This window comes from Tsukamurella sp. 1534, from assembly GCF_000312385.1.
Lineage (GTDB): Bacteria > Actinomycetota > Actinomycetes > Mycobacteriales > Mycobacteriaceae > Tsukamurella.
In genome coordinates this window covers 1,898,718-1,955,646 of sequence record NZ_HE997626.1, presented here as the reverse complement: position 1 = coordinate 1,955,646, position 56,929 = coordinate 1,898,718, and the positions used below count along the sequence as shown (strand labels likewise).

Here is a 56,929-nt window from a genome sequence, read left to right as displayed (position 1 = left end):
CGCACCGAGGAACGTGCGGCGCCCCAGGGGCGCCCGAAACATGTCGAACATCTAATGGATTCTACCGGTCGGGGCGGGCAGCTCCGTACCCACCAGAACGGGCTCGGGGCGCAGCTCCACCCCGAATCGGGCGAACACCCCATCCCGGACTTCCGCTGCCAGGGAGAGCAACTCGGCCGCGGTACCCGATCCGCGGTTGGTCAGGGCCAGGGTGTGTTTCGTGGACAGGGACACACCGGCGCGGCCGCCGGAGAAGCCCTTGGCGAAGCCCGCGCGCTCGATCAGCCAACCCGCGGACAGCTTCACCCCGTCGGGCGCGGGGTACTGCGGCGGGCCCTCCCCCGTGGCGGCGGTGATCGCCTCCACGACGGCCCCGGCCCGGTCCTGCGGCACCACGGGGTTGGTGAAGAAGGACCCCACGCTCCAGGTGTCGTGGTCCGCCGGATCGAGCACCATGCCCTTGCCGCGCCGCAGCGCCAGCACGTGCTCGCGGGCCGCGCGGGGGTCCACCGTCGCACCGGGATCCACGCCCAGGGCGCGCGCCAGCTCGCCGTACCGGATGGGCGCGCTGCCCTCCGCCGACAGCGCGAACCGCACCGCCAGCACCACGTCGGCCTGCGCGGTGGGGTCCGGGGTCTTCAGCCGCGAGGTGCGGTACCTCAGGCCCAGGGACTCCGGGGCCACCCACGCCGTCTCGCCCGTGGCCCGGTGGTAGAGCTGCACCGCGTCCAGCCAGGCCGACACCTCGACGCCGTAGGCGCCCACGTTCTGCACGGGCGTCGCGCCCGCGGAACCCGGGATCCCGGACAGGCACTCCAGCCCGCCGAGCCCCGCGTCGACGGTCGCCGCGACCACGTCGTCCCACGTCGCGCCCGCGGCGGCGGTCACCGTCGTCCCGTCGATCGCGACGTCGGCGCCGGTCAGGTGCACGACGGTGCCGGCGAACCCGTCGTCGGCGACCACCAGGTTGGAGCCGCCGCCCACGAGGAGCACCGGCTCGGACGCGGCGTCGCAGCGGGCGACGGCCTCGGCCACCTGCGCTGCGGTTCCGCAGCGCAGGTACCCGCGCGCAGGTCCGCCCAGGCGCAACGTGGTCAACTCCGATAGCAGTTCAGGCACCCCGCAACGGTAACGTGTCTCCGCATGAGCACCCGTCTCGAGCGCTCGCTCGACTACGCCACCGACCCGGCCGCCCTGCACGCCGCGTTCACCGACGAGCAGTACTGGCCCGCGCGCGTGGCCGAGGTCGGCGGCGAGGGCGCCCGCATCGCCGAGCTCGCTGTGTCCGGCGACCCCGCGACGCCCGGCGCCCGCAGCGTGCGGGTGCTCGTGGTGCACGTGATCCCCGAGGACCGGCTCCCGGCCGTGGTCACCGCGATCCATCCCGGCGGCCTGGAGATCCACCGGCTCGAGGAGTGGGGCCCGTTCGACGGAACCCGCTGCGAGGGAACGTTCTCCGCCAAGATCGAGGGCGTCCCGGCGCAGATGTCCGGATCCGCCACCATCGAGGCGGGCCCGCAGGGCTCGCTCATCACGGCCCGCGGCGAGGCGACCGTGTCCATCCCGTTCGTGGCCTCCAAGGTGGAGTCCCTGGTGATCGAGAACCTGCAGGAGCTGATGGAGGCCGAGCGCGACTTCACCGTGCAGTGGATCGCGGAACGCTGAACTCCTAGTAAAGTCCCCCCTCATGGCACGACGTCTCAGCTACTCGGCGCGCTTCCCCTTCCCCGCTGACGTCTTCTACGACGCGTACTCCACCGAGGAGTACTGGAACGAGAAGATGACCGACTTCCGGAACCTCACGCCGCTGTCCGAGCTCTCCGAGTTCGACGTGGACGACGAGGGCATCACCGTCGTGCAGAAGCAGAACCTGCCGCACGAGTACCTGCCGCCGGTGGCGCAGGGCGTGGTGAAGAAGGACATGATCATCACCCGCCAGGAGTTCTACGGCGCGTGGGACGGCGAGCACTCGATCGGCGACTACAAGGCGTCGATCCCCGCGGGCCCCGGCACCCTCAAGGGCGACTGCGACCTGTTCAACACCGAGACCGGCTGCACCATGCGCTACACCACCGTGGTGAAGGTGTTCGTGCCGTTCGTCGGCACCAAGCTCGAGCAGCTCATCCTCATCAACCTCGTCGACCTGTTCCGCGCCGAAGCCGAGTACCTCAAGTACTGGGTCGACAAGCACTGACCCGTGTCCGCGCCCGCGCCGGACGGGCGTATCACCCGCGGCACCACCGGCCTCAACAGGCTGCGGCGCAGCGACCGCTGGTCGGTGCACGATCCGGCCGTGCGGCGCGCGATCGCGGCACCGTCGGCCCTCGCCGTCGACGTGGGCTACGGCGCCCGCCCGGACACGACCCTGGAATGGGCGGCGCGGCTGCGCACCGTCAACCCCGGGCTGCGCGTGGTGGGTCTCGAGATCGACCCCGCCCGCGTGGTCCCCGGCCGTGACGGCGTCGAGTTCGCGCGCGGCGGTTTCGAGCTCGCGGGCCTGCGGCCCCACCTGGTGCGCGCGTTCAACGTGCTCCGGCAGTACGACGAGGCCGAGGTCGCGGGGGCCTGGACGACGGTGACCGAACGGCTCGCGCCCGGCGGGGTGTTCGTCGAGGGCACGTGCGACGAGCTGGGCCGCCGCTGCTGCTGGCTCACCCTCGACGTCGCGGGGCCGCGCACGCTCACCCTGGCCTGGCACCCCGGGTTCACCGGCCGCCCGTCCGACCTGGCCGAACGCCTGCCGAAGGCGCTGATCCACCACAACGTGCCCGGGGAGCGGATCCACGCGCTGCTCACCCTCGCCGACCGGTGCTGGGACCACGCCGCCGGCTACGCGCCGTACGGGAACCGGGTGCGCTGGCGGGCCGCGGCCGCCGTGCTGGCCGTGGAGACCGGCGGCGCCGCCCGCGCCCCGCGGCGGCCGGTCCGGGACAACCTGCTCACCGTCGACTGGGGGTTCGTCGCGCCCTGAGCCCAGCCGGCGCCAGTACGCTGTGCGCATGGCCACACCCGTGCTGCGCGTCGCACTGGCGCAGATCGCCGCGAGCGACGACCCGGCGGCCAACGCCGCCCTGGTCGAGGAGCACCTCGACCGCGCCGCGGCCGCCGGCGCCCGGCTGATCGTGTTCCCCGAGGCCACCATGTGCCGGTTCGGGGTGCCGCTCGGGCCCGTCGCCGAGCCGCTCGACGGGCCGTGGGCCTCCCGCGTCGCCGCCGCGGCCGCGCGCACCGGGGTGCACGTCGTGGCGGGCATGTTCACCCCGGGTTCCGACGGCCGGGTCCGCAACACCCTGCTGTTCGCCGCCGCCGACGGCGGGCGCACCGGCTACGACAAGATCCACCTCTTCGACGCCTTCGGCTTCGCCGAATCGCGCACCGTCGAACCCGGCGACCGCGCTGTCACGGTGACCGTCGACCGCACCACCGTGGGCCTGAGCACCTGCTACGACCTGCGTTTCCCCGCCCTGTACACCGCGCTCGCCGACGCCGGGGCCCAGGTGATCGTGGCGCCCGCGTCGTGGGGGGACGGGCCCGGCAAACTCGACGCCTTCACCACCCTGGCCTGCGCCCGCGCGCTGGACTCGACCACCTACGTCGTCGCCGTCGACCAGGCCCGCCCCGACGAGGCCGAGCCCTCGAAGGCGCCGCGGGGCGTCGGCGGCTCCCTCGCCGTGGGGCCCGACGGTGCCGTGCTGGCCTCCGCGGGCGACGGACCGGAGCTCGTCGTCGTGGACCTGCCGATCGGCCGGATCGAGGAGGTCCGGGCCACGCTGCCGGTGCTGAGGAACCGGCGGGACTTCGCCACGGGGTGACACGAAGCACACCTAGGACTCGCGCTCACCGAGGAATGAGGAACAATCGCAGCCGATGGATACCAACCCGAACCTTCCGCAGGGCGGCCCCGGGCCGCAGAACAACGACCCGGACCCGACCCGGCCGATCGCGCCGTCGGATCAGCCGCGGCACGGAGCAGCGCCGGAGGACCTGACGCGGCCGCTCGGCGCGTCGCAGCGCCCGCCTGAGGGCGCGCCCCAGGGACCGGGACCCCAGCCGGGGCAGCAGGGACCGGCGCCCCAGGGCCAGCAGCAGCCGCAGGCACCCGGCCCGTACCCGCCCGGCCCGCAGGGGCCGGGTCCCCAGGCGCCCGGTGTGGGCCCGCAGGGCACCCAGCAGCTGGGCCGCCCCGGCCAGGGCCCCGAGTCCGGGCAGCAGCCCCCGGTGCCGCCCGTGCCGCCCACCCAGATCCCGGGCGGAGGCGGGGGCGACGGCGGGTCGGGGAAGCCCCCCAAGCGGAAGATGTCCTCGGGCAAGCTGATCGGCCTGGCGGCGCTGGGCCTCGTGGCCGTGCTGGTGATCCTGCTCGCGGGTTCCGAGCTGTACATCCGCAACCACGTGCAGAACTGCCTCGCGGACAACATCAAGAACGGCACCAAGGCCAACGACGTCAGCGTCTCCTTCTCGAAGAAGCCGATGCTCCTGCAGAACGCCAGCGGCAAGCTGTCCGAGATCGACATCCAGGCCAACGGCCTCAACGGCAGCCCCGGCCTGGACGCGCACATCCTGCTCAAGGGTGTGGAGACCGGCGGCGACAACCGGGTGGACGACGCCACCATCGTGGGCTCCATGTCGACCGAGGGCATCAAGCAGAAGGTCTCCCAGGTGCAGGTGCTCTCGGAGCCGCAGGTGAGCGTCAACGCCGCCGAGAAGAAGATCGAGGTCTCCGGCACCGCCGTCATCCTGCCGGTCACGATCACGCTCACGCCCACGCTCAAGGACAACAAGGTGCAGCTGACCGCCAGCAAGGCCTCGGTCATGGGCTTCGGCGTGCCGGACGACCTGGCGCAGCAGCTGATCGACACCTTCGCCGACATCCCCACCCCGAAGGGCCTCACCGCGAAGGACCTGCAGATGAACGACCAGGGCATCACGCTGACCTACACCGGCCAGAACGTGCTGCCCAAGGACATCGAGAGCGGCGGCGACGTGGGCGCCACCAACTGCTCGGTGCTCTGATGCCGGGGCGCGGCGGGGCGGGGCTCGTGAACGCGGCCGCCCTGCGCGTGCGCTGGGGTGTCCTGCACGGGCTCCCCCGCTACGCGCTGCCCCGTCGCGCCGCCCGCGGCGACAAGATGGCCTCCCTGCTCCTCGGGTACCGCGGTGAGCCCGGCGGCCAGTACGCGCAGTTCGACGCGATCCGCGCCGAGGGACGGATCATCGGTAGCGAGGTGGGCGCGGCCAGCGCCGATCACGAGGTGTGCCGGGAGATCCTGCGGGACAAGCGGTTCGCCACCCTCCAGCCCGCCGACTTCGGGTTCCCCGGCCCGCTGGCCCGGCTGCTGGAGATCACCGACCCGCACCTGCCCAACCCCGTCGAGCCGCCCTCGATGCTGGTGAGCGAGCCACCGTCGCACACCGCCTACCGGCACCCGATCGCGAAGGTCTTCACCCCGAAGGCGATCACGCGGTTGACCGACCGCGCGCGCATCGTCAGCGAGGAACTGCTCGACGACCTCGCCGCGGCCGCCCGCCCCGACCTGGTGACCGGGTACGCGGCGAAGCTGCCCGTCACCATGATCGGGCGGCTGCTGGGCCTGCCGGAGGCGGACGACGAGTACATGCTCGAATGGGGCGAGGCCGCCGCGCCGCTGCTCGACCCGGGCCTGCCCTGGCCCGTGTACCTGCGCGCACAGCGGGCGCTGCGCGGCCTCGACGACTACCTCACCGCGCACTTCGCGCGGATCCGGCGCGAGCCCGGCTCCGACGATCCGTTCGCGCTCCTGGCCGCGAGCGGCGAGCTCACCGACCGGGAGCTGGTGACCAATGCCGCGCTGCTCATCGGCGCCGGATTCGAGACCACCGTGAACCTCATCGGCAACGGCGTGGTGGCGCTGCTGGAGCACCCGGACCAGCTGGAGCGGCTACGCGCGGAACCCGACCTGTGGCCCAACGCCGTCGAGGAGATCCTGCGTTTCTCGAGCCCCGTGCAGCGCACGGCCCGCGTCGCGCGCGAGGACGGGGAGATCGCGGGCCTCCGGTTCCGGAAGGGCACCGTCGTCTCGCTGCTGCTGGCCGGCGCGAACCGCGACCCGGCCGTGTTCGACCGGCCGCACGAATTCGACGTGGCGCGGCCCGAGGCGAAGAAGAACGTGTCCTTCGGCTACGGCATCCACGCCTGCATCGGCGCCGCGCTGGCCCGGATGGAGGGCGCGGTGGGCCTGCAGGCGCTGTTCACCCGCTATCCCGACCTCAGCCTCGACGGGCCCGGGGAGCACCGCGGGTTGTCGACGCTGTACGGCTGGGCGTCGCTGCCCGCGCGGCTGAAGTAGCCGCGGGACGCCGGCGTTCGGGGCCGGGGCTAGGCCGGGAAGCCGTCGAGCACGGCCCGGGTTCCGGAGAGCCCCAGGCGATTCGCGCCCGCGTCGATCATCTCGCGCGCGGCCTCCGCGGTGCGGATGCCACCCGAGGCCTTGACGCCCACATCGGGCCCCACGGCCGCACGCATGATGCGAACAGCCTCGGCGGAGGCGCCGCCGCTGGGGTGGAACCCGGTGGAGGTCTTGACGAACGTCGCGCCGCCCTTCACCGACCGCCGGCACACCTCCGTGAGGAGGTCCGCGTCGCCGAACTCGAGCAGCGCCGCCGACTCCACGATCACCTTGAGCACCGGATCGGCGCCGATGGCCTCGCGCACCGTGAGCACGTCGGCGAACACGCGATCCAGCTCGCCCGCCAGCGCGAGCCCCACGTCGATCACCATGTCCACCTCGTGCGCGCCCTCCTCGATCGCCATCCGCGCCTCGGCGGCCTTGATCAGGCTGTGGTGCTTACCGGACGGGAACCCCGCGACGACGCACGTCTTGGGCACCCGGGGGCCGCCCTGCGCCGCGGCGTCGCCCGCGTCGAGCGCGACGCGCAGCGGCAGCATCGACGGGGAGAGGCAGACGGCGTAGACGCCCAGGTCCAGGCCCTCCTGATACGCGGCGGCCGCGGCACTCTCGGTGGCCTCCGGCTTGAGCAACGTGTGGTCGACGAGGGCGGCGACTTCGGATCGAGTGAGCACGTCTGAGACGATACCGGTCGTGACCCGCGACACCCGCTACGTCCTGACACTCGGATGCCCCGACACCACCGGCATCGTCGCCCGGATCTCCACCTTCCTCGCCGACGTGGGCGGGTGGATCGTCGAGGCCGCGTACCACTCCGACGCCGACACCGGATGGTTCTTCACCCGGCAGGCCGTACGCGCGGACAGCGTCTCCGTTCCGCTCGACGAGCTGCGCGCCCGGTTCGCCGAGGTGGCGGCCGACATCGGCCCCGAGACCGAGTGGCGGCTGACGTCCACGGCGGAGCCGAAGGACATCGTCGTGCTGGTGAGCAAGGAGGGCCACTGCCTGCACGACCTGGTGGGGCGGGTGGCCACCGGCGAGCTGGACGCGCGGATCGCCGCGGTCATCGGTAACCACGAGGACCTGCGGGACTTCGTGGAGCGCCTGGACATCCCGTTCCACCACGTCCCGTTCCCGGGCCCGGGCGAGGACAAGTCCGAGGCGTTCGCGGAGGTGGCGCGCCTGACCGACGCCCTGGATCCCGACGCCGTGGTGCTCGCGCGGTTCATGCAGGTGCTGCCGCCGGAGCTGTGCGAGACGTGGGCCGGCCGGGCGATCAACATCCACCACAGCTTCCTGCCGTCGTTCATCGGCGCCCGCCCGTACCACCAGGCGTTCGCGCGGGGCGTGAAGCTGATCGGCGCGACCTGCCACTACGTGACGGCGGACCTCGACGCGGGGCCGATCATCGAGCAGGACGTGACGCGCGTCGACCATTCGGACGAGGCCCGGGACATGGTGCTCCGCGGCCGCGACATCGAGAAGGTCGTCCTCGCCCGGGGCCTGCGCTGGCACCTCGAGAACCGCGTCCTGGTCCACGGCCGCAAGACGGTCGTCTTCTCCTGACACCGCCGCGCCGCGGGACCGGCCCGACGGTGCGCCGTCAGGCGGGAGCGGGGAGGGACTCGCCCAGAATGGAGTCGAGGAGGGCGTTGAGCTTCTCCGGCTGCTCCAGCGGGAGCATGTGGCCCGAGTCGCGGATCACGGCGAACCGGTCGAGGTGGCCGGTGAGGCGCAGCTCCGCGGCGATGACCTCGGCGTCCGCCGGCGGCGTCAGGTGGTCGAACTGGCCCACCACGACCGAGGTGGGGATGGTCAGCTTGCGCAGGCCCTCCGTCACGTCGATGCCGGAGAGCACGCGGCCCCATTCGGCGCGCACGTCGGACGGGCAGCTGGCCACCATGTCCTCAGTGTAGCGGACGGCGCCGTAGGAGGCGTAGCCGCAGAGGGCGGCGTACCGGACCACGGCGGTGTGCAGGCGGTTGTGCCGCACCTTGACGTTCGCGCCGAGGACGGCCGCGCCCAGCCGGTCGGTGAACCGCGGGGCGATCCGCGGGAGCGCCGCGAGCGGCGTGGCGCCGGCGAAACCGGGCACCGCGTCGCGGGCGTAGGTGGAACTCAGCACCGCGTGGTGGGCGCGCTCGGCGACCTCCTCGGGGTACTTGCCCGCCCACGCCATGATCGTGATCGCGCCCATGCTGTGGCCGACGAGGATCGCCTTCCTGCCGGCGGGGACCGCGTGGCCGAGGACCGCGTGCAGATCGTCGGCGAGCACGCCGGCGGTGAAGGCGAAGGCACCGGGCTCGGACTCGCCGTGCCCGCGCTGGTCGTAGCCGATCACGCGGAAGCCGCGGCTCACGAGGTGCTCCACCTGCTTGGGGAAGTTGGTGACGTTGCAGGTCCAACCGTGGATCAGTACGGCGATGGGCCCGTCGACGGGGCCCCAGCTGCGCACGTGCAGCCGCGTACCGTCGCCCGAGACGACGTAGGTGTCCTCCCGGGGCCCGGCGTAGTCCTCGATCAGCTTCGCGTTCTGCGGCACCGCGGGCGAGGAGAGCGCGTACGCCGCGATCCCCGCCGCCGCGGCCGCGGCGCCCGCGCCGACGGCACCCAGCGCCCCGAGGGCGAGCCTGCTGGAAGTCTTCATGGGAGTCACCTTACTAACAGCTACTCAATAACGGGGACGCCGGACCTCGTCGAGCTTGGGACGGGCGTCGAGCAGGTAGACGAGGACGCCGACGGCGGCGATCACCATGCCGAAGTACCCGGGCAGGAAGGTCAGCAGCGCGCACACCACGAGCGCGATGATCCAGTAGTTCTTCTGCCACTTCCCGGCCGCGCGGAACGCGTCCTCGGGGGTCCGGGCGGCGTGGATCGCGGCGAAGATCGCGGCGCCCAGCAGCGCGAGGCTGAGCACCAGCTGCGCGATGGTCGCGATGGTCACGTACCCGTTGAGGAGGAGGTCCATGGCTCCAGCCTAGAGGTCGGGCGCCCGGCGGCGGTTGCCGCCGGGCGCCCGGACGTCTCTCGTGCGAGGGGGCTTACTTCGCCTCGGCGGCCTTGTCAGCGGCCTTCTCGGCGACGTCGGCGGTCTCCTCGCCGGCGCGGTTGACCAGCTTCGCGGCGCGCTCGCCGACCTGCTTGGCGGCGTCGGCGACCTGGCCCAGCGAGGACTCGGTCAGCTCGACGGCCTGGTTGTAGGCCTTGGTGGCCTGGCCGGTGGCGTCCTCGATCACGGCGCCCGACTTGATGCGCTCGTAGGTCGACTCGCCGCGCTCGGCCAGCGACTCGTAGATGTCGGTCGCGACCTGGATGTAGGCGGCGGCCACCTTGCGGAGCTCCTCCGGGGTGAACTTCGCGCGCAGCTCGTCGACGTCCTTGGGCAGGCCGTCGCGGGCCTCGGTCAGCTTGGTCTTGGCCTCCTCGACGCGGGCCTCGAAGTCCTTGGAGGCACCGTCGGCCGAGCCGCGGAGCTTCTCGATGACGTCCGAGACGGCCTCGTACGCGTAGTCGCCGGCGCCCAGCGCGGCGAACAGCGGGGTCCGGAGCTCGTCGAAGTTGTTCTGCTCGCTCATGAAATGTTCTCCTTCAGTGCAGTCTCGTTCTCGCGGCGGAAGCTCTCGTAGATGTCGAGGAGTGCACGCTTCTGCCGCTCGTTGATGGCCGTGTCCGCTATCAACGCGTCACGCACCGGGGAGCCCGGGCGTTCTTCGAGGATCCCGGCCTGCACGTAGAGCACCTCGGCCGAGAGCCGCAGTGCCTTGGCGATCTGCCCGAGCACGTCGGCGGACGGTCGACGGAGCCCCCGTTCGATCTGGCTGAGATACGGGTTGGAAACCCCCGCCTTCTCGGCCAGCTGCCGGATGGACACCTCTGCCGCTAGACGTTGCGCCCGGATGAACTCTCCGATCTCAGACCCCGGTTTCGCGGAATCCCCGCTGGGCTCTTCATCGCTCGTCATTCCGGTCTCCCGTCTGCGCGGCTGACACCACGCTAACACCGAGTGCTAACTCTTGCAAGCAGTTTGTTAGCACGATGATTTTTTTCAGAACAGCAACTGGGTGACCGTGTAGATCACCAGGCCCGCGATCGACCCCACGACGGTGCCGTTGATGCGGATGAACTGGAGGTCGCGGCCCACCTGGAGCTCGATCTTCTGGGACGCCTCATCGGCGTCCCAGCGGGCGACGGTGTCCGTGATGATCGAGCTGATCTGGCCGGCGTAATTCGCCACCAGGTGCCGCACGGAACGGTCGACCCAGAAGTCGGCCTTGTCCCGCAGCGACGGATCGTCGCGCAGGCGCACGCCGAACCGGGCGGCCGACTCGCTGAACTTGGACCGCAGGGTGGACTCCGGATCCTCGACGGAGGACTCGATCATCCGCTTGGCGGCGCGCCACGCCGCCTGCGCCGCGGTGCGCACCTCCTCGCGGCCCATCAGCTCGGCCTTGACGTCCTCGACCTTCGCGATGGTCCGCGGATCGTGCTGCAGGTCCGAGGCGAAGTCCCACAGGAAGGTGCTCATCGCGTGCCGCACCTCGTGGTCCGGGTCGCTGCGCACCTTCCAGGTGAACTCCACCAGCTCGCGGTAGATCCGTTCGCCCAGCAGCGAGTTGACGAACTTGGGCGACCACTGCGGACCGTCGGTGTCGACGATCTTGTCGATGACGCCCTGGCTGCCCAGGGCCCAGTGGTGCGCCCGCTCGGCGAGCAGGTTGATGAGCGGCAGGTGCCGCTGCTCCTGGAGCAGGGTCTCCACGAGCCGCCCGATGGGCGGGCCCCACTCGGGCTCCGCCAGCCGCTTGATGATGGTGCTGTTGAGCACCGCCTCGACGTCCTCGTCGCGGAGTACCTCGCTCATCACCTTGACGAGCTTCGCCGCCTCCGCGCCGAGCCGTTCGGAGTTGTCCGGGTCCGCCATCCAGTTCGCGACGCGGGTGGTGAGCTCGAGCGAGCCGACCTTCTCGGCGATCACGTCGGGGGTGAGGAAGTTGTCGGTGACGAAATCGCCGAGCGCGTCGCCCAGCTGATCCTTCTTGCGTTTGATGATCGCGGTGTGCGGGATGGGCAGGCCCAGCGGATGCCGGAACAGCGCGGTGACGGCGAACCAGTCGGCGAGCCCGCCGACCATCCCGGCCTCGGCGGCCGCCTTGACGTAGCCCACCCACGGCCCGGCGATGGCGAGCCCCGAGCCGTAGGTGTCGAGGTACTCGCAGAACAGGTAGACGACGGCCGCGCCCAGCAGGAAGGCGAGCGCGACACCCTTCATCTTGCGCAAGTCCTTGCGCTTCTGCTCGTCCGGCGTGCCGAACGGGCTCGCCTTCGGGGCCGGCGGGGCCGTCGCAGTCGATGACACGGTCACGTGTCGATCTTGCCCGAAAGTCGCCACCGGCGACGGTTAGGGTTGCGGAATGGCGAAGAACGACGGCTGGACCGAGTCGGCATCCGAGGCCCTGCGCTGGCGGCCCGGATCACCGGTCACCGATATCGACACCTCCGGTAAGCCGGGTTTCGACGGCGACAAGGCGCTCGGGGAGGAGCTCCTCGCGTCGCGGGGCGCACGCCTGTCCGAGCTGCAGGAGTTGCTCTACGCCAACGGCCGGTCGGGCGATCACCGGTCCGTCCTCCTGGTGCTGCAGGGCATGGACACCGCCGGCAAGGGCGGCATCGTGCGCCACGTGATCGGCATGGTGGACCCGCAGGGCGTGCACACCGCCTCGTTCGGCAAGCCCACCGACGAGGAGCTCTCGCACGACTTCCTGTGGCGCATCCACAAGCAGACCCCGAAGGGCGGGCAGATCGGCGTGTTCGACCGCTCGCACTACGAGGACGTGCTCGTGGTCCGCGTGCACGATCTGGTGCCGCAGTCCGTGTGGGAGCCGCGGTACGACATCATCAACAGCTTCGAGGAGGACCTGGCGTCCTCGGGCACGACGGTGATCAAATGCGCCATGTTCGTCTCGCTCGACGAGCAGAAGAAGCGCCTGCAGGAGCGGCTGGACCGCCCCGACAAGTACTGGAAGTACAACCCGGCGGACATCGACGAGCGCGGCTACTGGCCGAAGTACCAGGAGGCGTACCAGGCGATGCTGGACCGCACCAGCACCGCCGGCGCGCCCTGGCACGTGATCCCCGCGGACCGGAAGTGGTTCTCCCGCTTGGCGATCACCGAGCTGCTCATCGAGGCGCTGGAGTCCCTGAACCTCGACTGGCCGCCCGCCGACTTCGACGTCGAGCACGAGAAGGCCCGGCTCGCCGAGGCCTGACCCGCACCGTCGTCGATCCGCACCGCACCCGCGCTCTCCCTAGAGGGGCAGCACCGGCGGAGCGGGGATCAGGCGAGGCGCTGGTCGCGGCGCTCGCCGGCCCACAGCTCCTCGACGACCACCTGCACCGCCACGGCGACGGCGCTCCACACCACCGCGGCGAGCGGGGTCGCGCCGAGCGCCACCGCCACCAGACCGCCGCCGAGCAGCAGCAGGGTGATCAGCACCGCGGCGGCGCGCGGACCGTCGAACCCGGTGAGGTACGCGTCCATGACGGCGATCCCGAGGACGGCGATCACCAGCGGGACCACGAACGCCGACGCGACCACCAGGTTGCTGACGTGCGCCTCGTGCGAGACGCCGAGAGCCTCGACGTGCAGTCCCGCGCCGAACGCCGCGACCCCCATGAAGATCACGATGTGCCCGTAGCCCCAGAGGAAGCACTTGGCCGGGTTGCGGTGCAGCGCCTCCCCGACGGGGACGGAGAAGTAGATCCACCACAGCGCCAGGTTGAGGACCATGGCCGCGACACCGAAGATCGCCACGTCGGTGCTCCAGCCCTGCGACTTCACCAGCGCCTGCATCGCGGTGACGGTGCCCACCACGCCCTCGCCGAGCGTGATGATGGTCAGCAGGCCGTAGCGCTCCGCGATGTGATGCGGGTGCCACGGCGTGGCGCGGCGCCGCTCGGCGATGAACGGGCCGGACAGCTCCACGACGTAGAGCACGAACGCGGCCGCGAGCAGTTGGCCCAGGGTCAGCGGCAGCACGGCCGTGAGGACCCAGCCGACCTGCGCGACGAGGATCGTGATGATGTACGTCTGCGCGGCGGCGCGGTAGGTGGGCGACGCGATCGCGACGCGGGCCCACTGCGCGAGGAGCGCCACGCGCATCACCACGTAGCCCAGGACGATCACCCGGTTGTCGGGCGTCTCCCCCGCCGTGATCGACGCGAACACCGGCTCCACGCCGAGCCCCATGATGCAGACGCCGATCATCTGCACCATGGTCACCAGGCGGAACAGCCAGTCGTCCGTGTCGAACGCCGACGCCAGCCAGGTGAAGTTGATCCAGGCCCAGATGGCGGCGAACGCGCAGAAGCCGAAGCCGAGGAACGCACTGAGGTAGTGCGCCTCGGCCACGGCGTCCGCGAGCTGCACTCCCGCGAGGGAGAACACGACCACGAAGGTGAGGTCGAAGAACAGCTCCAGTGTGGTGGCGGTGCGGCCCTGCTCGTCGCGGTCACGACCCGACATGCGGATCAGCCGGTGGCGCACGCGTGATGTTCGTTCAGTCACCGGGACATTCTGTACCGAACCGCCGTTGTGTGCGCGGGATGTCACCGAGTCGTGTAGCCGCCGTTGGCGAAGATCGTCTGGCCGGTGATCCAGTGGCCGCCGTCGGAGACCAGCAGGTCGATGATCGGGGCGATGTCCTCGATCAGGGTCAGGCGGTTGCCCATGCCCTGCGACTTGTGGAACTCGACGCGCTCCGGGGTCTCCTGGCCGTAGAAGAACGGCGTGTCCATCGGGCCGGGCGCAATGGCGTTGACGTTGATGCCGCGCACGCCGTACTCCTTGGCCGCCGCACGGTTGAAGTGCTCGACCGGCGACTTACCGCCCGCGTAGGTGGAGTAGCCGTCGGTGAACGCGCCGAGCAGCGCCGTCACGACGGTCACCAGGGAGCCGTTGTCGTTGAGGGTGCGGCCGGCCTCCTTGATGAAGAAGTACGCCGCCTTCGCGTTGATGTCGAACATCGAGTCGTACTCCTCCTCGGACGTCTCGAGGATCGGCTTGCGAAGCACCTTGCCCGCGGTGTTGACCGCGATGTCGATGCCGCCGAACGCGTCCTTCGCGGCGTCGAAGAGCTCGGTCGCCTTCGCCGGCTTGGTGAGGTCGCCCTGGAACAGGAGCGCCTTGCCGCCCGCCGCCTCGACCGCGGCGGCGGTCTCCTTCGCCTCCGCCTCGGAGGATGCACTGTTGTAATGCACCGCGACGTTCGCGCCGAGCCCTGCGAGGTGGCGGCTCACCAGGCCACCGAGGTTCTTGCCGCCACCGGCGACCACTGCGGACTTGCCTGCGAGATTCGTCATGTGATGCTCCCGTTCGTGTCGATGCGCATTTGCAATCTCTACGGTAGAAGCCCATCGCACAAGCATCAATCGAATGTTTCCAGACAATCCACCACTGTTGTTTGTATGTAAGGATGAGGCGTGACCACGCCCGACCTCCGCCGCCTGGAGCAGTTCGTCGCCGCGATGGAGGAGCCCTCCCTGGCGGCGGCCGCCGGCCGGCTGCACCTGAGCCAACAGGCGCTGTCCGCGGCGCTGCGGCAACTCGAACGCGAACTGGGTACCGTGCTGTTCACCCGGGCCGGGCGCCGGCTGGCGCCCACGGCGGCGGCCCGCACGCTGTACGACGGTGCGCCCACCCTCCTCTCCGCCGCCCGCCTCCTTGGCGCGCGGGCCCGGGAGGCCGGCGAGCAGGGACGGCGGCCGTTCGTCGTGGGCCGCAGCCCCGCCGTGACCTCGGCGGAGGCGTACACGCTGCTGGAGCCCCTGATCGACCTGCCGGAGTCCCCCGCCGTGACGGTCCGCGAGGTGTTCCCCGCCGGGATGGTCGACGAACTCCGCAGCGGCGCCGTGTCTCTCGTGCTGCGCCGGGGCGTCGCCACCGCCGACGGGCTCGCCGGCGTCACACTGACGCACCAGCCGCTGCGGGTGGCGATGCACCGCGATCACCCGCTGGCGGAGCGGGAGCACGTGGCACTCGCAGAGATGGCGTCCTCACCGATCGTGGTGTGGGCGCCGCCGCACCGCTCGTTCTACACGGATTTCCTTGTGGCGCAGTGCCACCGCGCGGGATTTGCACCGGACCTGGTGGTGAACCGGGTGCAGGGCACGCCGCCCGCGTCGGCCGTGCTGCCGCACCCGGGAGCCGCGGCGTTCGTCACCGACCCCGTCGGGCCGCAGTTCGAGGGTCGGGTGCTGGTGCGCGAAATCGACGATGCCCCACAGGTTCCGGTGCAGGCGCTGTGGTTGCAGCACACGACGGATCCGCTGCGCACCACGCTGCTCGCGGCCTACCCGCCGGCCTGAGGGGCCTGTGCGCGGCGCGCCGTCACGAATTGCCCCTGCCCCGAGACGGTCTGCTTGACGTCCACCATCCCCTCGTCCCGCAGCCATCCGGTGATCTCGTCCCGCCCGAACCAGCGGAACCCCGAGACCCGTTCCGCGGTAGCCGATCCGAGCACCGAGGTGAGCGGCGTCTCCAGCGAGGTGAACAGCGCCACCCGCCCTCCGGAGCGCGTCACCCGGCAGATCTCGCGGACCGCGATCCGCGGCGCGGGGATCAGGTAGAGGGCCGCGAGGCAGGCGACGGTGTCGAACGTCCCGTCGCCGAACGGCAGGTCGAGCGCGCTGCCCCGCACGTACGCCACCCTGTCACCCGAGTTGTCCCGCACCGCACGGCGGAGCATGGGGTCCGAGACGTCGAGTCCCACCGCGATCCCGTCCCCGGTGAGCCTGCGCGACAGCGGTTTCGTGTACAGGCCGGGGCCGCAGGCCACGTCGAGGATCCTCTGATCGCCGCGGGTCGCCAGATCCTCGATGAGCACGTCCTGCAAGCTCAGGGTGCCCGTGCCACCGAGGCTGAACAGGCGGGTGAACGCGGGGCGCCACGCCTTCTCGTACACCGCGGCGAGCGCGGGCACGTGCATCATCGCGTTGCTCAGGCCCGTCGGGCGGGCGCCCTCGGGGGCGAGGACGTCGATGTACCCGTGTACCCGTTCGGGATCGCGTCCCACCCGGTTCGGGTCGAGCATCGCCTCGACCCGGTCGATCGCACTGTTCACCCCGTCGACGCTAGTCGGCGGCGGCCTGCGGGCGCGACCCGGCGAGCCCGGTCCCCCGCGCCTCCCGGCGCACGCCGTCGCGCGCCTCCGCGAGCTCCCGCTCGACGTCGCGCTCCAACAGGTACGCACTGATCGACCCGGCCGCCGCCGAGCCCGCCCCGGCGGCCACGATCACCTGCGCCATCGGGTTGACCACGTTGCCCGCGGCCCACACGGCGGGCAGGCCGGCGACGGCGCCCATCGGGTCCACGGGAACGTAACCGTTCTGACCGCGCTCGGCCCCCAGCTCGCGCAGCAGATCGTCGTGCGGGACGAACCGGGGGCCGACGAACAGCGCCTCCCGCGGCACCTCCGTGCCGTCGGCGAGGCGCACCGCGCGCAGCGCGTCGTCCTCGACCGTCAGACCGGCCACGGCACCGTCGACGATGCGCACGCCCCGCGCCTCGATCCGAGCCCGATCCGCGCCCTCCACGTCGAGGCCGTTGGTGAAGAACACCATGTCGCGGGACCACTGCGGGATGAGCAGCGCCTGGTGCACCGACATCGCGGCGTTCGCGCCGGCGAGCACGGCGAGCGGCCGGTCGCACACCTCGTAGCCGTGACAGAACGGGCAGTGCAGCACATCGCGCCCGAATCGCTCGGCGACTCCGGGCACGTCGGGCAGCTCGTCGCCGAGCCCGGTGGCCACCAACAGGGTCCGGGCGGTGAGCGGCGCGCCGCTGCGCAGCGTCACCGTCGTCCCGCCCGACGGTGCGCGTTCGGCCCCGGTCGCCGCGTCGCGCACGATGCGCACGCCGTACGCCGCCGCTTCGCGGCGGCCGATCGCGAGCAGCTCGGCGGGGCTGCGCCCGTCGTGACCGAGGTAGCCGTGCATGTGGGAGGCGGGTGCGTTGCGGGGCTCGCCGGCGTCGACGACCACGACGGAACGCCGCGCCCTGCCGAGGACCTGCGCGGCGGTGAGGCCCGCGGCCCCGCCGCCGATGATGACGGTGTCGATGATCTGGTTCATGCGATCCACCGTCGCCCAGATACGACTGAACCGGCAAGTTTCCTTGCCGGTTCAGCAAACCTCGACGGCCGATCCTCCTCCACGGCACCCCGCCTTCCGACTTAACAGCGTTAGCCCAGGGCGCTTCCTGGGGAAACGTCTGCGGCTAACGCTGTTAAGTCGGGCGGGGGCGACTGAGAGGGGCGCGGCCGGTGCGGCGGCACCCGCCGGCGCGGGCTACTTCGCGGGGTACTCGTAGATGCCGCGGCCGGACTTCTTGCCGACGTAGCCGGCCTCCACCAGGCGCAGCAGCAGCGGCGGCGCGGCGTAGGTGGGCTCCTTGTACTCGGCGTACATCGCGTCGGCGATGAACTTCACGGTGTCGAGACCCACGAGGTCGGCCAGCTTGAGCGGCCCCATCGGGTGCGCGCAGCCGAGCATCATGCCCTTGTCGATGTCCTCGGCGGTGGCGAAGCCCGACTCGTACATGCGGATCGCGGAGAGCAGGTAGGGCACCAGCAGCGCATTGACGATGAAGCCGGAACGGTCCGTCGCGCGGACGACCTGCTTGCCCAGCACCTCGGAGGCGAACTGCTCGGCGCGCGCCGCGGCGGCCTCCGACGTGGACAGCGAGCTGATCACCTCGACCAGCGGCAGTACCGGCACCGGATTGAAGAAGTGCAGCCCCAGGACGCGGCCCGGGTTCTTCGTGGCGGTGGCGATGCGCTGGATCGGCAGCGACGAGGTGTTGGAGGCGAGCACGGCGTCGGGGTCGGTGACGACCTCGTCGAGCTTGCCGAAGATCTCCGCCTTGACGGCCTCGTTCTCGACGATGGCCTCGACCACCAGCTGGCGGTCCGCGAACGCGGCCAAGTCGGTGGTGAACGTCAGCCGCTCGGCGGCCTGGTCGCGCTCGCGCTCGGTCATCTTGCCGCTGGACACGGCGCGGTCCAGGGACTTGAGGACGCGGGCACGGCCACCGGCCGCGAGCTCCTCGGTGGCCTCCCAGACCAGCACGTCGGCGCCCGCACGAGCGGACACCTCGGCGATGCCGCCGCCCATCTGGCCCGCGCCGACGACGCCGACCCTGGATACAGCTTCACTCATGAGAATTTTCCTAACGTAACAACCGCTCGAGGCGAGATGAGGGTGACTCTGCAGGGGTACGCCCAGAACGTACCCACCTACGCCGCAGGCGGCCCGCGACAGAAGTCACGGACCGCCTGCGATCGGCTAGATTCCCGGGGAGGCGGGCCTGCCAGTTCCTAGTGGAACTGGCCCTCCTCGGTCGAACCCTTGAGCGCGGTGGTCGAGCTCTCCGGGTCGACGGTGGTGGCGATGCGGTCGAAGTAGCCGGCGCCGACCTCGCGCTGGTGCTTGGTGGCGGTGTAGCCCCGCTCCTCCGACGCGAACTCGCGCTCCTGCAGCTCGACGTACGCCGACATCTGGTTGCGGGCGTAGCCGTAGGCCAGGTCGAACATCGAGTAGTTGAGGGCGTGGAAGCCGGCCAGCGTGATGAACTGGAACTTGAAGCCCATGGCGCCCAGCTCGTTCTGGAACTTCGCGATGGTCGCGTCGTCCAGGTGCTGCTTCCAGTTGAAGGACGGCGAGCAGTTGTAGGCCAGCAGCTGGTCGGGGAACTCCGACTTGACCGACTCGGCGAACTTCTTGGCCAGCTCGAGATCCGGGGTGCCGGTCTCCATCCAGATCAGGTCGGCGTACGGGGCGTAGGCCTTGGCACGCGCGATGCAGGGCTCGATGCCGTTCTTGACGTTGTAGAAGCCCTCGGCGGTGCGCTCACCGGTGACGAACGGCTTGTCGCGGTCGTCGACGTCCGAGGTGATCAGGGTGGCGGCCTCGGCGTCGGTGCGCGCGATCACCACGGTGGGGGTGTTCGACACGTCGGCGGCCAGGCGGGCCGAGCTCAGGGTGCGGATGTGCTGCTGGGTGGGGATGAGCACCTTGCCACCGAGGTGGCCGCACTTCTTCTCCGAGGCCAGCTGGTCCTCCCAGTGGGTGCCGGCGGCACCCGCGGTGATCATGGCCTTCTGCAGCTCGTAGACGTTCAGGGCGCCACCGAAGCCGGCCTCGCCGTCCGCGACGATCGGGACGAGCCAGTTGTCGATCGAGTCGTCGCCCTCGACGCGGCTGATCTCGTCGGCGCGGAGCAGCGCGTTGTTGATGCGGCGCACGACGGCCGGGACCGAGTTGGCCGGGTACAGCGACTGGTCGGGGTAGGTGTGGCCCGAGAGGTTCGCGTCACCGGCGACCTGCCAGCCGGAGAGGTAGATGGCCTTGAGGCCGGCGCGCACCTGCTGCACGGCCATGTTGCCGGTGAGGGCACCCAGGGCGTTGATGTAGCTGTCGTCGCCCTTGGTCACGCCCTCCCAGAGGATCTCGGCGCCACGCTTCGCGAGGGTGTTCTCCTCGACGACGGAGCCCTGGAGCTCCGCGACCTGCTCGGCGGTGTAGTCGCGCTTGACGCCCTTCCAACGCGGGTTGGTGTCCCAATCCTGCTGGATCTCGGCGGCGGTCCTCGGCTGTCCGACGGTGCTCATTAGCTCCCCGTTCTTAAGTTGCGTCAGTTGAATCTGATCGGCGACCGGCTCCCTGAGGGCTGCGAATCGGAGCCAAGCGGCGAACCCGATTCGCGGTTCCGGCGTATCGCCCTCACACACTGTGCCACACGCAAAGCCGCAGGCCAAGGCGTCCGAGAATGCCAAAGCGGGCTAGGAATCCCTCCCCAACTTGCGAAGGTTGCGAAGAACACGGGCGACGCATCGCGCAAAAAAGTACGCCCGTACTGGGATTTTGTGGGTGCGCGCCGCCGGGCCGCCCGGCCGGATCCCGCCCGACGGTGCCGCGCCCGTCGCCCGGGAACCGCGGGACGCCTGTGATGCACCTCACTGCGAAGTGCGCGATGAAGCCGGCGAACCCGCCGGTAGCTGGGACTCCCCGACTAAGCTTCGCCGCATGTCCAAGACCTTCGTCGGCGCCCGTCTGCGCGGACTCCGCAAGGAACGCGGGCTGTCGCAGGCGTCGCTGGCGGAGGCGCTGGAGATCTCCCCGTCGTACCTGAACCAGATCGAGCACGACGTGCGGCCGCTCAGTGTGCCGGTGCTCCTGAAGATCACCGACGTGTTCGGCGTGGACACCTCCTTCTTCAACTCGCAGGACCAGACGCGGCTCATCGCCGAGCTGCGCGAGGTGACGATGGACGTGGACGCCCCCACCAGCACCGAGGAGCTGTCGGAGTTGGCCCGCGACCACCCCGGGTTCGCCCGCGCCATGGTGGCGCTGCACCGCCGCTACCTGGGCGCCGCGGATCAGCTGGCGCAGGTCACCGACGGGCGCAACGACCCCGGCGCCCGCGGCGCCATCCCGAACCCGCACGAGGAGGTCCGCGAGTTCTTCTACCAGCGGCAGAACTACTTCCACGAGTTGGACGTCGCGGCGGAGGAGCTCACCGCGCGCATGCGCATGCACAACGCGGACGTGCGCCACGAGATCGTCACCCGGCTCGAGGCCGTGCACAACGTCTCGATCCGGCGCCGCGTCGACCTCGGCGAGATGGTGCTGCACCGCTACGACCCGCGCACCCGGGTGCTGGAGATCTCGCGGCACCTGTCCGTGGGGCAGCAGGTGTTCAAGATGGCCGCCGAGCTCGCGTACCTCGAGTGCGGGCGCGACATCGACGCCCTGATCGACGGGGCCGGGTTCGGTTCCGACGAGGCGCGCAGCCTGGCGAGACTGGGACTGGCGAACTACTACGCCGCGGCGGTCGTGCTGCCGTACACCCAGTTCCACGGCGCAGCTGAGGAATTCGAGTACGACATCGAGAGGCTGTCCGCGTTCTTCTCGGTGAGCTACGAGACGATCGCGCACCGGCTGTCCACGCTGCAGCGTCCCAACCTGCGCGGCGTGCCCCTGTCCTTCGTGCGCGTGGATCGCGCAGGCAACATGAGCAAGCGGCAGAGCTCCACGGGTTTCCACTTCTCCGCCTCGGGCGGCACCTGCCCGCTGTGGAACGTCTACGAGACGTTCGCGTGGCCCGGGAAGATCATCACGCAGATCGTCGAGATGCCCGACGGGCGCAACTACCTGTGGGTGGCGCGCACCGTCGAACGACGGGCCGCCCGGTACGGCCAGCCCGGCAAGACGTTCGCGATCGGGATCGGCTGCGAGCTGCGGCACGCGCACCGGCTCGTCTACGCCCGCGGGCTGAACCTCACGGACGTCAACGCGACCCCGATCGGCGCCGGTTGCCGGGTGTGCGAGCGCGCCGGCTGCCCGCAGCGGGCGTTCCCCGCGATCGGCAAGGCGCTCGACATCGACGAGCACCGGTCCACCGCCTCGCCGTACCTGGTCAGATAGGCCCGTCGAGTAGCGTCGAAGCATGACACCGCGCGTGACACCCGGCGGCCTCCGCCAGCTCGGCCCGATCAACTACGCGATCAGCAGGATCGGTGCGAAGGCGATCCGCGCCGACGACATGCACCTGTTCTCCACCCTCGGCCGCGGCAAACGGCTGTTCCTCGGCTGGCTCGGCTACTCCGGCATGCTCATGCCGTTCGGCGCGCTCAGGCGGAGCGAATCGGAGACGGTGATCGTGCGCGTCGCGCACCTGCGCGGGAACGCCTACGAGCTGGGGCACCACCGCCGGATCGGCGCGCAGGCCGGGCTCACCGACGCGCAGTTCGACGCGATCTTCGACGGCACGGGGTGGGACGAGCCGAGCGCGGCGCTGCTGGCCGCGGTCACCGAGATCGTCGAGACGAAGAACGTCACGGATGCGACGTGGGGGCGCCTGGCCGAGTTCTACCCGGACCGGAAACTGGTGGAGATCGCGCTGCTGACCACCAATTACGACGGCCTGGCCACCACGATCGACGTCCTCGGCATCACGCCCGAGCGGTAGCGCTCCCGAGATCCGGGTCCTGCGGCGGTGCGAGGCAGGAATCGGCCTCGCCCGTCCGCAGAACCCGCATCCGGGAACCACTTCCGTCAGCGCGCGGCCAGGTAGTCCGGGCGGCGCGCGTCGGCGGCGAACGGCTCACCGAGCGCGTTCGAGACCGCGTTGAACACCACGAACAGGTTCGACCGCGGGTACGGGGAGATGTTCCCCGCCGAGGCGTGCAGGCAGTTGCAGTCGAAGTACAGCGCCGATCCGGCGCCGCCGGTCACCTGCTCGATGCCGAACGTCTCGGCCATCGACGCGATGTCGCACTCCTCCGGCGTGCCGAACGGCGGCCGGTAGGACTTCAGCGATTCACGGTGGTAGTCACCGGGAGTCGCGCCCACGCAGGACACGAACTTGCGGTGCGATCCGGGCATGATCATCAGCGGCCCGTTGAAGGGGGTGTTGGGCGTCAGCGACAGGGAGACGCTCACGGCGCGCGGAGACGGCATCCCGTCCTCGGCGTGCCAGGTCTCGAAATCGCTGTGCCAGTAGAACGGCCCGCCGGCGAAACCGGGCTTGAGGTTCACCCGGCTCTGATGCACGTACACGTCGTCGCCGAGCAGTTGGCGGGCCACGCCGGCCACGTCATCGCGGGCGATGATGTCCGCCACGAGCCCACTGAGCTCGTGGACCGCGAAGACCGAGCGGACGCTGCCGTCGGAGGTCTCGCGGATGAGGCGCTCGTCGTCGCCCAGTTCGACGGTCAGCCGGTCGATTTCGGAGCGGATGTCACCGAGGTCGCCGGCGTCGAGCACGTTCTCGACGCTGCGGAAGCCCCGTTCCGCGAAGGTGTTCACGGCGCCGTCGTCCCAGGGCCCGGAGCGCCCGGGCCAGATCACCGGGTCGTACCGGTCGTGGATCTCGCTGGTGGTGACGCGCGTGGGGTAGGGGTCGGTAAGCGTCGCAGAGTTGTTCATCGATACCTTCCGTCCGGGCAGTGCATTCTGTTTCGCACTGCGTGCCTTGCGGCGCGGACGCTCTACGGTGACCGATGCCCCTTCTCGACCCGGCGCCGTGGAACGAGTCCACGCCGCGACACCGACCATGCCAGGGGGCACGGCGCATGTCCAACCGGGAAGCGGTGACATCGATCCCACCGGAAGGATCGGCGAGCCCACGCAGTGGGACGCCGCGTGCGGTTCCGGCCAGAGCGACGACGGCGGCCCGGCACCGTCGAACGATGCCGGGCCGCCGCGACGGGCCTGTGCCTACTACAGGTTGATCATGTGGCCGGCGAGGCCGTGGATCGACTCCTGCAGGGCCTCCGAGAGGGTGGGGTGCGTGTGCACGTTGCGCGCGACCTCGTTGACCGTGAGATCCCACTTCTGCGCGAGGGTGAGCTCGGGCAGCAGCTCGGAGACGTCCGGGCCGATGAGGTGGCCGCCCAGCAGCTCGCCGTACTTGGCGTCGGAGACCAGCTTGACGAAGCCGACGGCGTCGCCGAGGCCCTGCGCCTTGCCGTTCGCCGAGAACGGGAACGTGGCGGTCTTGACGTCGTGGCCCTCGTCCTTCGCCTGCTGCTCGGTGAGGCCGAACGAGGCCACCTGCGGCTGGCAGAAGGTGGCGCGCGGCATCATCCGGTAGTCGCCCAGGGTCTGGGTCTCGGCGCCGGCGATGGTCTCGGCGGCCACGACGCCCTGCGCCTCGGCGACGTGCGCCAGCTGCAGCTTCGCGGTGACGTCGCCGATGGCGTACACGCCGGGCACGTTGGTGCGCATGTAGTCGTCGATGGCGATGGCGCCGCGCTCGGTGAGGGCGACGCCCGTCTTCTCCAGGCCGAAGCCCTCGACACGCGGCGCGAAGCCGATGCTCATGAGCACCTTGGACACGGTGAGCTCGCCGGCGCCCTTCGGCCCGGTGTACTTGACGACCACCTGGCCGCCCTGGTCGTCGACGGACTCGACCTTGGTGGAGGTCAGGATGTCCACGCCCAGCTTCTTGTACTGCTTGGCGATCTCCTTGGAGACGTCGGCGTCCTCGTTGGGCAGCGCGCGATCCAGGAACTCGACGATGGTGACCTTCACGCCGTAGTTGGCCAGCACGTAGGCGAACTCCATGCCGATGGCGCCGGCGCCGACGATCGCGATGGACTCCGGGAGGTCGCGGGTGAGGATCTGCTCCTCGTAGGTGACCACGTTGTCGGACAACTGGACGCCGGGCAGGAGGCGCACCGTCGAACCCGTGTCGATGATGACGTTGTCGGCGGTGACCGTCTGTTCGCCGACCTTGATGGTCTTGGCGTCGACGAACGTGCCGTACCCGTTGATCTCGGTGATCTTGTTCTTCTTCATCAGGAAGTGAACGCCCTTGACGATGCCCTCACTCACCTTGCGGCTGCGGTCGAACGCCGCGCCGAAGTCGAAGCTGACGTCGCCCGAGATGCCGAACAGCTTCGCCTTGTGATTGAAGGTGTGCGCCAGTTCGGCGTTCTTCAGGAGCGCCTTCGACGGGATGCAGCCCACGTTCAGGCACACACCGCCCCAGTACTTCTCCTCGATGACCGCGACCTTCTGCCCGAGTTGGGCGGCGCGAATTGCGGCGACGTAGCCTCCTGGGCCCGCGCCGAGTACAACAGTGTCAAAGTGATCAGCCACGTCGTTCAGCCTAGCCCTACTGTGGACGTCATGGACGAGTACGTATGGCTCGAAGAAGTGGAATCGACCACGGCCCTCGATTGGGCCCGTGACCGCAACGCCGCGAGCACGTCGCGCCTGGCCGGGCCGCGGTTCGAGGAGATCCAGTCGCGCGCGCTCGAGATCCTGGACACGGACCAGCGCATCCCCTATCCGGTGCGCCGCGGCGAGTACCTGTGGAACTTCTGGCGGGACGCCGAACACCCCTACGGGCTGTGGCGCCGCACCACGCTCGAGTCCTTCCGCACCGAGAGCCCGGAGTGGGAAGTCGTGATCGACGTCGACGCGCTCCGCGAGGCCGAGGGCGAGAACTGGGTCTGGGGCGGCGCGGCCGTCCTGCGGTCCGAGTCGCCCGACGGTGCGCGGTACGACCGCGCGCTCGTCTCGCTGTCGCGCGGGGGCGCGGACGCCACCGTGGTGCGCGAGTTCTCGATCTCCCGTCGGGAGTGGGTCGACGGTGCCGGCGACGGCTTCGAGTTGCCCGAGGCCAAGAGCCGGATCTCGTGGATCGACAAGGACACCGTGTACGTGGGCACCGACTTCGGCGCGGGCTCGCTCACCGAATCCGGGTACCCGCGGATCGTCAAGCGGTGGCGGCGGGGGACGCCGCTCGGGCACGCCGACACGATCTACGAGGGCCACGCGACCGACGTGTCGATCGGCGCCGGCTACGACGACACCCCCGGGTACGAGCGGCACTTCGTCTCCCGCGCGGTGGACTTCTACAACAGCGAGATCTACCTGTTGGATCCGGAGACGCTCGCGCTGGAGCGGATCGACGTGCCGACGGACGCGGACACCGACGTCCACGAGTCGCGGCTGCTGGTGCGGCCGAAGACGGCGTGGGAGTTGCCGTCGGGCACCGTCGGCCCCGGCGCGCTGGTGGCCTTCGACCTGGACGACTACCGGTCCGGCGGCCGCGACTTCACGACGATCTTCACCCCGGACGCGCACACCGCGCTGGCCGGATACGCGTGGACCCGGTCGTACCTGCTGTTGTCGACGATGCGGGACGTGCGGTCGGAGCTGCACACGCTGGAACCCGGCACCTGGGAGGAGCGGGAGACCCGCGGCTTCCCCGAGCTGGCGGAGATCGGCGTGTACTTCACCGACCCGCGGGAATCGGACGAGATCTTCGCCACCGCAAGCGGTTTCACGCTACCGCCCACGCTGCTGCACGGCACGGCGGGCGGCGAGGTGGCGCCGCTCAAGTCGGCGCCCGCGTTCTACGACGCCGAGGGCGTGACGTCCGAGCAGTTCTTCGCCACCAGCGAGGACGGCACGCGGATCCCGTACTTCGTGGTGCGCCGTCCGCAGGACGGCCCGCAGCCGACGTTGCTGTACGGCTACGGCGGCTTCGAGATCTCGCTGACGCCGGACTACACGCCGATCTCCGGCGCCTCCTGGATCGAGCGCGGCGGCGTGTACGTGCTGGCCAACATCCGCGGCGGTGGAGAGTACGGCCCGCAGTGGCACACCGCGGCGCTCAAGGAGAACCGGCTGCGGTCGTACGAGGACTTCGCGGCGGTGGCGAAGGACCTCGTCGCGCGGGGGATCACCACCCGCGGGCAGTTGGGCGCGCAGGGCGGCAGCAACGGCGGCCTGCTCATGGGCGTGATGTACACGCGGTACCCGGAGTTGTTCGGCGCCATCGTCTGTCAGGTTCCGCTGCTGGACATGCGGCGCTACAACCGGCTGCTGGCGGGGGCCTCGTGGGTGGCCGAGTACGGCGATCCCGACGATCCCGCGCAATGGGCGTACATCAGCGAGTACTCGCCGTACCAGAACCTTCCCGCCGCAGACGCGGACCTTCCGGCGCTCCTGGTGACCACGTCGACGCGGGACGACCGGGTGCACCCCGGGCACGCCCGCAAGTTCGTGGCCGCACTGCAGGACCGCGGCATCGGCGTGGAGTACTACGAGAACATCGAGGGCGGGCACGGCGGCGCGGCCGACAACAAGCAGGCCGCGTTCAAGTCCGCCCTGGCGTACGAATTCCTCTGGCGCGAACTGGGAGGTGCACGATGATCGCGGCGTTCTCGATCAGCCCAATGGGCGGGGACCAGGAGGACGGCGACGGTGGCGTCGCCGCGGCGGTGGCGGAGGCGGTCGCCATCGTCCGGGCGAGCGGCCTGCCGAACGAGACCAACGCGATGTTCACCAACATCGAGGGCGAGTGGGACGAGGTGATGGGCGTGATCAAGGCCTGCGTGGACCGCCTCGCCGAGACCGCACCGCGGGTCTCACTCGTGGTCAAGTGCGACATCCGCCCGGGGCACACCGGGCAATTGGCCTCGAAGGTGGAGCGGGTCGAGCGTCACCTGCGCTGAAAGCGGGCCTCGATGCCGAACGGCTCGTCGAGCGCGAAGCGGCCGGGACCGGCGCCCACCAGGGCGAGCAGCACCAGCAGCAGGAGCCATTCGGGGCTGTAGAAGAACTGGCTGAGGAAGCCGGTGGGCGTGGTGGACGCCTCCATCGCGGCGGGCCACACGGAGTAGAAGATCGCTCCCGCCATCGTCACTGCGAGGCCCGCCGCGGCGATCCGGGTGAGCAGCCCCAGCACGAGGAGCGCGCCGAGGATCAGCTCCGCCCACGCCGTGGCCGTCGACGCGAGGTCGGGCTCGGGGATGCCCCAGCCCGCGAAGTCGGCGGCGAACTTCTTCGGGTTCGCCGCCTTCCCCCAGCCGCTGAGGAAGAACATCACCCCGACACTCGCCCGCGCCACCACCAGCCACAGATCCCTCGCGCTGTCCACAGCGTCGAAGGTACGGAAGGCGGAACTCCGGCGCAGCCGACGCGGCCGGTTCCGGCTACGCCCGGCGCCGGGCGAGCGTCAGGACCACGAGCACCCCGGCGGCGCCCGCGAACAGCGCGGACCACACCGCTGCGGCGGCCAGGCCGCCGGCGAAGTAGACGGACCCGATCACCGACACCCCGATCGCGCTGCCCACCTGGAACATCGTGGTGACGACGCCGCTCGCCTCCGGCGCCAGGCCGGGCGCGACGGACCGCAGCGAGAGCGTGAGGATCGGGCCGAACATCGCGCCGGTCCCGGTCCCCAGGATCAGCAGCGCGAGCGCGAACCCAAGTCCCACCGAGGACGATCGTCCCGCCCACCACAGCAGGAGGTCGCCGGCCACGATCACCACGGCGCCGAGCGCGACGAGCGGCCCCAGCAGCCGTGGCGGCAGCCGCTTCCAACCGACGGTGACCGCGAGGAAACCCGGGGTGAAGAACAGGAACCACAGCCCGGACCCCAGCGGTCCGTACCCGTGCTCGTCCTGGAGGAACAGCGTGGTGGCGAAGAGGAACCCGGCGTAGTTCGCGAACACCAGCAGCACCACCGCGATCGCGGCGGGGAATCCCCTCGAGCGCAGCAGGCCCGCGGAGACGAGCGGGCTCCCTCCGCGGCGTGCGACCGCCCGCTCCACCCCGGCGAAGACGCCGAGCGCCGGAGCCGCGAGCGCGAGGAGCACGAGCACCCAGGGCGCCCAACCGTAGTCACGGCCGAACGTCAGCGGCGCGATGAGCAGCAACAACGCCGCGGCACCGGCGGCGACGCCGCCGGGATCCATCCGCGTCCCCGGATCACCCTCGTCCGCCGCGAAGTACCGGCAGAGCGCCACCAGGAGCGCCAGCCCGATCGGCAGATTCACCAAGAAGACCAGACGCCAGCCGAGGCCCGCCACGTCGAGGGCGACGAGCAGGCCTCCGCCGACCTGACCGACGATGAAGCCGCCGGCGGTGGTGAGACTGAACATCGAGAGGGCGCGCGCCAACCCGGGACCGGCGTAGCTCCGCTGGATCAGGCTCATGACCTGCGGCATGATCGCGGCCGCCGTCATGCCCTGCACCGCCCTCGCGGCGACGAGGACGACCGCGTCGGGCGCGAGACCGCAGGCGACGGAGGCGACGACGAAGCCCACGGTCGCCGCGCGCAGCGTGCGGACGTGACCGTACCGGGCCCCCAACCGGGAGCCCGTGATGATGAGCGAGCCGTACGCGAGCAGGTAGCCGCCCACCACGAACTGCAACTGCGTCGGGGTCGCGGGGAGGTTCCGCGCGATGGACGGCGCAGCGACGTTGACGATCGTCGCGTCGATCATCGGCATCGTTGAGAACCCCAACAGGGCAAGGAGTTTCGTGACACCTCCGTACGACGACGATGGGGCGGTGTCGGTTTCCCGGGCGGCGGTGCGGTTCACGGACACCACTCTCCGCACCGGCACGGAGCCGCACCAGGAGGCGGATCATCCTGGTACCGCCACCACCACCCGCGCCGGGCCGCACGCCATGACAATCCGCGGGATCCGCGGAATGCTGTCCGAGTGAGTGGCGAACGGAGCAGCGAGCTGGGCGCCTTCCTGCGCGCCCGGCGCGACGCGCTGCCCCCGGAGGCCGTCGGCCTTCCCCGAACCGGGCCCCGTCGAGTACCCGGCCTACGGCGGGAGGAGGTCGCGGCGCTCGCCGGTGTCGGCCTGACCTGGTACACGTGGCTCGAACAGGGGCGGCGGATCTCGGTGTCCACGCAGGTCCTCGACGCCCTCGCGCGGCTGTTCCGGCTCACGGGCGAGGAGCACGACTACCTCTACCGCGTCGCCGGCGTGCCCGCCGCCCGGAGCGCCGGCGATGCGGACGGCGTCGTGGAGATCGACGCCGTCACCCGGCGGGTGCTCGACCGGTTCGGCACCACGCCCGCCGCCGTCTTCACCGAGAGGTACGACCTGATCTCGGCGAGCGAGGGCTTCCGCCTGGTGTTCCGGGGCATCGCAGGCAACACCGGGCTGGACCGGAACGCGCTCTACAAGATGGGCCGCGCCGCCGACACCCGGCACCCCGTCACCGACCCCGACTACCTCGCGGCGATGGTCACACAGGTCCGCCATGCGTACGGCCGGCACGTCGGCGAACCCGAATGGGAGCGCTTCATCACCGCGATCACGGGCAGCAGCCGCGTGATCGCGGCGGCGTGGGAATCGCAGGAGGTCGGCCACTTCCCCGGCGAGCACCGCTTCCACTGTCCGCCGATCGGGTGGATCAGGTTCAGCAGCGCGCGCTACCTCCTCGACCGGTTCGACGGCTCCTTCCTCACCGTCTACCTCCCCGCCGACGAGGAAGCGGAACAGCGGTTCGCCGAGGTGGTCCGCCACGGAGGCGTCAGCTTCACGTGAAACCCCAGCTCATGTCATACTGTGACGCATGTTGCTGAAGAGGCGCCAGATGCTCGTGGGGCTCGCCGCGGTGCCCGCTGCGGCCGTCGCCTCCTCGATCGTGCTTCCCCGGGCCGCGGCCGCGGACGCCGACAGGGCGCTCCTCGACGCCGCGGTCGCCGGCGTGCCGGGCACCCGCGAGGTGATCACAGTGGCCGCACCGTCGATGTCCTCCACCGACGTGCAGGTGTCCGCGTGGGCCGTGATGGAGCGGGGCTGGACCAAGGTCTACGGCCCGATCCCCGGCAAGGTCGGGCAGCAGGGCATCGGCGAGGGCAAGGACGGCGTGCCGCGCACCCCGTTCGGCGTCTTCAAGCTGGACCTCGCGTTCGGCCGCCAGGACAACCCCGGCACGGCGCTGCCGTACACCACGGTGACGAACCAGCACTGGTGGGACGGGAACGTGAACTCCCCCACCTACGACCGCATGGTCACCCGGCCCACGAGCCCCGGCCCGGAGAGCGAGAACCTCTACGACGCCGGCCCGGTGTACGACTACGCGGTGCATTTCGACAACAACCCGAGCCACACCCCGGGCAAGGGCGGCGCGATGTTCCTGCACGTCACCGACGGCAACCCGACGCTCGGCTGCGTCGCGATCAGCCGCGAGGCGATGATCGCGCTGCTGAAGTGGCTCTCGCCCGCCTTCACTCCGGTCCTGGTCACCGGTCAGGCCGGCTGAAGCAGCCTCGGTCCGCAGCCTCGGTGCGTTACTGCGGCGACACGCCGTGCGGGGCCCGCAGCAACCCACCGAGGATCGGAACGGACCCGACGGTGCGCCTCAGAGCCCGGACGCCCACTCCGACAGGGTGGGCACCACGGACTCGGGCGAGAGGACCCACTGGTTGTGGCCGAGCTCCCCGGGGATCCGGACGTGCGCGTGCGACGGGAACTTCTCCCCCACGTACCGCGACTGCCGGTCGCTCACCATCTGGTCGCCCCCGATCGCGATGGTGAGCACCGGCGTGCGGGTGGCGGCGATCCGCGCCTCGTAGTCGATGTCGGCGCCGTCCACGTTGAAGTCGCCCGTCTGCACCAGGTGGTCGAAGTCGCGGACGATGCCCTTGGGCACCTCGCCGAGCCCGTCCGGGCCGGACCAGTGGCCCCGTCGGGCCGAGGCGCGCGCGGCCACCGACGTCCCGATGCGCCGCGCCGCGCCGCCGAGCCCGTCGAGTTTGTAGTAGCCGGTGCCGCACGCGATCAGCGCGACCCCCGCGAGGTTGCGCCGCGCGCGGGCCGCGTACATGACGCCCATCAGCCCACCGAGGCTGTGGCCCACCAGGATCCGCGGCGCGGAGGGGAACTTCTGCCGCACCAGGGCGGAGACCGCGGGGTAGTCCTCGACCACCACGTCCTGGAACCCGTGCGCGCCGCCGGCACCGCGCGGCCGGGAGTCGCCCTGACCGCGCAGCTCGGACGCGACGGCGTTGAAACCGGCGTCGACGAGGGCGCGCCCCATGTCGTCGAAGTAGCCCGCGGGCACGTTGACGCCGGGCCACAGCAGGAAGCACGGCGCCGCGGGGTCGGGTCCGCGGAAGATGCGGACGGGGTTCGTGGTCCCGTCCTTGTAGGTCAGCGTGGCGACGGTGGGCCGCCGGCCCGCGGAGGCGGGCGTGGTCACCAGCGCTGCTCCGCGCGCCGCGCGGCGACGGCGCCGAGGCCCCCGAAGATCAGCCCGATGAGCGCGAGCGCGCCGCCGACCGCGGCCTCGGTCGCGATCCACGGGTTGAGACTCTGGGTGACCTGCGCGACGGCCGCGTCGAGCACCGTCGGGCTGAGGCCGCCGGTGCCGCCCCGGCCCGTCACGTACGACGGGGCAACGACGCACAGCATCCACGTGACGCCGGCCGCGACCGCGACCCCGAGCCCCAGGTAGAACAGCATGAACCCGCGACGGTGCGCGGCCAGCAGCGCCAGTAGCGCGGACACGACGGCGATCAGCGGCGCCGCCCAGGCGGCCGTGCTGATGCCGTCGGCGACGCTCGCGTACCGGCCCGCACGGAACAGGTCGCGGTTGGCGCCGGTGCCGGAGAGGTCGATGGTCACCCGCTCCGGGACGTCGACCTTGACGTTGTTGGCGGCGGCCACGTCACGGATCATCGGCGCCAGGTCGATCTCCGCGGTGGTGGCGCCGCGCAGCCGCTGTTCCGCGGTGGGCCGGACCAGCAGCCAGGTGTGCACCTGCCCGATGGCCTCGGTGAACGCCCCCGGGAACTGCGGGCCGTGGGTGTAGCTGGAGACGTACGGAGTGATCGCGTCCAGCGGCGGCCGCGCGTCGCCCTGCTCGGTGAGCAGCCGCTGCACCTGCTGGGAGATCTCCTGCGCCATCGCATCCTGTACGCCCTGGTCGCGCCCGAGGGGCTCCATGAGCTGCATGAACTGCGCCCGGTCGACGACGTGCCGGTTCGCCCAGTTGGCGGGGACCGCCACGAACGTCGCGCCGATGGCGACGAGAACGAGGAGGAAGGCCGTCAGTGAACGCACGGCGACAACGCTACTCGACGATCCCGACCCACTCGCTCCGCTCCCGGCACCGTCGATCGCTCCGGCACCGTCAGTCGCTGATCAGGTCCTTGCCACGCCCGACGATCAGCGGGTCCGGCACCCCGACCACCTCGTGGTCCTTGTTGTCGTAATCGAACTTGCTGAGGATGTAACGCATCGCGTTGAGCCGGGCGCGCTTCTTGTCGTTGCTCTTCACCACGGTCCACGGCGCGTAATCGGTGTCCGTGGCGGCGAACACCTCCTCCTTCGCGGCCGTGTAGTCGTCCCACTTGTCCAGCGAGGCGAGGTCCATCGGCGAGAGTTTCCACTGCCGCACCGGGTCGATCTGCCGGATCGCGAAGCGCGTGCGCTGCTCCAGCTGGGTCACGGAGAACCAGAACTTGGTGAGCACGATGCCGTCCTCGACGAGCATCTTCTCGAACAGGGGCACCTGGTGCTCCCAGCGCTCGTGCTGCTCCTCCGAGCAGAAGCCCATCACCCGCTCGACGCCGCCGCGGTTGTACCAGGAGCGGTCGAACAGGACGATCTCGCCGTTGGTCGGGAAGTGGTCGATGTAGCGCTGGAAGTACCACTCGCCCGCCTCCCGCTCGGTGGGCTTCACGAGCGCCACGACGCGGGCGCCGCGGGGGTTCATGTGCTCGGTGAAGCGCTTGATGGTGCCGCCCTTGCCGGCGGCGTCGCGGCCCTCGAACACGATGATCAGCCGCTGCCCGGTGTCCTTGACCCAGCGCTGCAGCTTGAGCAGCTCGATCTGCAGCAGGCGCTTGTCGCGCTCGTACTCCGAGCGCCGCATCCGCTCCGCGTAGGGGTATCCCTCGCGCCACGTGTCCACGACGTGCCGCTCCGGCGTGAGCAGCACCGGGTCGTCGTCATCGTCGTCGTTGACCGAGAAGCCCTCGGTCGCCCTCAGGTCGACGATCTGCTGCAGCGCTTCGCGCCCGCTGACCGCGCTGAGGTCGATGCCCACGGGAAGATCGAGATCCATCACGCGACGAAGCGTAAGTGCGAGCGGGGTCCGGGCGGTGAACTATGCGTGAACGCGAGACGTCCCGCCCCGGCGTAAAGTGGCGACGATGCCTACCACCCGAACCCGCGGCCGCCGCCGCGCCGAACACCTCGGCCCCGAGCGCCGCCGCCCGCAGGTTCTCGACGCCGCGCTCGAGATCGCCGCCCGCGACGGCCTCAGCGCCGTCACGATCGGCACCGTCGCCGACCGGCTGCAGGTCACCCGCCCCGTGATCTACTCCTGCTATCCGGATCGCGTCGCGCTCATCACCGAGCTGCTGGACCGCGAGACCGAGCGGATGATGACGTACGTCCTCGCGGCACTGCACAACGCGCACGGCGAGGATCCCGAGCGCGCCTTCGTGATCGGCTTCCAGAACCTCCTGGCCGCCGTGAACGAGCGCGCCGACACCTGGCAGCTGCTGTTCTCGGGCGTCACCGATCCCGAAGTGGTGCACCGCGTTCGCGAGGCCCGCGCCACCCTCGCGAAGCAGGCCGAGGAGTGGATCCGCCCGGCCCTCACCCGCTGGTGGGACATGCAGGGGCTGGAGGCGAAGCTGCCGATGCTCATGGAGCTGTTCGTCTCCGCCTGCGAGGCCGCGGTGCGCACCATGCTGGCGGACCGCCCGGACGACGCCGGACCCGAGTGGCGCGGCGATTCGGAGCGGATCGGCGAGTTCTACGGCAGGGCCATCTGCCGCGCCTTCTACGGCGCCTGAGCGCGCCCCGGGACAGCGCCCGGGTCAGCGCGCCCGGCCCGCGACCGCCTGCCCGGCGGGCTGGGCGATCGCGAACGGCCCCAGAACCGTACGCAGCTTGTTGACGGTCTCGTCGAGCTCGGCGTGCGGATCGGAGGCGCCCACGATGCCGCCTCCGGCGAAGGCGCGCAGCGACATCCGGTCGGCGGCGACCTCCGCGCAGCGGATGGCCACCCGCCAGTGCCCGTCGCCCGCGGCGTTCGTCCACCCGATCGCGCCCGCGTAGAAGCCGCGGGAGCGGCCCTCGAGGTCGGCGATCGCGGCGGCGGCCGCGGCGCGCGGGAAGCCGCAGACCGCGGGGGTCGGGTGCAGCGCCAGGGCCAGGTCCAGGGCGGTGGTCGACGGCGCCTTGAGGCGCCCGGAGATCGCGGTGCCCAGGTGCCACACCTCGCCCGCCCGGGTGACCGACGGTGCGCCGGGCACGTCCAGCTCCGAGCACAGCGGCGCGAGCGCCGCGGCGATCTCGTCGACCACGTACGCGTGCTCCTCGCGGTCCTTGGCCGAGTCCATCAGCCCCTCGGGCGAGGAGGCGGTGCCCGCGAACGGGTGGCAGGAGACCACGTCGCCGTCGCGGCGCACGAGGATCTCGGGGGTGGAGCCCACCAGGGCCCGGCCGCGGTGGGCCTCCCCCGCCGCGTCCAGCAGGAGGGCGAACGCGTTGCCCGCGGGGTCGCGGCGCTCGAGTGCGGCGGCCACGGAGCACGGATCGACGGGGGCCGACGCGGCGAAGTCGACGGCGCGGGCGAGGACCACCTTGCGCAGGTCGCCGCCGGTTTCGATCCGCGCGACGGCGCGCCGTACCCGGTCGACGTGCTCGGCGGGCGCGGGGTGCTCGGCGGTGCGGGTCAGCGTGGGCAGCGCCGCGGGAGCCCCCAGGCCGGCGACGGTGCCGAAGGTCTCGGGCGCGGTCAGCGCGGCGGGGTCCCGCAGGTCGAAGGGCAGGGCCCCGACGACGGCGTCCACCCGGCCGGCGCGCACGGCGTCGGCGGCCTCGTGGGGATCGGTGAACGTGGCGCGCGCCCCCGAGGCGGCCACCCGTTCGCCGCCGGCGGCCAGCACGAAGTGCGGATAGTCGCCCTCCGAGCGCGTCGTCGCCGTCATCGCAGTGCCTCCCGAACCCCGTCCGTACTCTCCACTCTGCCGCATCGCGACGCGACGTACTCGAGAGCGCGGGCGTGATCCGCCGCGGAGAAGTCGGCCACGGCGTCCCGCACCACGTAGGGCTGCACGTCGCGCATGAACGCGTCGAGCGCGGTGGTCATGATCCCGATGTGGGCGTAGATGCCCGCGATGATCAGCTGGTCGCGGCCCCAGGCCTGCATCCGCTCGGCGAGGTCGGATTTGGCGAAGGCGCTGTAGCGCCACTTGGTGAGCAGCACGTCGTCGTCCGCCGGGGTGAGCTCGGCGATGATCTCCTCGTTCGCCGTCTTGAGGCCGGGGCCCCAGAAATCGGTGAGCAGGGCGCGTTCCTCGGGGTCCTGGTCGCCGGGCTGCGCCGTGTACACCACGGGCACGCCGGCGGCGCGGGCGTCGGCGCGCAGGCCCGCGATGTTCGGAACGACGGTGCGCAGCGGCTCGCGGTCCCGGTCGAAGGGCCCCACGAAGTGTTCCTGCATGTCGTGGATCAGCAGCACCGCGCGCGCCGGGTCCACGGTCCAGTCGACCGTGTCCGGGCATTCGTTCTCGGGGAGGTCGTAGACGACGCTCTTGGGCAGGCTCACCGCTTCTCCTCGTTGTTCCGCCCGGCGACGAGTTCCGCCAGGGCGCGCCGCAACTCGCGGCGACTGATCTTCCCGACTCCCGTGGTCGGGAACCTCTCGACGAGCTCGACCCGGTCCGGCACCTTGTACTCGGCCACGCCGCGCTCGCGGACGAACTTCTTCAGCTCCGGGGCGGTGGGGCGCGGGGGCTCCGCGACCTCGCCGGGCGCCACCAGGATCACCGCGCAGGTCCGCTCCCCCAGGAACTCGTCGGCGACGGCCACCACCGCGGCGTCGATCACCGCGGGATGCGCGACGAGGTGGTTCTCCACCTCCTCGGCGGCGATCTTCTCGCCACCGCGGTTGATCTGGTCCTTCGCGCGCCCCTCGACCACGAGGTGGCCCGACGGCAGCCGGCGCACGATGTCACCGGTGCGGTAGTAGCCCTCGGCGTCGAACGAGGCTGCGTCCACGCCGCCCAAGTAGCCGCGGATCGTGTACGGGCCCCGCGTCCAGAGGTGACCGGGTTCTCCGTCGGGGACGGGCGCACCGTCGTCGTCGAGGACGCGGACCTCGTCGTCCGGCGAGATGGGGCGCCCCTGCGTCCCGAGGACGAGATCCTCGGGGTCGTCGTCGCGGGTGTAGTTGACCAGTCCCTCGGCCATGCCGAACACCTGCTGCAGCCGGCAGCCCAGCTCGGGCTCCACGCGCCGGGCGGCCTCGGCGGGGAACTTCGCGCCGCCCACCTGCAGCAGCGCCAGGCTGGAGAGATCGGCGGAGGAGCCGGGACGGGCCTGCAGCCACAGCATCGCGAGCGGCGGCACGAGGGAGGTCATCGTGACCCGCTCCGCCTCGATCAGCGGGAAGGCCTTGTGCGGGGCGGGGTCCGTGCCCAGCACCACGGTGCCGCCCGCCCACAGCACGCCCAGGATGCCGGGCGAGCTCATCGGGAAGTTGTGCGCCGCGGGAAGCACCACCAGGAAGCGGGTGCCGGGGCCCAGCCCGCAGATCCGCGCGGACTCGCGGACCGAGTACAGGTAGTCGGCGTGGGTGCGCGGGATCAGCTTGGGCACGCCCGTGGTGCCGCCCGAGAGCTGCAGGAACGCCAGGGATTCCGGTGCGACCACTGCGGGCTCGGTGTCGTCGCCGTCCACGAAGGGCTCGTCGTCGACCACGAACACGGCCACGCCCCCGATCTCGGCGGCGACGCCCTGCGCCAGCGCGCGGTGGTCGAACCGCGCGATCTCCGCGGCGGTCACCAGTGCCTTCGCCCCGGACATACGCGCGAAGTGCACCAGCTCGCTGCGGCGGTGCGCCGGCAACGCGAACACGGGCACGGCTCCGATCCGGAACAGGCCGAACAGCACGGTCACGTATTCGACGGTGTTCGGCAGCTGCAGCACGACGCGCTCCCCCGCACCGATCCCGTTGTCCCGCAAGCCCGCCGCGGCGACCGCGGCCGCGCGGTCCAGTTCCCGGTAGGTCATCCGCGAGGGTGCGCCGCGGTGGTCCTCACCCACGAGCGCCTCGGCGTCGCCGAACCGGCGCGCGGCCTCGGGCAGGAACGCGGCGAAGGTCTCGCCGGTCCAGTAGCCCAGCGCGCGATAGCGTTCGGCGAACTCGGTCGGGAAATAGCCGGTCATACGGTGGCGCCTCCGTCCACGGTCAGTACCTGCGCGGTCACGTGCCGCGCGGCGGGCGAGAGCAGGTAGTCGATCGCCCCGGCGATGTCCTCGGGATCGGCGATGCGCCCCAGCGGGATTCCGAGCCGGTGCCGGGACAGGTCGCCCACGACGGCCGCATCCGCGGCGGCCTCACCGCCGAACGCGGTCTGCATCGGCGTCGCGGTGGAGCCCGGGGCCACCACGTTGATCCGGACGCCGCTGCCGGCGAGTTCGAGCGCGAGGGTGAGGGATGCGTTGTGCGCGGCGGCCTTCGAGGCGCCGTAGGCGCCGAGCCCGACTCGGGGACCGTTGCCCGCGTTCGAACCGACCACCACCGCGGCGCCCGCGCCGCGGGCGGCCATACGCCGCGCCGCCGCGGTGAGCACCGTGACCGTGCCGGTGAGGTTCACGGCGATCGCGGCGGACCAGTCGGCGTCCGGGGTCTCGAGAACCGGTCCCGCGACCAGGATCCCGGCGCAGTGCGCGAGCGCGTCGACGGGGCCGCGGGCGCGTTCCGCGGCGTCGAGGGCCGCGGCCACATCGGCGGCGTCCGTGACGTCGAGGACGTGCGAGGTGGCGGAGCCGCCGGCGGCGGACACGGCGCGGGCGGTCGCGACCAGTCCGTCGGCGTCCTTGTCCGCGAGGGCGACGGGGCCGTGCTGCGCGAGCCGCAGCGCGGTGGCCGCGCCGATCCCGGACGCGGCGCCGGTGACGAACGAGTGCATCAGTGATCGTCCTCGTCGAAGTCGGCGACGCCCAGTTTCCAGTAGCCCGTGATGTCCACGTCCCGCTTGGCGGGCTTCCACGCGCTCACGACCCAGCGGCGCAGCGGCTTGAGCACCCCCGCCTCCCCGGCGAGCCAGACGTACCACCGCTCACCGTCGGGCACCTCCTGCGGCAGCTCGGCGACGGCGCGTTCCAGCACGTCGGAGGTGCCGGGGGCGGCGTCGCCGCGGTGGCACCAGCGCACCTCGAAGCCGGGCGGCGGGTCCAGCCGGATCTCCTCGGCGGCGTCGGCCACCTCGATGAGGGCCCAGCCGCGGGCGTCGCGCGGCAGCTCCTCGAGCCACCGGTCGACGGCGGGCAGCGCCGTGATGTCTCCCACCAGCAGATAGCGGGTGTAGATCGGCGGCACCACCACGCCGCCGGGCGGGCCCGCGACGTGCACGGCGTCGCCGGGGTTCACGGCCTCCGCCCAGTCCGAGCCCAGGCCGCCGCGGTGCAGCGCGATGTCGATGTCGAGTTCGCCCGCCTCGGCGTCGTACCGCCGCACCGTGTACTCGCGGGTGGTGGGCCGCGGGTCGCGCGGCCAGTGCAGCATGAGGCCGTTCTGCTCGGGCAGCGTCAGCACGCCGTCCTCGCCCGGCAGCACGAACTTCACGTGGTCGTCCGCCGCGTGGGTCTGGAAGCCGTCGAGCTCCGCCCCGCCGAGCGTCACCCGGATCAGGGCGCTGCCGAGGCGGCGGGTGCGCAGCACCTCCAGCCTGCGCAGGCCGATGGGGTACGGCACCCGGTCGGCGCCGTCCGCGTCGCCGGCGCGCACCTCGGCGATGCGCTCCAGATGCCGGCCGCGGTGGTCGATGCGTGCGGTCATTCGTCGGTTCCTCTCGGTGGGCTGAGTCGTTCGCGGCCGCGCGACCACGCGGCCCAGAGTTCCGCGTACGCTCCGCCGGCGGCGACGAGCTCGGGGTGCGGCCCCCGCTCGATCACCCGTCCGTCGGCCATCAGCACCACCTCGTCGGCGCGCGCGGCCTGGGCCAGACGGTGCGCGACGACCACGGCGGTGCGGCCGCGGGTGATCCTCTGCGCGGCGTCCTCCAGTTCGGCGGCGCCGGCGGACCCGGCCTCCGCGGTGGCCTCGTCGAGAACGACCACCGGCGGGTCGAGGAGGGCGACGCGGGCCAGGGCCACCTGCTGCGCCTGGACGGGGGTGAGCGCCCCGGCCTGGGCGCCGACCTCGCGGTCGAGGTCGAGTTCGAGCCCGGCGACGGCGAGCGCGGCGCGCAGCTCGTCGTCGGTGGCGCCGGGCGCGGCCAGCCGCAGGTCGTCGGCCACGGTGCCCGCGAACACGTGCACGTCCTGCGTGACCAGGCAGATCTGCCGGGCGCGCGACGCCGGCGCGAGGTCGGCGATATCGGCGCCGTCGAGCAGCACCGCGCCGGCGCCCGCCGGGCGGGCGCCGGCGAGGATCGCGGCGAGCGTCGACTTCCCGGCGCCGGATGCGCCGACCACGGCGACGGTGCGGCCGGCGGGTACGGCGAGGTCCACGTCGTGCAGCACCTCGCGGTCGCCGTAGGCGAAACGCAGGCCGCGGACCCGGAGTTCGCCGTGTGCCCGGTCCCCGTCCCGGTCCGCGCCGGCGGCCCCGTCGGCGCCCTCGTTCTCGACGATCACGCCCACCACGCGCTGCAGCGACGCGGTGGCCGACGAGATGGGGTCGACCACCAGCATGAGCTGACCGATCGGCCCGAACAGCCGCAGGAAGTACAGGGTGGCCGCCGTGACGGCGCCGACGGTCACGGCGCCGTCCCGCACCAGTTGGAAGCCGATGGCCAGCAGCAGGGTCATACCGAGCCATTCGGCGAAGTTGATCTGGCCGAACAACCGGTTGTTGATGATCCGGATGGTCACGGCCAACCGCACCACCGCCCAGGAGTGTTCGCTGATCCGGGCCCGGCGATCCCCCTGCAGCCCGAACGCGCGGACCGTCGGGAGGCCGCGGACGGACGCCAGCAACTCGGCGGCGCGGCGCCCGCGATGCCGCCGTTCCTCGAGGTACTGCGCGGGCGCCTGCCGCCGGTACCGACGGATCGCGAAGTAGTACACGGGCGCCAGGACCAGGGCCACGAGCACGAAACGCCAGTCCAGCACGGCCATCCCGACCAGGGTCACCGCCACCGCGAAGCCGGCCCCGGTGATCGCGGGCAGCGTCTCGTTGACCGTCTGCGTGAGCACGGTGACGTCGTCGGTGGTGCGGGCGATGAGGTCACCCGGGCCCACCCGTTCGAGGCGCGCGAGCGGCAGGTGCATCCCGCTGTCGATCACGCGCTCGCGGAGCCGGGCTATCACGCGGTCCACGGCGCCCGCCATGAGCACGAAGCCGTAGGCGGTGAGCAGCGCGGACGCGGCGGTGGCAGCGAGCATCGCGGCGCCCGAGATCCACACGGCCGCAGCGCCGGTGGCGCCGAGGATGGAGTGCCCGGAGCGGGCGAGGTCCACGATGGAGCCCATGAGCCGGGGCGCGACGAGCGCGGCCGACGCTCCGCCGACGAGCAGGACGAACGCCGCCAGGAACCGGGCGCGCAGCGGGCGTGCCGCCTCGCCCACCACGGCGCGCACCTGCGCCGTGCTCGCGACGGTCAGCTGCGCGGGCGTGGTCCGTTCAGCGGCGGTCACGCGGTCACCTCCTCGCCGGACGCGGCGGCGGCGAGCCATGCGGGCGATCCGGTGAACACGACGGTGGTGCGGCCGGCCCGGAGCCGGGTCACCCGCTCCACGACGGCGGCCTCGGTGACGGAGTCGACGGCGGTGGTCGGGTCGTCGAGCACCAGGACGTCGGGATCGGCGTACAGGGCGCGCGCGAGCGCCACCCGCTGCCGCTGCCCGCCGGACAGCGCGGTGCCGCCCTCCCCGACCTCGTTGTCGAGGGCGTCGTCGGCGATGAGGTCGTCGAGGCCGGCGGCGAGCACTGCGGCGTCGACGGTGACCGTCCGCTCGCGCCCGGCGCGGCCGGCGCCGAGTTCGACGTTCTGCAGCACGGTCCCGTCGAACAGGTCGCCGAGATGCGGCGCCACGAGCACGGATTCGCGCAGCCGCGCGGGCGCGATGCCGCGCACGTCGAGGCCTCCGACACGTGCCGCGCCCGCGTCGGGCACCTCGGCGAGCGACAGCGCGGCGGTGGCGGCGGAGGCGTGCGCCGGCGGCACGTCGAGCACCGAGAGACCACCCTGCGGCACGGTCACCTCGTCGTCGCCGAGGCGCAGGACGATCGGGCCGTGCGGCACGTCGGCGTCGCCCTGGTCGGGCAGGAGCGACGGTGCCTGCAGCACGGACAGCACGCGGGCGGCGGAGGCCTTGCCCGAGGCCCACATGACGCTGGCCACGCGCCCGATGAAGTTGATGGGTTCGGTGATCAGCTGGGCGAGGCCGATCACGGTGATGAGCTGGCCGATGGTGATGTCGCCCGCCACGGCCTGCAGCCCCGCGATGAGCGCGATCCCGGCGACGAAGATCCCGCCCACCACGGTGAGGGTGCCCGAGAGCGCGGCGGAGGCGCGGTTGGCCTGCAGCGTCGCCGCCAGGGCGCGCTGCGAGCGCAGCCGGTACCTCTCGACGGCGGCGTCCTCGGCGCCGAGGCCCTTGACCACCCGCACGCCGTGCATGAGGTCGGCCGCGGTCCCGGCGGCGCCCGCCGCCTCGCGCTGCTGCCCGGCGACCCGCGCGGAGAGCGGCCCGCCGATCTTGTCGGAGAGGACCACCACGACGACGGCCCCGAGCAGGGTCGCGACGCCGAGCGGCCAGGAGATGGTGAACAGCACGACGGCGGCGAACACGATGCCCACCATGTTGCCGATCGGGTAGATCAGCACGCCCTTGCTGCGGGCGACGGCGTTGGTGTCCGCGGAGGAGATGGACAGCAGTTCGCCCGGCATCCGCTTCGGGCCGCCGAGACCGTGCGGGTCCAGGATGCGGTCGCTGATCCGCATGCGCAGCGCGTGGTCCACGAAGTTCATCGCGATCCAGCCCAGTCGCGACGCGTAGCGGAAACTCAACGACAGCACCGCGAACGTCACGCCGAGTACCAGGATCCACCGCAGCAGAACCCCGCCGTCCCCGGGCGCGACGCCCTGGTCGACCGCCTTGCCGACGACCACGGGCACGAGCATCTCGCCCACCTGGTGCAGCGCCGACAGCGCCACCGCGGGCACCATGTACTTCGGGTGCGCCGTCATCGCGCGCCACAGCAGGGTGCGCGGGCTGGTGTCGCCGTCGATCGCCGGGACGCCGACGACGCTGTCGGCCCTGGCTCCGGTCGTGGGTCTGTCAGTCATGTCAGCCGAGATACGCTCCGGAATCCCCGAGGACCTTCGCGGCGGGGTGCTCGGCGCCGTCGGCGGTGCGGACCCGCTCCACGACGAGGGCCGGGTTGCCCCCGCGCCACGCGTCGGGGCCGGCGACCACGGCGATGCCCTCGCCGTCGGGTACGCACACGCGCCCGGGAGTGCCCCCGTACCGCTTGTGGGACACCGACGCCGCTGTGATCGCGAGCCGCTCGCCCCGGAACACGGTGTGCGCGTTCGGATAGGGATCCGATTGCGCGCGGATGAGCCGCTCGATGGCGTCGGCGGGCCAGGACCAGTCGATCCGGCTGTCGTCGTCGGAGCGCTTGTGGAAGTAGGTGGCCGAGGCCGGATCCTGCGGGATCGGCTGGGCGGTACCGGCTTCGAGCTCACCGAGCGCGCGGGTCACCAGCGGCCCGATCAGGTCGACGGTGCGGTGGAACAGGTCGACGGTGCGGTCCTGCGGCCCCACGGCCACGGACTCCTGCGCGATGATCGGCCCGGTGTCGAGGCCCGCGTCCATGAGGTGCGCGGTGACGCCCACGTGGGTCTCGCCGTTGATCAGCGCCCAGATCAGCGGGGAGAACCCGGCGTACTTCGGGAGCAGCGAATCGTGGATGTTCAGGGTGCCCATGCGCGGCATCGCGTAGATCGACTCGGGCAGCCAGGTGCGCCAGTTGTTGGCGACGATGATGTCCGGCCGGGCCTCGGTGACGGCCTCGTAGAGGGCCTCGTCGGGCTTCTTCGCCAGGTGCACGGGCACACCGCGGCTGGTGGCGAGCTCCTCGACGGAGTCGTTCCACATCATCTCGTACGGGTTGTTCGAGACGGGGTGGGTCACCGCGAGGGTGACCTCGTGCCCCGCGTCGAGGACGGCGGACAGCGTGCGATGGCCCCAGGTCTGGAAACCGAAGGTGACGACGCGCATCATGCTCCCTTCGCGACGGTGACGGTCAAGCCGGCTTCGGCGGAAGCCGATTCGCGTTCGATGCCGTCGAGGATCTCTCCGGCACGAACGGCGACGTTGGACAGGAGGGTGGAGCCCAGGCCGTGGGTGGCCTCGGTCGCGCCCTGTACGTACAGCCCGGGGACGGGCTCCCCGTCGACGAGGAGGCGGTAGTCGCGGGCGACCGATGTGCGGTCCGCGTCGACGTCCCAGCCCGACAGCACCTCGGAGACGCCGGTGGACCGGAACCCCGTGGCGCACACCACGGCCGTGTACCGCTCGGTGGACTCCGCCCCGGACAGCCGGTCGTGCAGCGCGACGGTGATCCCGTCGTCCGCGGTGATCGCCGAAGTGATCGTGGTCGCCGGCCGGAACCGCAGTCGGCGGCGGCCGGTCACCTTCTCCTGGTACTCGGCGGCGTACAGCTCGTTGATCAGCTCGAGGTCGACGCAGCCGTAGTTCGTGGTGGCGTGCCGTTCCATCAGCTCGGTGCGCACGGCGTCGGGGGCGTCGTAGAAGTCGTCGACGGCGTCGGGGTCGAAGACCCGGTTGGCGAACGGGCTGTCGTCGGCGGGCTGGAACCCGTACGAGTTGAACGCGGATTCCACGACGGCGGAGGGGAATTCGCGATGCAGATGCTGCACCACCTCGGCGGCGCTCTGGCCGCCGCCGACCACCAGGAACCGGTGCTCGCCGTGCGGGTCGAACGCGGCCGCCCCGAGGTGCTCGAGCAGCCGGTGGTTGTGGAACAGGCGCGGGCCCTCGGTGGCCCACGCGGGCAGCCGCTCGCGCAGCCCGGTGGCCACGACGACGGATCGCGCGCGCAGGCGCCCGGCGCCGTCGGGCCCCGAGTAGTCGACGACCCACCGCGCACCGTCGGCCGCGTGCTCCTCCGCGCGCTCCACGGCCACCACCTCGGTGCCGTAGTCGATGCGCGCGTCGACGGCCCCGGCCACCCACTGCAGGTAGTCCGTGAACTCGACCCGCGTGGGGAAGAAGGTCTGATGGTTGACGAAGTCCACGAGCCGCTCACGGGCCTCGAGGTAGCTGAGGAAGCTGAACGGGCTGCGCGGGTTGCGCAGCGTGGCCAGGTCCTTGAGGAACGCCACCTGCATGGTGGCCCCGTCGAGCAGCATGCCCGGGTGCCAGGCGAAGGCCGGCTTGCGTTCGAAGATCTCCATGGAGATCCGGGGGCGGCCCGCACGGTTGTGCTCGTCGACCACCGCGGCGAGCGCGAGGTTCGACGGTCCTGCCCCGATGCCGACTACATCGGCGGTGGTTCCCTGCTGTGCCATGAGTCTCCATTCACTTCCCGAACGCACTCTGGATAGGATAGGCATACCTATGCAACCAGAGTCCAACCGCTGAGAGGAAATCCGCTGTGTCAGTCGCCACAGGGACTGTCCGGTGCGGCGCCGCCGCGGCCCTGGAGATCCCCGCCGCCGGCCCTCGGGCCGACACGTCCCCGACCCGCCGCGGTCTGCGCTCGATGCGCGCACCCCGCGAGTGGGGCAGCGTCCTCACTGCCGGTTAGCCTAACCAAAGATGGACAGCGGGACCACACCCACATCATCGGACCACAAGGGGAACGCCATTTCCACGATCGACTCCGGGACCGGATCCGCGCAGGCCACCAGCCTGAACGCGGCCGCGCAGGACCTCTGGCTGGGGCATCACGCCGCCGCGCGTCCCGCCGTGTACACCACCGCCGAGGCGGCGTACCTCGGCGGACACGCCGACGCGGCCCTGCTCGCCGAGGCGACCCGGCGCGCCCTCGACGAGTCCGGGCTGGCCCGTGTCCGCTTCGCCGAAGAGCGGGGCGCGCCCGTGCGCACCGCCGATCCGGACGCCGTCGCCCTGGTCGACAGGACGACCGTCGCGGACGCGGACGCCGCACGCCGGTTGTTCCATCGGGCGGCCGGCGAGACGCTGGATCCCGCCGGCGAGCGCCTGATGGGCGCGCTGGTGGTGGACATCGAGGACCCGTCGGGACCGCGCACGGCCTGGTGCCTGTGGGCGCACCACCTCGTGCTCGACGGGTACGGGTACGCCCTGATCCGGCGGCGCATCGGGCAGCTCTACGCCGCTCTCGCCGCCGGGTCCGAGCCGCCCCGCTCGCGGCTGATCACGCCCGAGGCGCTCCCCGCGCCGGAGACCTCCGGCGAGCCGGACGGCCCGCCGGAGGTGCCCCGGCCCCTGAGCAGCTGGTCCGAGGGCGACGCCCCCGCGACCGTCGGCCCGCTCCACGCCGGACGCACCGTCGACGTGGGCACCGTGCCCACGCCCTGGGCCCCGTGGACCGTCGCCGCGATCGCCGCGTACACCGCGCGTCTCACCGGCGCGCGGGACGTGACGGTGGGCGTGCCCGTGCTGGGCCGCTCCTCCACGACGATGAGCTCACCCCTCTCCGCTGCGTGGATCGCGGCGCTGCCGCTCACCGTGGCGCCCGAGGCGACCCCGGCCGCGCTGGCCGTCGCCGCGGAGAGCGGCCTGCGCGCCGTCGCCGCCGGCGCGCACCACCGCACCGGCGCGGGCGTCCTGGTGAACGTCAAGCCCTTCTCCTCGACCCTGCCGATCCCGGGCGGGACGCCCGAATTCGACGTGCTCGCCGAGGGCCCCATCGCGGACGTCTCGATCACGGTCGAGTCCCTGCACACCGATGCCGGCCCGCGGCTGCGGATCGACCTGGCCGCCAACCCGGACGTCTACACCGCGCCGGAGGTCGCCGGGCACGCCGACCGGCTCGCCGACTTCGCCACCGCGTTCTTCGCCGATCCCGACGTGCCGGTCGGCGCGATCGACTGGTTCACCGAGGACGACGCGCGCGCGTGGGCGTCCGCCACCGGCGGCCGCACCCTCGTCGACGCCTTCGACGAGCGCGCCGCCGAGACCCCGGACGCCCCGGCCGTTCTCGCTCCCGACGGTTCCGCCGTCTCCTACGAACGCCTGCGCGCGGACTCGGAGAACCTCGCGGTGCGGCTGCGGGACGCCGGCGTCGTCACCGGCGATCTGGTGCAGATCTCCGTGCCCCGCGGCCCGGAGGTGGTCACCGCGATCCTCGGCGTCCTCCGCGCCGGGGCCGCCTACCTGCCAGTCGATCCCGGTACCCCCTCGGCCCGCGCGGATTTCATCGTCTCCGACGCCGGCCCCACCGCCGTGGTCCGAGAGGGCGGGGCCGTGGCGCCCCTGACCTCGAACCCGGATGCTGCACGGGTTCCGCCCGGCACCGCGTACGTGATCTACACATCGGGCTCCACAGGCACCCCCAAGGGCGTCCCGATCGGGCACCGCAACGTGCTGCGCCTGTTCACCGCGACCGCCATGCGTTTCAAGCCTTCCGACCGCTGGATCATGTTCCACTCCTACGCCTTCGACTTCGCGGTGTGGGAGCTGTGGGGCGCGCTGCTGCACGGCGGCGCGGTCGTGGTGCCGTCCCGTGACGACGTCACCGATCCCGCCCGGGTCGCCGGACTGGTCGAGCGGCACGGGGTCACGGTGCTCAATCAGACCCCCGCCGCGTTCTACGCGCTCCAACACGAGCTGTCCGGCGCCGCTGCGGAACGGCTGCGGTACATCGTGTTCGGCGGCGAACGCCTCGAACCCGCGCGGCTGCGGCCGTGGTTCGACCGCGTGGGCGACCACGTCACGGGGTCCGGGCCGGCGCTCGTGAACATGTACGGCATCACCGAGACCACCGTGCACGTCACCGAGCACGTGCTCCGGGAGACGGACGGGCCCGCCTCGATCATCGGCCGCCCCCTTTCGGACCTGCGCACCTACGTGCTCGACGACGCCCGGGATCCCGTGCCGCCCGGCCGGATCGGCGAGATGTACGTCGCCGGTCCGGGGCTGTCCGCGGGATACCTGGGCCGCGCCGACCTGACGGCGGAGCGGTTCGTACCCGATCCCTTCGGCGACGGCCGGATGTACCGCACCGGGGACCGCGCGCGGATCACGCCCGGCGGCCTCCTCGAATACGTCGGCCGCACAGACGATCAGGTGCAACTGCGCGGGCACCGCATCGAGCCCGCGGAGATCGACGCCGCGGCGATCGACCACCCCGACGTCGCCGGCGCGGTCACCGTGCTCACGCCGCTGCCCAGCGGCGACGAGGGACTCGTCACCTACGTGCTCGCGCCCGCCGGGGCCGAGGCCGCGGTGCACGCGCACCTCGGCGCGCGACTGCCCGGGTACATGGTGCCCGCGCTGGTGATCCCCCTGACCGCGTTCCCGCTCACGGTGAACGGCAAGGTCGACAAGCGGGCCCTTCCCGCGCCGTCCTTCGGCGCCGCGGGCGCCGGCGACCCGCACGCCACGGGGCTCCTCGCGGACGTGTGCGCCGCCTTCGCCGACGTGACCGGCGTGGACGCGGTGCATCCGGACGCCGGCTTCTTCGCCCTCGGCGGCCACTCCCTGCTCGCGGTGCGGCTCGTGCGAAGGCTCGCGGAGCTGCCGGGCCTGGAGGCCGTGCGCCTGGCGGACGTGTTCGCGAGCCCCACCCCCCGCGCGATCGCCGCCCTCTCCGACGGGACCGCCGGAACCGCGGCCGGCCCGGCCGCCGGGCCGGTGGCCGGTTCCGCGGGAACCGATCCCACGCCGCTCTCCCCCGCCCAGGAGCGCCTGTGGCTGCTGTCCCGGCTGGAGGGCGCGGACGCCTATCTCCTCGGCCTCGTACTCCGCCCGTCGGACGGGAGCGCCCTCGACGTCGACGCCGCCGTCGCCGCGCTCGGGGACGTGGCCCGCCGGCAGGAGAGCCTGCGCACCCGGTTCCCCGTGATCGACGGTGCGCCCGTGCAGGAGGTGCTCACCTGGTCGCCCCGGCCGACGGCCGTGGACGACGTGCGCGCCGCGGTGGCGGAGGCGCTGGAGCGGGGCTTCGACCTCGCCACCGCCCCTCCGGTGCGGACCTTCGCCGCACCCGAGGGCATCGGCGTGGCGATGCACCACATCATCGGCGACGAGTCCTCCCGCCAGCGGTTCACCGAGGAGTTCCGCCGCGCCTACGCCGCCCGTCGCGCGGACGACCGGCCCGAGGACTGGCCCGCGGACGCACCGACGTACCGCGACGTGACCCTGTGGCGGCGCGAGGGCGCCGGGGGCGAGGAGACCGAACGCGATATCGAGTTCTGGTGCGGGGCACTCGCCGACGCGCCCACGGAACCGGCCTGGCGCACGGACTTCCCGCGGCCCGCTCTGCCCAGCGGCGCCGGCTCCGTGGTGCGCAGGTCGCTCGGCGCCACGGAGCACCGTCGGCTCCGCACCGTCGCCGAAGACGCCGACGCCAGTGTGTTCATGGCGCTGCACGCCGCGCTCGCGGTCACCCTGCGCTGCTTCGGTGCGGGCGACGACCTGTGCCTGGGGACGCCCGTCGCAGGCAGGGACCATCCGTCGACCGACCCGCTCATCGGGTGCTTCGTCAACACCGTGGTCCTGCGTACCCACCTCGGTGACGCCGTGAGTTTCGAGGACGTGCTGGCGCACGTCCGGGAGCGGGACCTGGGTGCCTTCGCGCACTCCGGTACGCCGTTCGACGCGGTGGTCGACGCGGTGAACCCGCCGCGGGCGAGCGGCCGGCACCCGCTGTTCCAGGTGATGCTCTCGCATTGGGCGGACAGCCCCACGGACGCCGCGATGACGCCCGAGCTGGTGGGCACCGACACCGCGAAGTTCGACCTGTCGTTCCGGTGCGTGGAGACCGCGGACGAGAACGGCGCCGCGGGCGTGGCCATCGACCTCGAATACTCCACCGAGCTGTTCACGTCGTCCACCGCGCGGCGCCTGCTCGACCGGTTCCTGCTGGCCCTGGCGGATCTGCCCGCAGCCCCGACGGCGCCCCTCGCGTCGGTCGACCTGCTCACCACGGCGGAACGGGACGACCTCCGCGCCTGGTCGCATCCCACCCACGACGAGCCCGCCCGGGAGTTCTCCGAGGTGTTCCTCCCCGTGGCCCGTGCCGACCTCGGCGCGGAGGCCCTGGTGTGCGGCGGGACCCGGTTCACCTACGGCGGCGTGCTCGCGTGGACCGACGCGCTCGGTGCGCACCTCGTGTCCCTGGGGGTCGGCCTCGGCGACGTCGTCGGCATCGCGCTGCCCCGCGGCGCGGAGATGATCGCGGCGGTGGTCGCGGTGCTCCGGGCAGGCGCGGCCTACGTCCCGCTCGACCCGAGCTACCCGGAGGATCGGCTGGCCGACATGATCGACGACGCCGCACCCAAGGTGATCCTCGGCGATCCGGCGTTCGTCGCCGCCTTCGCGCCGGGCGGCGCCCTGGCCGGTACCGGGAACGGCGCGAGCGTCGAATCCCTGCGGCGGCAGGCACCGTCGCCCGACGACCTGGCCTACCTGATCTACACGTCCGGTTCCACGGGACGGCCCAAGGGGGTCGAAGTGGCGCACCGCGGCATCGCGGACCTCCTCGTGCTGCAACGGGACGTGATCGGCATGGGCCCGCACACCCGCGCACTGCACTTCTCCTCCATCAGCTTCGATCTCGGCTTCTGGCAGATGATGTGGGGCCTGTGCTCCGGCGGCGCGCTCGTGGTGGCCCGCGAGGACGACCGGCTGCCCGGCCGCCCGCTGCTGGACGTGATCGAGGCGGAGCGGGTGAACTTCGTGGGCGTCCCGCCGTCGTTCGCCGCAGCGTTCCCGCCGGACGCGGACCTCGCCCCGGGGATCGACCTCATGCTGGGGGCCGAGAAGCTCACCCCGTCGCTCATCGCCCGGTTCGCGCCGGGGCGGCGCCTGTTCAACGCCTACGGCCCCACCGAGTGCACCGTGAACGCGACGCTCGCGACGATCCCTCCCGAGCACACCGGGCCGGTGCCGATCGGCCCACCCGATCCGGGGATGCGCGGCTACGTTCTCGACGAGGACCTGCGGCCCGTGCCGCCCGGCACGGTCGGCGAACTGTACCTGGGCGGACCGTCGGTGGCCCTGGGCTACCGCAACCGGCCCGACCAGACGGCGGAACGGTTCCTGGACGACCCGTTCGTCTCGGGCGGCCGGATGTATCGCACGTCCGATCTCGTGTGGTGGGGCGAGGACGGACAGCTGTACTTCGGCGGGCGCGCCGATTCGCAGGTCAAGGTGCGCGGGTTCCGGATCGAACTCGGCGAGATCGAGTCGGTGATCGGCGCCGACGAGTCGGTGGCCGACGTGGCCGTCGCCGTGCTCGGCGAGCGGATCGTCGCGTACGTCACCACCGTGGTGGGCGTGTCGTTCGACGCCGATTCCCTGACTCGGCGTGCCCGTTCCCGACTGCCGCAGTACATGGTGCCGGCGATCTTCGTCCCGCTGCCGGAATTCCCGCGGCTTCCCAACGGCAAGGTGGATCTGAAGTCGTTGCCGGAACCCGCTTCCGCGCACAAGATCTCGGGCCGGGGCCCGCGGACCCCGCGGGAGGAGCGGGTGTGCGCGATGTTCGCCCGGGCGCTCGGGCTCGACGCCGTGGGCATCGACGACAACTTCTTCGACCTCGGCGGGCACTCGCTCCTGGCGGCTCGCCTGATGACGGAGATCGGTGCCGAGTTCGGCGTCACCGCCACCGTCGCGACTCTGTTCGCGGCCCCGACCGTCGGCGAACTCGTCGCACGCCTGGAGTCCGGTGCGGGAGAGGAGGACTCGGGCCTGGGACCGGTGCTACCGTTCCGCACCAAGGGCGACGGTGCGCCGGTCTTCTGCTTCCACCCCGCGGGTGGGATCAGTTGGGGCTACGCGGGACTGCTGCGCCACCTCGACGAAAGCTTCCCGCTGTACGGGATCCAGGCGTCCAACCTGGCCACCGGCGCCCGCCCTCCGGGCACGCTGCGCGAGATGGCGCTCGAGTACCTGGAACGGATGCGCGAGGTGGCCCCGCACGGGCCGTACCACCTGGTCGGCTGGTCGCTCGGCGGCGTCGTGGCGCACGCCATCGCCGCGGAACTGCAGGCGGCGGGGGAACCGGTGGGCGTGGTCGCCATGCTCGACTCGTTCCCGTCCGACGCCTGGCCTTCGGTCCCCACGGAGCAGGACGCACTCGCGGCGTTGCTCTACATGGTGGGATACGACCCGCAGCCCTTGGTGGACAAGGGGATCACTCGGCAGGCCGTGATCGACGTGCTGCAGTCGGAGGGCAGCGCCCTGGCCGGTATCACCGAGGTCACGCCGAACGCGATGATCGACAACTTCGCGAACGCGGTGAACCTGGAGGCCGAGCCCTATCAGGCTGTCGTCGACGGCGATCTCGTGTTCTTCACCGCGGCGCGCGATCCCGCGACGTCGGCGACGTACCCGCTGTGGCGCCCCTACTTCACCGGGGCGATCGCCAACCACGACGTGGACTGCGAGCACAAGGACATGACCCAGCCCGGGCCGATCGCCGAGATCGGCCGCACACTGAACTCCGCACTCCTGCGGGCAGAAGAAAGGAACACTGGTGACGCAGAGCGCTACTAGAAGATCCCGTCGAGCACGTATCGCGCTCGCGGCCGCCGCGGCCACGACCATGCTGGTCACGGCCTGCGGCTCGGGAGGATCGTCCGACGGGCCGTCGTCGGCACAGGGCACCGCGGGCTTCCCCGTGTCCATCTCGTCGGCGCTCGGTACCGCGCAGATCCCGAAGAAGCCCGAGCGCGTCGTCACGCTCGGCTGGGGCAGCACCGAGGCCGCGATCGCGCTGGGTGTGAAGCCGGTCGGCATGCGGGACATGAAGTCCGACTGCGGCTGCGACAGCGGCATCGTGCCGTGGGTGCAGGACAAGCTGGGCGACGCCGAGCCCACCCTGCTGCCGGAGACCAGCAAGTCGATCCCGCTGGAGCAGATCGCCGCGCTCAAGCCCGACGTGATCCTGGCCGTCCAGTCCGGACTCACGGCCGACCAGTACGGGCAGCTGGAGAAGATCGCGCCGACGGTCGCCTACCCGGGCCGCACGTGGCAGACGTCGTGGCAGGACCAGACGACCACCGTCGGTAAGGCGCTCGGCAAGGAGAAGGAGGCGGCCGACCTGATCTCCACCGCCGACAAGCAGATCGCCGACGCCAAGGCCGCGCACCCGGAGTTCACCGGCAAGAGCATCGCCGCGGCGAGCGCCACCACCACCGACGGGCTCAACTTCTACTTCGACACCGACCCGCGCACCCAGCTGCTCGCGGGCCTCGGCTTCACCCCGCTGCCGTCGCTCGCGCAGCTGCGGGAGCAGACCCCGCCCGGCAAGTTCGCCGCGCCGGTCAGCTGGGAGAACGTTCCGCAGTACAACCCCCAGGTGCTCACCTCGTGGTACCTGGACGCGGCGAAGCAGCAGTCGACCGAGTCCAACCCCGTGTTCAGCAACCTCACGGCCCCGCAGCGGAAGTCCTATGTGCCGCTGACGGATCCGCCGCTGGTGTTCGCGGTGAGCTCGCCCAACGTCCTGAACCTGCCCTGGATGCTGGAGCGGTACGTGCCGCTGCTCAGCACGGCGGCCAAGAACGCCGGCTGACACCTGCACACGTGCAAGGGCCCCGGGAGCGGAAGCTCCCGGGGCCCTTCCGGTTCCGTGATCGTGGCGACTACAGGCCGGCGGCCTCGAGCGCCTGCTCGTAGAGGTCCGTCGCCTCCTCGCGGGACCTGCCCGCGGCCAGGGCGTCGGTGAACACCCTGCGCAGGCGGTCCTCGCCGGCGGCCTCGAACCGCTGCGTCCACTCCTCGGCGTTGAACCGCCAGTAGCCCACGATGTCGGCCCGGTCGCGCTTCCAGCCGAGGCCGCGCACGTGCTTCTTCGCAGCCCGGGTGTCCGCGGCCTCGCCCGCGAGCCACAGGTAGGCGTCCGTCGGCAGGTCGACGCCGCGCAGCGCCTCCGGCAGCCTGCTCGGACCGGCTCCGTTGCCGGTGCCGACGAGCTCGATCACCTCGGCGCCCGGACGCTGCGGCAGGTAGTCGATCTCGCTGCGGTGCAACACCTCCGCCACCACGGTCACGTCGATCCCGGCCGGTGTCTCCTCGAGGATCCTGGCCAGGGCCGGGAGCGCCGCGAGGTCGCCCGCGAGGACGTGCCGGGTGGCGTCCGACGGGGGCGCGTACCAGGACCGCGGGCCGGCGGCGCGGAGCCGCCAGCCGGGGCGGGCGGCGCGGAACCAGTCGATGGCGGGGCCGTGACCGTGTTCGGCCACGTCGATCACCATCCGCCGGCTCTCGGGGTCGAACGCCCGCACGGAGTAGTTCCGGTGGCCCCGGCTCCGGTCCGGTTCGGTGAGCTCCCACCCCCCGAGGGCCGACGGATCGTCGGAGCTGCGGACCTGCAGCTCGTCGCCGTCGGGGGAGAAGTAGAACGCGATCGCCTCGTCGCCCGGGGCGATGGGCACGTAGCCCTCCCCCGAGCCGCCACCGACCTCGAACTCGAGCCGCAGCAGGTTCTCCGCGACGGTCGAGGTATCGGTCAGGGTGAGGACGAAATCGTTCCACTTCATGGGAGTTCTCCGTTTCACATCGGTGACGTCGCACGGGGACGTCACGCGGGGCGTCACTTCTTGAAGGTCTGCTCCACCACGTTGAGGGTGTCCAGCGCGCGGTCGTAGTCCGGCCGCTGCACCCAGTACGGCAGGTCGTACGCGTGGTTCCCCGCGAACGCCGGCAGGGAGGCGTAGACCGGCTCGCTGCGCAGCTTGGCCACGTCGAACGTCTGCTTGTTGAAGCCGATGATGAAGACGGACGGCTGCGTGATCACCGACGGCAGCTGCTCGCGGCTGAGCTCGAAGGAGTCACCGCCGGCCTGATACGCCTTGTACTTTCCGGAGGCGAACAGCGGATCGGTCTGGAAGCCCAGGCGGGCGAATTCGGCGGGCAGTCCGCGGCCCTCGATGAGCACGAACGGGCGCCCGTCGCTGGTCATCGACAGGAACGAGACCGGCTGCGGCGGAAGGGCGATGTTGCCCTTGACCTGTTCGATCCGCTCGTCGTACTTCTTCTCGGCGTCGGCGTACACCTGCGGCTGGCCGAAGGCGTCGGCGAGCCACTTGTACTGCTTCTGCCACGTGTCGAGCTTGTTGTCCACGACGATCGTCGGCGCGATCTTGGAGAGGTTGTCGTAGGCGTCGTTGGCCTGCTTGAACGGGAACGCCAGGCCGCCGCCGATGATGAGGTCCGGCTTCTCCTTGCTGATCGCCTCGAGATCGAACCCCGATGCCGGCCACGGGATGAACTTCGTCCCGTCCTTCTCGAAGTCGGCCTTCCACGCATCGCGCGGCTCGCTGGTCTTGTCCGTGGCCTCGGGGACCATCGCCGTGATCGGCAGGCCCAGATCGTAGACGTACCCCGCGAGCGAGTAGTTGAGTAGGACGACGCGTTTGGGCGCGGACGGTACGGTCACGTCGCCCTTGACGGTGCTGATCGTGCGGGTGGCGCCGGCGTCGGAATCGGACTTCGCTGAGCCCGAGTCGCCACACCCCGCGACCAGCGCCACCGCGCATGCGAGCGCGGCGACGATGCGGAACTGCCTCTTCACTGGAGAACCCTTTCTCTGAGTACCACTCTTAGTCAGGGTAGACTAACCTCGTTTCGCTAAGGCACACCTACCCGTGAACCGGACATTCGAGGAGCACCACAGAAGATGACCGCACCGTCCCTCACCGCCGCACAGGTCCGCGCAGACGTCGCCGAGCTGCTCCAGGTGGAGCCGTCGTCGATCGGCCTCACCGACAACCTGTTCGACCTGGGACTCGACTCGGTGCGCGTCATGACCCTCATCGAGCGCTGGCGGACGGCCGGGGCCGCACTGGAGTTCCCCGACCTCGCCGAACAGCCCGAGCTGGGCCACTGGCAGAGCCTGGCCGGGGTCTCCGAGTGAACCCGTTCGACGCCGCCGACGGCGAGTTCCTGGTGCTCATCAACCACGAGGAGCAGCGCTCGCTGTGGCCGGCGTTCGCGGAGGTACCCCCGGGGTGGCGGACCGCCTTCGGTCCCGCCCCGCGCGAGGCCTGCCTCGACCGGATCCGTGCCGACTGGACGGACCTGCGCCCGCTCTCGCTGCAGGAGGCCATGGGCTCGTGAGCCGTGCCGGACTCGACATCGCCGCCGACGCGACGACGCCGGAATCGGCGCTGCCGCTCACCGCCGCCCAGCTGGGCATCTGGAACGCGCAACGCCTCGAACCTGATTCGCCCTACTACGTCGTCGGGGACGTGATCGAGATCGCGGGCGAAGGACCCGTGGACATCCCCGCCCTCGGCCGCGCGATCGCCGCCACCGTCGACGAGGCCGACAGTCTGCGCGCCCGCGTGCACGAGACGGCCGGCGGACCCGTGCAGACGATCGCGGAAGTGCCGACGGCACCGCCCGCGGTGACCGACCTCCGGGCGGAGCCGGATCCGCGTGCCGCCGCGGAGCGCGCCGTCACCGCGGAGCGGAACCGGATGGCGGAGCACTGCCGCGGCATGGTCGACCGCGACCTGTTCGCGCACCGCGTGCTGGTGCTCTCGGACCGCGAGGTCTGGTACACCCAGCTCGGCCACCACCTGGTGTTCGACGGGTACTCCGCGGCGATGCTCTCCCGGCGGGTGGCCGCCCGGTACACGGCCGAGACCACCGGCGGCGCGCTGCGTCCCAGCCCCTTCGGCGACTTCGCCGAGCTGGTCGCCGCGGACGCCGAGTACCGCTCCGGCCCGGAGCACGAGGCCGACCGGGCCTTCTGGCGCGACCGCCTGACCCCGCTCCCCGAGATCCCACCCCGGGAGGACGTCGACGGTCCGCCGGTCGGCACCCTGACCGCGACGGGTGTGCTCGGCGCGACGGTCCGGGAGCGACTGGACGCGGTGGCGTCCGCGTCCGGGACCACCTGGGGCGAGGCCCTCATCGCCTGTTACGCGGCGTTCCTGCAGCGCACCACCGGAGTCACCGACGTCGTCTTCGCGCTCCCGCTCATGTGTCGTGTCGGCTCCGTCGCCCTGCGCACCCCCGCGATGGCGGTGAACGTCCTTCCGCTGCGCGTCGCGGTGCATTCCGGCGACACCCTGCCGGAGCTGAGCCGCCGCATCGCGGACGCCATGC

54 protein-coding genes (1 of these 54 running past the window's edge) are annotated in these 56,929 nt (G+C 71.7%); 22 read left to right on the top strand and 32 right to left on the bottom strand.

The genetic code is table 11. The features are described 5' to 3' along the window. Together BN39_RS09425 and BN39_RS09420 are read right to left on the bottom strand one after the other, a co-directional pair. Positions 1-51 carry the 5' end (the start) of an Ig-like domain-containing protein gene (locus BN39_RS09425; protein WP_019202142.1) on the bottom strand. It extends 1,143 nt beyond the left edge of the window, so the window shows 51 of its 1,194 coding nt (coding positions 1-51); the start codon lies at positions 49-51; the stop codon falls past the left edge of the window. After that, positions 52-1,119 (bottom strand): UDP-N-acetylmuramate dehydrogenase, encoded by a 1,068-nt coding sequence (locus BN39_RS09420; RefSeq protein WP_040766104.1) that lies wholly within the window; start codon positions 1,117-1,119, stop codon positions 52-54. Between the two features lie 24 nt (positions 1,120-1,143). Between BN39_RS09420 and BN39_RS09415 the strand changes: the two genes are divergently transcribed. From BN39_RS09415 to BN39_RS09390, 6 genes are read left to right on the top strand one after another with little or no spacing between them, the layout of a single operon-like run. Next, the gene (locus BN39_RS09415; protein ID WP_019202140.1) at positions 1,144-1,665 is read left to right on the top strand and encodes a DUF2505 domain-containing protein; all 522 of its coding nucleotides are present in this window, start codon (positions 1,144-1,146) and stop codon (positions 1,663-1,665) included. Positions 1,666-1,687: 22 nt separating this feature from the next. Next, entirely contained in the window at positions 1,688-2,194 is a 507-nt protein-coding gene (locus BN39_RS09410; RefSeq protein WP_019202139.1) for a DUF2505 domain-containing protein, read from the top strand. A 3-nt stretch (positions 2,195-2,197) separates the two neighbouring features. Beyond that, positions 2,198-2,971, top strand: a complete 774-nt coding sequence (locus BN39_RS09405; protein WP_019202138.1) for a hypothetical protein — start codon at positions 2,198-2,200, stop codon at positions 2,969-2,971. A 43-nt stretch (positions 2,972-3,014) separates the two neighbouring features. Beyond that, the gene (locus tag BN39_RS09400) at positions 3,015-3,812 is read left to right on the top strand and encodes a carbon-nitrogen hydrolase family protein (protein ID WP_040767213.1); all 798 of its coding nucleotides are present in this window, start codon (positions 3,015-3,017) and stop codon (positions 3,810-3,812) included. Positions 3,813-3,867: 55 nt separating this feature from the next. Beyond that, entirely contained in the window at positions 3,868-5,013 is a 1,146-nt protein-coding gene (locus BN39_RS23455; RefSeq protein WP_019202136.1) for an LmeA family phospholipid-binding protein, read from the top strand. Continuing rightward, a complete protein-coding gene (locus tag BN39_RS09390; RefSeq protein ID WP_019202135.1) occupies positions 5,013-6,326 on the top strand; it encodes a cytochrome P450 in 1,314 nt (437 codons plus the stop codon). Before BN39_RS23455 ends, BN39_RS09390 begins: the two co-directional genes overlap by 1 nt. 29 nt (positions 6,327-6,355) lie before the next feature. Here BN39_RS09390 and deoC read toward each other — a convergent pair whose 3' ends face one another. After that, positions 6,356-7,072 carry a deoxyribose-phosphate aldolase gene (gene deoC / locus BN39_RS09385; RefSeq protein WP_040767209.1) on the bottom strand — a complete coding sequence of 239 codons (717 nt, stop codon included), beginning with the start codon at positions 7,070-7,072 and terminating at the stop codon, positions 6,356-6,358. A gap of 7 nt (positions 7,073-7,079) precedes the next feature. Here deoC and purU point away from each other — a divergent pair, with 7 nt between their 5' ends. Next, positions 7,080-7,952, top strand: a complete 873-nt coding sequence (gene purU, locus BN39_RS09380; protein WP_019202133.1) for a formyltetrahydrofolate deformylase — start codon at positions 7,080-7,082, stop codon at positions 7,950-7,952. Between the two features lie 37 nt (positions 7,953-7,989). On the opposite strand, the gene BN39_RS09375 is transcribed toward purU, so the two are convergent. From BN39_RS09375 to BN39_RS09355, 5 genes are all read right to left on the bottom strand, one after another. Beyond that, on the bottom strand, positions 7,990-9,033 hold the full coding sequence (locus BN39_RS09375; protein ID WP_019202132.1) for an alpha/beta fold hydrolase: 1,044 nt from the start codon (positions 9,031-9,033) through the stop codon (positions 7,990-7,992). Positions 9,034-9,057: 24 nt separating this feature from the next. Beyond that, the gene (locus BN39_RS09370) at positions 9,058-9,354 is read right to left on the bottom strand and encodes a DUF2516 family protein (protein ID WP_019202131.1); all 297 of its coding nucleotides are present in this window, start codon (positions 9,352-9,354) and stop codon (positions 9,058-9,060) included. A 73-nt stretch (positions 9,355-9,427) separates the two neighbouring features. Further along, positions 9,428-9,961: a hypothetical protein gene (locus tag BN39_RS09365; protein ID WP_019202130.1), complete on the bottom strand. Its 534-nt coding sequence runs from the start codon at positions 9,959-9,961 to the stop codon at positions 9,428-9,430. After that, on the bottom strand, positions 9,958-10,347 hold the full coding sequence (locus BN39_RS09360) for a helix-turn-helix domain-containing protein (protein WP_040766101.1): 390 nt from the start codon (positions 10,345-10,347) through the stop codon (positions 9,958-9,960). Before BN39_RS09360 ends, BN39_RS09365 begins: the two co-directional genes overlap by 4 nt. Before the next feature lie 84 nt (positions 10,348-10,431). Further along, positions 10,432-11,655 (bottom strand): DUF445 domain-containing protein, encoded by a 1,224-nt coding sequence (locus BN39_RS09355; protein ID WP_371190631.1) that lies wholly within the window; start codon positions 11,653-11,655, stop codon positions 10,432-10,434. Positions 11,656-11,797: 142 nt separating this feature from the next. Between BN39_RS09355 and BN39_RS09350 the strand changes: the two genes are divergently transcribed. After that, on the top strand, positions 11,798-12,652 hold the full coding sequence (locus BN39_RS09350; protein ID WP_019202127.1) for a polyphosphate kinase 2 family protein: 855 nt from the start codon (positions 11,798-11,800) through the stop codon (positions 12,650-12,652). A 68-nt stretch (positions 12,653-12,720) separates the two neighbouring features. Here BN39_RS09350 and BN39_RS09345 read toward each other — a convergent pair whose 3' ends face one another. Next, positions 12,721-13,950 carry a low temperature requirement protein A gene (locus tag BN39_RS09345; protein ID WP_081586068.1) on the bottom strand — a complete coding sequence of 410 codons (1,230 nt, stop codon included), beginning with the start codon at positions 13,948-13,950 and terminating at the stop codon, positions 12,721-12,723. A gap of 41 nt (positions 13,951-13,991) precedes the next feature. Next, positions 13,992-14,744, bottom strand: coding sequence for an SDR family oxidoreductase (locus BN39_RS09340; RefSeq protein WP_019202125.1), 753 nt, complete (start codon positions 14,742-14,744; stop codon positions 13,992-13,994). Positions 14,745-14,864: 120 nt separating this feature from the next. Here BN39_RS09340 and BN39_RS09335 point away from each other — a divergent pair, with 120 nt between their 5' ends. Then, the gene (locus BN39_RS09335; RefSeq protein ID WP_019202124.1) at positions 14,865-15,749 is read left to right on the top strand and encodes a LysR family transcriptional regulator; all 885 of its coding nucleotides are present in this window, start codon (positions 14,865-14,867) and stop codon (positions 15,747-15,749) included. Here BN39_RS09335 and BN39_RS09330 read toward each other — a convergent pair. The 4 genes from BN39_RS09330 to aceA form a co-directional block, all read right to left on the bottom strand. Further along, positions 15,734-16,474, bottom strand: a complete 741-nt coding sequence (locus BN39_RS09330) for a class I SAM-dependent methyltransferase (protein ID WP_051158994.1) — start codon at positions 16,472-16,474, stop codon at positions 15,734-15,736. The two genes, BN39_RS09335 and BN39_RS09330, sit on opposite strands and share 16 nt — an antisense overlap. A gap of 40 nt (positions 16,475-16,514) precedes the next feature. Then, positions 16,515-17,513: an NAD(P)/FAD-dependent oxidoreductase gene (locus BN39_RS09325; protein ID WP_019202122.1), complete on the bottom strand. Its 999-nt coding sequence runs from the start codon at positions 17,511-17,513 to the stop codon at positions 16,515-16,517. Between the two features lie 216 nt (positions 17,514-17,729). After that, positions 17,730-18,599, bottom strand: coding sequence for a 3-hydroxybutyryl-CoA dehydrogenase (locus BN39_RS09320; protein ID WP_040766100.1), 870 nt, complete (start codon positions 18,597-18,599; stop codon positions 17,730-17,732). Between the two features lie 158 nt (positions 18,600-18,757). Beyond that, positions 18,758-20,050 (bottom strand): isocitrate lyase, encoded by a 1,293-nt coding sequence (aceA, locus tag BN39_RS09315; protein ID WP_019202120.1) that lies wholly within the window; start codon positions 20,048-20,050, stop codon positions 18,758-18,760. 415 nt (positions 20,051-20,465) lie between these two features. Between aceA and ramB the strand changes: the two genes are divergently transcribed. Then, positions 20,466-21,866 carry an acetate metabolism transcriptional regulator RamB gene (gene ramB / locus BN39_RS09310; protein WP_019202119.1) on the top strand — a complete coding sequence of 467 codons (1,401 nt, stop codon included), beginning with the start codon at positions 20,466-20,468 and terminating at the stop codon, positions 21,864-21,866. 22 nt (positions 21,867-21,888) lie between these two features. Continuing rightward, positions 21,889-22,410: a carboxymuconolactone decarboxylase family protein gene (locus tag BN39_RS09305; RefSeq protein ID WP_019202118.1), complete on the top strand. Its 522-nt coding sequence runs from the start codon at positions 21,889-21,891 to the stop codon at positions 22,408-22,410. An 86-nt stretch (positions 22,411-22,496) separates the two neighbouring features. Here the strand turns inward: BN39_RS09305 and thpD are convergent, their stop codons facing one another. Both thpD and lpdA read right to left on the bottom strand, forming a co-directional pair. Beyond that, positions 22,497-23,369 carry an ectoine hydroxylase gene (gene thpD / locus BN39_RS09300; RefSeq protein ID WP_019202117.1) on the bottom strand — a complete coding sequence of 291 codons (873 nt, stop codon included), beginning with the start codon at positions 23,367-23,369 and terminating at the stop codon, positions 22,497-22,499. Between the two features lie 294 nt (positions 23,370-23,663). After that, a complete protein-coding gene (gene lpdA, locus BN39_RS09295) occupies positions 23,664-25,046 on the bottom strand; it encodes a dihydrolipoyl dehydrogenase (RefSeq protein ID WP_040766096.1) in 1,383 nt (460 codons plus the stop codon). 30 nt (positions 25,047-25,076) lie between these two features. On the opposite strand from lpdA, the gene BN39_RS09290 reads away from it, so the two are divergent. After that, positions 25,077-27,113: a prolyl oligopeptidase family protein gene (locus BN39_RS09290; RefSeq protein WP_040767194.1), complete on the top strand. Its 2,037-nt coding sequence runs from the start codon at positions 25,077-25,079 to the stop codon at positions 27,111-27,113. Next, the gene (locus BN39_RS09285) at positions 27,110-27,415 is read left to right on the top strand and encodes a thiamine-binding protein (RefSeq protein WP_019202114.1); all 306 of its coding nucleotides are present in this window, start codon (positions 27,110-27,112) and stop codon (positions 27,413-27,415) included. Before BN39_RS09290 ends, BN39_RS09285 begins: the two co-directional genes overlap by 4 nt. Here BN39_RS09285 and BN39_RS22200 read toward each other — a convergent pair. Together BN39_RS22200 and BN39_RS09275 are read right to left on the bottom strand one after the other, a co-directional pair. Further along, on the bottom strand, positions 27,403-27,840 hold the full coding sequence (locus BN39_RS22200; RefSeq protein ID WP_019202113.1) for a DoxX family protein: 438 nt from the start codon (positions 27,838-27,840) through the stop codon (positions 27,403-27,405). The genes BN39_RS09285 and BN39_RS22200 overlap by 13 nt on opposite strands. A gap of 55 nt (positions 27,841-27,895) precedes the next feature. Beyond that, a complete protein-coding gene (locus BN39_RS09275; RefSeq protein WP_019202112.1) occupies positions 27,896-29,191 on the bottom strand; it encodes an MFS transporter in 1,296 nt (431 codons plus the stop codon). Between the two features lie 67 nt (positions 29,192-29,258). Here BN39_RS09275 and BN39_RS23450 point away from each other — a divergent pair, with 67 nt between their 5' ends. The 3 genes from BN39_RS23450 to BN39_RS09265 are packed head-to-tail and all read left to right on the top strand — an operon-like array spanning position 29,259 to position 30,977. Then, positions 29,259-29,417: a hypothetical protein gene (locus tag BN39_RS23450; RefSeq protein WP_019202111.1), complete on the top strand. Its 159-nt coding sequence runs from the start codon at positions 29,259-29,261 to the stop codon at positions 29,415-29,417. After that, entirely contained in the window at positions 29,414-30,256 is an 843-nt protein-coding gene (locus BN39_RS09270; protein WP_019202110.1) for a helix-turn-helix transcriptional regulator, read from the top strand. The genes BN39_RS23450 and BN39_RS09270 overlap by 4 nt, the downstream gene beginning before the upstream one ends. Before the next feature lie 28 nt (positions 30,257-30,284). Next, positions 30,285-30,977, top strand: a complete 693-nt coding sequence (locus BN39_RS09265) for a L,D-transpeptidase (RefSeq protein ID WP_040766095.1) — start codon at positions 30,285-30,287, stop codon at positions 30,975-30,977. Between the two features lie 99 nt (positions 30,978-31,076). Here the strand turns inward: BN39_RS09265 and BN39_RS09260 are convergent, their stop codons facing one another. From BN39_RS09260 to ppk2, 3 genes are all read right to left on the bottom strand, one after another. Beyond that, positions 31,077-31,916 (bottom strand): alpha/beta fold hydrolase, encoded by an 840-nt coding sequence (locus tag BN39_RS09260; protein ID WP_019202108.1) that lies wholly within the window; start codon positions 31,914-31,916, stop codon positions 31,077-31,079. Next, complete coding sequence (locus tag BN39_RS09255) at positions 31,913-32,779, bottom strand: hypothetical protein (protein WP_019202107.1); 867 nt, start codon at positions 32,777-32,779, stop codon at positions 31,913-31,915. Before BN39_RS09255 ends, BN39_RS09260 begins: the two co-directional genes overlap by 4 nt. A 70-nt stretch (positions 32,780-32,849) precedes the next feature. Beyond that, positions 32,850-33,785, bottom strand: a complete 936-nt coding sequence (ppk2, locus tag BN39_RS09250) for a polyphosphate kinase 2 (RefSeq protein ID WP_019202106.1) — start codon at positions 33,783-33,785, stop codon at positions 32,850-32,852. 88 nt (positions 33,786-33,873) lie between these two features. Between ppk2 and BN39_RS09245 the strand changes: the two genes are divergently transcribed. Next, positions 33,874-34,524, top strand: a complete 651-nt coding sequence (locus BN39_RS09245) for a TetR/AcrR family transcriptional regulator (RefSeq protein ID WP_040767176.1) — start codon at positions 33,874-33,876, stop codon at positions 34,522-34,524. Between the two features lie 24 nt (positions 34,525-34,548). Here BN39_RS09245 and BN39_RS09240 read toward each other — a convergent pair whose 3' ends face one another. Genes BN39_RS09240 through BN39_RS09200 form a run of 9 tightly spaced genes read right to left on the bottom strand, consistent with a single transcriptional unit; the run spans position 34,549 to position 45,228 of the window. Further along, positions 34,549-35,664, bottom strand: coding sequence for an isochorismate synthase MenF (locus tag BN39_RS09240; protein WP_019202104.1), 1,116 nt, complete (start codon positions 35,662-35,664; stop codon positions 34,549-34,551). Next, entirely contained in the window at positions 35,661-36,284 is a 624-nt protein-coding gene (locus BN39_RS09235) for an isochorismatase family protein (protein WP_019202103.1), read from the bottom strand. The genes BN39_RS09240 and BN39_RS09235 overlap by 4 nt, the downstream gene beginning before the upstream one ends. Beyond that, the gene (locus BN39_RS09230; protein WP_019202102.1) at positions 36,281-37,906 is read right to left on the bottom strand and encodes a (2,3-dihydroxybenzoyl)adenylate synthase; all 1,626 of its coding nucleotides are present in this window, start codon (positions 37,904-37,906) and stop codon (positions 36,281-36,283) included. The genes BN39_RS09235 and BN39_RS09230 overlap by 4 nt, the downstream gene beginning before the upstream one ends. Beyond that, positions 37,903-38,652, bottom strand: a complete 750-nt coding sequence (locus BN39_RS09225; RefSeq protein WP_019202101.1) for an SDR family oxidoreductase — start codon at positions 38,650-38,652, stop codon at positions 37,903-37,905. The genes BN39_RS09230 and BN39_RS09225 overlap by 4 nt, the downstream gene beginning before the upstream one ends. Then, positions 38,652-39,521, bottom strand: a complete 870-nt coding sequence (locus tag BN39_RS09220) for a siderophore-interacting protein (protein WP_019202100.1) — start codon at positions 39,519-39,521, stop codon at positions 38,652-38,654. Before BN39_RS09220 ends, BN39_RS09225 begins: the two co-directional genes overlap by 1 nt. Then, positions 39,518-41,323 (bottom strand): ABC transporter ATP-binding protein, encoded by a 1,806-nt coding sequence (locus BN39_RS09215; protein ID WP_019202099.1) that lies wholly within the window; start codon positions 41,321-41,323, stop codon positions 39,518-39,520. The genes BN39_RS09220 and BN39_RS09215 overlap by 4 nt, the downstream gene beginning before the upstream one ends. Further along, complete coding sequence (locus BN39_RS09210) at positions 41,320-42,978, bottom strand: ABC transporter ATP-binding protein (protein ID WP_019202098.1); 1,659 nt, start codon at positions 42,976-42,978, stop codon at positions 41,320-41,322. The genes BN39_RS09215 and BN39_RS09210 overlap by 4 nt, the downstream gene beginning before the upstream one ends. Before the next feature lies 1 nt (position 42,979). Next, entirely contained in the window at positions 42,980-43,915 is a 936-nt protein-coding gene (locus tag BN39_RS09205) for a methionyl-tRNA formyltransferase (RefSeq protein WP_040767167.1), read from the bottom strand. Continuing rightward, positions 43,915-45,228: a lysine N(6)-hydroxylase/L-ornithine N(5)-oxygenase family protein gene (locus BN39_RS09200; RefSeq protein ID WP_019202096.1), complete on the bottom strand. Its 1,314-nt coding sequence runs from the start codon at positions 45,226-45,228 to the stop codon at positions 43,915-43,917. The genes BN39_RS09205 and BN39_RS09200 overlap by 1 nt, the downstream gene beginning before the upstream one ends. A 250-nt stretch (positions 45,229-45,478) precedes the next feature. Here BN39_RS09200 and BN39_RS09195 point away from each other — a divergent pair, with 250 nt between their 5' ends. Both BN39_RS09195 and BN39_RS09190 read left to right on the top strand, forming a co-directional pair. Further along, positions 45,479-52,366 (top strand): non-ribosomal peptide synthetase, encoded by a 6,888-nt coding sequence (locus BN39_RS09195; RefSeq protein ID WP_019202095.1) that lies wholly within the window; start codon positions 45,479-45,481, stop codon positions 52,364-52,366. Further along, a complete protein-coding gene (locus tag BN39_RS09190) occupies positions 52,347-53,387 on the top strand; it encodes an iron-siderophore ABC transporter substrate-binding protein (RefSeq protein ID WP_040766088.1) in 1,041 nt (346 codons plus the stop codon). The genes BN39_RS09195 and BN39_RS09190 overlap by 20 nt, the downstream gene beginning before the upstream one ends. Positions 53,388-53,457: 70 nt before the next feature. Here BN39_RS09190 and BN39_RS09185 read toward each other — a convergent pair whose 3' ends face one another. Together BN39_RS09185 and BN39_RS09180 are read right to left on the bottom strand one after the other, a co-directional pair. Next, positions 53,458-54,354, bottom strand: coding sequence for a siderophore-interacting protein (locus tag BN39_RS09185; RefSeq protein ID WP_019202093.1), 897 nt, complete (start codon positions 54,352-54,354; stop codon positions 53,458-53,460). 53 nt (positions 54,355-54,407) lie between these two features. Then, positions 54,408-55,388, bottom strand: a complete 981-nt coding sequence (locus BN39_RS09180) for an ABC transporter substrate-binding protein (RefSeq protein ID WP_019202092.1) — start codon at positions 55,386-55,388, stop codon at positions 54,408-54,410. A 105-nt stretch (positions 55,389-55,493) separates the two neighbouring features. Here BN39_RS09180 and BN39_RS09175 point away from each other — a divergent pair, with 105 nt between their 5' ends. The 3 genes from BN39_RS09175 to BN39_RS09165 form a co-directional block, all read left to right on the top strand. Further along, on the top strand, positions 55,494-55,730 hold the full coding sequence (locus BN39_RS09175; protein ID WP_019202091.1) for a phosphopantetheine-binding protein: 237 nt from the start codon (positions 55,494-55,496) through the stop codon (positions 55,728-55,730). Continuing rightward, positions 55,727-55,933: an MbtH family protein gene (locus BN39_RS09170; RefSeq protein ID WP_019202090.1), complete on the top strand. Its 207-nt coding sequence runs from the start codon at positions 55,727-55,729 to the stop codon at positions 55,931-55,933. The genes BN39_RS09175 and BN39_RS09170 overlap by 4 nt, the downstream gene beginning before the upstream one ends. Next, a partial coding sequence (locus BN39_RS09165; RefSeq protein WP_040766085.1) for a condensation domain-containing protein occupies positions 55,930-56,929 on the top strand: 1,000 nt, incomplete at its 3' end. The genes BN39_RS09170 and BN39_RS09165, both read left to right, overlap by 4 nt.

Excerpts from the sequence above, each read along its gene's own strand:
- BN39_RS09365 (WP_019202130.1), bottom strand. The coding sequence starts at position 9,961 with ATGAGCGAGCAGAACAACTTCGACGAGCTCCGGACCCCGCTGTTCGCC.
- BN39_RS09175 (WP_019202091.1), top strand. The coding sequence starts at position 55,494 with ATGACCGCACCGTCCCTCACCGCCGCACAGGTCCGCGCAGACGTCGCC.
- aceA (WP_019202120.1), bottom strand. The coding sequence starts at position 20,050 with ATGAGCACCGTCGGACAGCCGAGGACCGCCGCCGAGATCCAGCAGGAT.
- BN39_RS09200 (WP_019202096.1), bottom strand. The coding sequence starts at position 45,228 with ATGGCACAGCAGGGAACCACCGCCGATGTAGTCGGCATCGGGGCAGGA.
- BN39_RS09210 (WP_019202098.1), bottom strand. The coding sequence starts at position 42,978 with ATGACTGACAGACCCACGACCGGAGCCAGGGCCGACAGCGTCGTCGGC.
- BN39_RS09305 (WP_019202118.1), top strand. The coding sequence starts at position 21,889 with ATGACACCGCGCGTGACACCCGGCGGCCTCCGCCAGCTCGGCCCGATC.
- ppk2 (WP_019202106.1), bottom strand. The coding sequence starts at position 33,785 with ATGGATCTCGATCTTCCCGTGGGCATCGACCTCAGCGCGGTCAGCGGG.
- BN39_RS09240 (WP_019202104.1), bottom strand. The coding sequence starts at position 35,664 with ATGACGGCGACGACGCGCTCGGAGGGCGACTATCCGCACTTCGTGCTG.
- BN39_RS09245 (WP_040767176.1), top strand. The coding sequence starts at position 33,874 with ATGCCTACCACCCGAACCCGCGGCCGCCGCCGCGCCGAACACCTCGGC.
- BN39_RS09375 (WP_019202132.1), bottom strand. The coding sequence starts at position 9,033 with ATGAAGACTTCCAGCAGGCTCGCCCTCGGGGCGCTGGGTGCCGTCGGC.
- BN39_RS09195 (WP_019202095.1), top strand. The coding sequence starts at position 45,479 with ATGGACAGCGGGACCACACCCACATCATCGGACCACAAGGGGAACGCC.
- BN39_RS09220 (WP_019202100.1), bottom strand. The coding sequence starts at position 39,521 with ATGACCGCACGCATCGACCACCGCGGCCGGCATCTGGAGCGCATCGCC.
- BN39_RS09415 (WP_019202140.1), top strand. The coding sequence starts at position 1,144 with ATGAGCACCCGTCTCGAGCGCTCGCTCGACTACGCCACCGACCCGGCC.
- ramB (WP_019202119.1), top strand. The coding sequence starts at position 20,466 with ATGTCCAAGACCTTCGTCGGCGCCCGTCTGCGCGGACTCCGCAAGGAA.
- BN39_RS09370 (WP_019202131.1), bottom strand. The coding sequence starts at position 9,354 with ATGGACCTCCTCCTCAACGGGTACGTGACCATCGCGACCATCGCGCAG.
- BN39_RS09390 (WP_019202135.1), top strand. The coding sequence starts at position 5,013 with ATGCCGGGGCGCGGCGGGGCGGGGCTCGTGAACGCGGCCGCCCTGCGC.
- BN39_RS09355 (WP_371190631.1), bottom strand. The coding sequence starts at position 11,655 with ATGAAGGGTGTCGCGCTCGCCTTCCTGCTGGGCGCGGCCGTCGTCTAC.
- thpD (WP_019202117.1), bottom strand. The coding sequence starts at position 23,369 with ATGAACAACTCTGCGACGCTTACCGACCCCTACCCCACGCGCGTCACC.
- BN39_RS09285 (WP_019202114.1), top strand. The coding sequence starts at position 27,110 with ATGATCGCGGCGTTCTCGATCAGCCCAATGGGCGGGGACCAGGAGGAC.
- BN39_RS09320 (WP_040766100.1), bottom strand. The coding sequence starts at position 18,599 with ATGAGTGAAGCTGTATCCAGGGTCGGCGTCGTCGGCGCGGGCCAGATG.
- BN39_RS09325 (WP_019202122.1), bottom strand. The coding sequence starts at position 17,513 with ATGAACCAGATCATCGACACCGTCATCATCGGCGGCGGGGCCGCGGGC.
- BN39_RS09330 (WP_051158994.1), bottom strand. The coding sequence starts at position 16,474 with ATGCTCGACCCGAACCGGGTGGGACGCGATCCCGAACGGGTACACGGG.
- BN39_RS09205 (WP_040767167.1), bottom strand. The coding sequence starts at position 43,915 with ATGCGCGTCGTCACCTTCGGTTTCCAGACCTGGGGCCATCGCACGCTG.
- BN39_RS09360 (WP_040766101.1), bottom strand. The coding sequence starts at position 10,347 with ATGACGAGCGATGAAGAGCCCAGCGGGGATTCCGCGAAACCGGGGTCT.
- BN39_RS09340 (WP_019202125.1), bottom strand. The coding sequence starts at position 14,744 with ATGACGAATCTCGCAGGCAAGTCCGCAGTGGTCGCCGGTGGCGGCAAG.
- BN39_RS23455 (WP_019202136.1), top strand. The coding sequence starts at position 3,868 with ATGGATACCAACCCGAACCTTCCGCAGGGCGGCCCCGGGCCGCAGAAC.
- BN39_RS09350 (WP_019202127.1), top strand. The coding sequence starts at position 11,798 with ATGGCGAAGAACGACGGCTGGACCGAGTCGGCATCCGAGGCCCTGCGC.
- BN39_RS09290 (WP_040767194.1), top strand. The coding sequence starts at position 25,077 with ATGGACGAGTACGTATGGCTCGAAGAAGTGGAATCGACCACGGCCCTC.
- BN39_RS09225 (WP_019202101.1), bottom strand. The coding sequence starts at position 38,652 with ATGCACTCGTTCGTCACCGGCGCCGCGTCCGGGATCGGCGCGGCCACC.
- BN39_RS09265 (WP_040766095.1), top strand. The coding sequence starts at position 30,285 with ATGTTGCTGAAGAGGCGCCAGATGCTCGTGGGGCTCGCCGCGGTGCCC.
- BN39_RS09275 (WP_019202112.1), bottom strand. The coding sequence starts at position 29,191 with ATGATCGACGCGACGATCGTCAACGTCGCTGCGCCGTCCATCGCGCGG.
- BN39_RS09185 (WP_019202093.1), bottom strand. The coding sequence starts at position 54,354 with ATGAAGTGGAACGATTTCGTCCTCACCCTGACCGATACCTCGACCGTC.
- BN39_RS09410 (WP_019202139.1), top strand. The coding sequence starts at position 1,688 with ATGGCACGACGTCTCAGCTACTCGGCGCGCTTCCCCTTCCCCGCTGAC.
- BN39_RS09230 (WP_019202102.1), bottom strand. The coding sequence starts at position 37,906 with ATGACCGGCTATTTCCCGACCGAGTTCGCCGAACGCTATCGCGCGCTG.